The organism is Plantactinospora veratri (assembly GCF_036421995.1).
Lineage (GTDB): Bacteria > Actinomycetota > Actinomycetes > Mycobacteriales > Micromonosporaceae > Plantactinospora > Plantactinospora veratri.
The window spans coordinates 113,393-155,334 of the sequence record NZ_JAZGQL010000002.1 but is presented as its reverse complement, the minus strand read 5'-3'; the positions used below and the strand labels follow the sequence as shown (position 1 = coordinate 155,334).

Annotated in this window: 38 protein-coding genes and 1 pseudogene (1 of these 39 cut by a window edge); 14 read left to right on the top strand and 25 right to left on the bottom strand. The window is 73.1% G+C overall.

Annotation, left to right across the window (positions count from 1 at the left end):
• Window positions 1-220: 220 nt before the first annotated feature.
• The 4 genes from V1634_RS03350 to guaB form a co-directional block, all read right to left on the bottom strand.
• Window positions 221-1,684, bottom strand: a complete 1,464-nt coding sequence (locus tag V1634_RS03350; RefSeq protein ID WP_331206239.1) for a M1 family metallopeptidase — start codon at window positions 1,682-1,684, stop codon at window positions 221-223.
• 146 nt (window positions 1,685-1,830) lie between these two features.
• The gene (locus V1634_RS03345; RefSeq protein ID WP_331206237.1) at window positions 1,831-3,249 is read right to left on the bottom strand and encodes a M1 family metallopeptidase; all 1,419 of its coding nucleotides are present in this window, start codon (window positions 3,247-3,249) and stop codon (window positions 1,831-1,833) included.
• Window positions 3,250-3,274: 25 nt separating this feature from the next.
• The gene (locus tag V1634_RS03340) at window positions 3,275-4,393 is read right to left on the bottom strand and encodes a GuaB3 family IMP dehydrogenase-related protein (RefSeq protein ID WP_331206236.1); all 1,119 of its coding nucleotides are present in this window, start codon (window positions 4,391-4,393) and stop codon (window positions 3,275-3,277) included.
• Between the two features lie 49 nt (window positions 4,394-4,442).
• Window positions 4,443-6,005, bottom strand: a complete 1,563-nt coding sequence (guaB, locus tag V1634_RS03335; RefSeq protein WP_107260756.1) for an IMP dehydrogenase — start codon at window positions 6,003-6,005, stop codon at window positions 4,443-4,445.
• A 308-nt stretch (window positions 6,006-6,313) separates the two neighbouring features.
• Here guaB and V1634_RS03330 point away from each other — a divergent pair, with 308 nt between their 5' ends.
• Window positions 6,314-6,745: a DUF5319 domain-containing protein gene (locus tag V1634_RS03330; RefSeq protein ID WP_331206235.1), complete on the top strand. Its 432-nt coding sequence runs from the start codon at window positions 6,314-6,316 to the stop codon at window positions 6,743-6,745.
• A gap of 44 nt (window positions 6,746-6,789) precedes the next feature.
• On the opposite strand, the gene V1634_RS35400 is transcribed toward V1634_RS03330, so the two are convergent.
• Entirely contained in the window at window positions 6,790-6,981 is a 192-nt protein-coding gene (locus V1634_RS35400; protein ID WP_369930863.1) for a response regulator transcription factor, read from the bottom strand.
• A 468-nt stretch (window positions 6,982-7,449) separates the two neighbouring features.
• Window positions 7,450-7,830: pseudogene (locus V1634_RS35395) on the bottom strand (helix-turn-helix transcriptional regulator); the annotation flags it as partial.
• Window positions 7,831-8,083: 253 nt separating this feature from the next.
• Here V1634_RS35395 and V1634_RS03320 point away from each other — a divergent pair.
• Window positions 8,084-8,500 (top strand): WhiB family transcriptional regulator, encoded by a 417-nt coding sequence (locus tag V1634_RS03320; RefSeq protein WP_331206233.1) that lies wholly within the window; start codon window positions 8,084-8,086, stop codon window positions 8,498-8,500.
• A 142-nt stretch (window positions 8,501-8,642) separates the two neighbouring features.
• On the opposite strand, the gene V1634_RS03315 is transcribed toward V1634_RS03320, so the two are convergent.
• The 3 genes from V1634_RS03315 to groES all read right to left on the bottom strand — a co-directional run bounded on the left by V1634_RS03315 (window position 8,643) and on the right by groES (window position 12,424).
• Window positions 8,643-10,244 carry a molybdopterin-dependent oxidoreductase gene (locus V1634_RS03315; RefSeq protein ID WP_331206232.1) on the bottom strand — a complete coding sequence of 534 codons (1,602 nt, stop codon included), beginning with the start codon at window positions 10,242-10,244 and terminating at the stop codon, window positions 8,643-8,645.
• Between the two features lie 145 nt (window positions 10,245-10,389).
• The gene (gene groL, locus V1634_RS03310) at window positions 10,390-12,030 is read right to left on the bottom strand and encodes a chaperonin GroEL (RefSeq protein WP_331206231.1); all 1,641 of its coding nucleotides are present in this window, start codon (window positions 12,028-12,030) and stop codon (window positions 10,390-10,392) included.
• Between the two features lie 79 nt (window positions 12,031-12,109).
• Entirely contained in the window at window positions 12,110-12,424 is a 315-nt protein-coding gene (groES, locus tag V1634_RS03305; protein WP_199187625.1) for a co-chaperone GroES, read from the bottom strand.
• A 248-nt stretch (window positions 12,425-12,672) separates the two neighbouring features.
• On the opposite strand from groES, the gene V1634_RS03300 reads away from it, so the two are divergent.
• From V1634_RS03300 to V1634_RS03265, 8 genes are all read left to right on the top strand, one after another.
• Complete coding sequence (locus V1634_RS03300) at window positions 12,673-13,896, top strand: THUMP-like domain-containing protein (protein WP_331206229.1); 1,224 nt, start codon at window positions 12,673-12,675, stop codon at window positions 13,894-13,896.
• Window positions 13,897-13,907: 11 nt separating this feature from the next.
• Entirely contained in the window at window positions 13,908-14,387 is a 480-nt protein-coding gene (gene ybaK, locus V1634_RS03295; RefSeq protein ID WP_331206228.1) for a Cys-tRNA(Pro) deacylase, read from the top strand.
• A gap of 362 nt (window positions 14,388-14,749) precedes the next feature.
• Window positions 14,750-15,847 carry a sugar ABC transporter substrate-binding protein gene (locus V1634_RS03290; RefSeq protein ID WP_331206227.1) on the top strand — a complete coding sequence of 366 codons (1,098 nt, stop codon included), beginning with the start codon at window positions 14,750-14,752 and terminating at the stop codon, window positions 15,845-15,847.
• A 165-nt stretch (window positions 15,848-16,012) separates the two neighbouring features.
• Window positions 16,013-16,843, top strand: a complete 831-nt coding sequence (locus tag V1634_RS03285) for an ATP-binding cassette domain-containing protein (protein WP_331206226.1) — start codon at window positions 16,013-16,015, stop codon at window positions 16,841-16,843.
• Window positions 16,840-18,105: a sugar ABC transporter permease gene (locus V1634_RS03280; protein WP_331206225.1), complete on the top strand. Its 1,266-nt coding sequence runs from the start codon at window positions 16,840-16,842 to the stop codon at window positions 18,103-18,105. Before V1634_RS03285 ends, V1634_RS03280 begins: the two co-directional genes overlap by 4 nt.
• Before the next feature lie 8 nt (window positions 18,106-18,113).
• Window positions 18,114-19,313 carry an ROK family transcriptional regulator gene (locus tag V1634_RS03275; protein ID WP_331206224.1) on the top strand — a complete coding sequence of 400 codons (1,200 nt, stop codon included), beginning with the start codon at window positions 18,114-18,116 and terminating at the stop codon, window positions 19,311-19,313.
• Between the two features lie 28 nt (window positions 19,314-19,341).
• Window positions 19,342-19,641 carry a DUF1707 SHOCT-like domain-containing protein gene (locus V1634_RS03270; RefSeq protein ID WP_331206223.1) on the top strand — a complete coding sequence of 100 codons (300 nt, stop codon included), beginning with the start codon at window positions 19,342-19,344 and terminating at the stop codon, window positions 19,639-19,641.
• A gap of 166 nt (window positions 19,642-19,807) precedes the next feature.
• The gene (locus V1634_RS03265; RefSeq protein ID WP_331206221.1) at window positions 19,808-20,551 is read left to right on the top strand and encodes a copper homeostasis protein CutC; all 744 of its coding nucleotides are present in this window, start codon (window positions 19,808-19,810) and stop codon (window positions 20,549-20,551) included.
• Here V1634_RS03265 and V1634_RS03260 read toward each other — a convergent pair.
• Genes V1634_RS03260 through tsaB form a run of 8 tightly spaced genes read right to left on the bottom strand, consistent with a single transcriptional unit; the run spans window position 20,529 to window position 28,575 of the window.
• A complete protein-coding gene (locus V1634_RS03260) occupies window positions 20,529-21,854 on the bottom strand; it encodes an MFS transporter (RefSeq protein WP_331206220.1) in 1,326 nt (441 codons plus the stop codon). The genes V1634_RS03265 and V1634_RS03260 overlap by 23 nt on opposite strands.
• The gene (locus V1634_RS03255; protein ID WP_331206219.1) at window positions 21,854-22,483 is read right to left on the bottom strand and encodes a winged helix-turn-helix domain-containing protein; all 630 of its coding nucleotides are present in this window, start codon (window positions 22,481-22,483) and stop codon (window positions 21,854-21,856) included. Before V1634_RS03255 ends, V1634_RS03260 begins: the two co-directional genes overlap by 1 nt.
• A gap of 55 nt (window positions 22,484-22,538) precedes the next feature.
• Entirely contained in the window at window positions 22,539-24,302 is a 1,764-nt protein-coding gene (locus V1634_RS03250) for an ABC transporter ATP-binding protein (RefSeq protein WP_331206218.1), read from the bottom strand.
• 1 nt (window position 24,303) lies between these two features.
• Entirely contained in the window at window positions 24,304-26,010 is a 1,707-nt protein-coding gene (locus V1634_RS03245) for an ABC transporter ATP-binding protein (RefSeq protein WP_331206217.1), read from the bottom strand.
• Between the two features lie 58 nt (window positions 26,011-26,068).
• Window positions 26,069-26,323, bottom strand: coding sequence for a hypothetical protein (locus V1634_RS03240; RefSeq protein ID WP_331206216.1), 255 nt, complete (start codon window positions 26,321-26,323; stop codon window positions 26,069-26,071).
• Window positions 26,324-26,343: 20 nt separating this feature from the next.
• Entirely contained in the window at window positions 26,344-27,390 is a 1,047-nt protein-coding gene (tsaD, locus tag V1634_RS03235) for a tRNA (adenosine(37)-N6)-threonylcarbamoyltransferase complex transferase subunit TsaD (protein ID WP_331206215.1), read from the bottom strand.
• Window positions 27,383-27,877: a ribosomal protein S18-alanine N-acetyltransferase gene (rimI, locus tag V1634_RS03230; protein WP_331206214.1), complete on the bottom strand. Its 495-nt coding sequence runs from the start codon at window positions 27,875-27,877 to the stop codon at window positions 27,383-27,385. The genes tsaD and rimI overlap by 8 nt, the downstream gene beginning before the upstream one ends.
• The gene (tsaB, locus tag V1634_RS03225) at window positions 27,874-28,575 is read right to left on the bottom strand and encodes a tRNA (adenosine(37)-N6)-threonylcarbamoyltransferase complex dimerization subunit type 1 TsaB (protein WP_331206213.1); all 702 of its coding nucleotides are present in this window, start codon (window positions 28,573-28,575) and stop codon (window positions 27,874-27,876) included. Before tsaB ends, rimI begins: the two co-directional genes overlap by 4 nt.
• Before the next feature lie 198 nt (window positions 28,576-28,773).
• Here tsaB and V1634_RS03220 point away from each other — a divergent pair, with 198 nt between their 5' ends.
• Window positions 28,774-29,475, top strand: a complete 702-nt coding sequence (locus V1634_RS03220) for a helix-turn-helix domain-containing protein (RefSeq protein WP_331206212.1) — start codon at window positions 28,774-28,776, stop codon at window positions 29,473-29,475.
• Between the two features lie 11 nt (window positions 29,476-29,486).
• Here the strand turns inward: V1634_RS03220 and V1634_RS03215 are convergent, their stop codons facing one another.
• From V1634_RS03215 to glmS, 7 genes are all read right to left on the bottom strand, one after another.
• Window positions 29,487-30,173, bottom strand: a complete 687-nt coding sequence (locus tag V1634_RS03215; RefSeq protein WP_331206211.1) for a uracil-DNA glycosylase — start codon at window positions 30,171-30,173, stop codon at window positions 29,487-29,489.
• 83 nt (window positions 30,174-30,256) lie between these two features.
• Window positions 30,257-30,760: a tRNA (adenosine(37)-N6)-threonylcarbamoyltransferase complex ATPase subunit type 1 TsaE gene (gene tsaE, locus V1634_RS03210; RefSeq protein ID WP_331206210.1), complete on the bottom strand. Its 504-nt coding sequence runs from the start codon at window positions 30,758-30,760 to the stop codon at window positions 30,257-30,259.
• 9 nt (window positions 30,761-30,769) lie between these two features.
• The gene (locus V1634_RS03205; RefSeq protein ID WP_331206247.1) at window positions 30,770-31,837 is read right to left on the bottom strand and encodes an alpha/beta fold hydrolase; all 1,068 of its coding nucleotides are present in this window, start codon (window positions 31,835-31,837) and stop codon (window positions 30,770-30,772) included.
• A gap of 136 nt (window positions 31,838-31,973) precedes the next feature.
• A complete protein-coding gene (gene alr / locus V1634_RS03200; RefSeq protein WP_331206209.1) occupies window positions 31,974-33,092 on the bottom strand; it encodes an alanine racemase in 1,119 nt (372 codons plus the stop codon).
• A gap of 65 nt (window positions 33,093-33,157) precedes the next feature.
• Window positions 33,158-34,627, bottom strand: coding sequence for an NAD(P)H-hydrate dehydratase (locus V1634_RS03195; RefSeq protein ID WP_331206208.1), 1,470 nt, complete (start codon window positions 34,625-34,627; stop codon window positions 33,158-33,160).
• Entirely contained in the window at window positions 34,624-34,992 is a 369-nt protein-coding gene (locus V1634_RS03190; RefSeq protein WP_101368082.1) for a holo-ACP synthase, read from the bottom strand. The genes V1634_RS03195 and V1634_RS03190 overlap by 4 nt, the downstream gene beginning before the upstream one ends.
• A 48-nt stretch (window positions 34,993-35,040) precedes the next feature.
• The gene (glmS, locus tag V1634_RS03185) at window positions 35,041-36,939 is read right to left on the bottom strand and encodes a glutamine--fructose-6-phosphate transaminase (isomerizing) (protein ID WP_331206207.1); all 1,899 of its coding nucleotides are present in this window, start codon (window positions 36,937-36,939) and stop codon (window positions 35,041-35,043) included.
• Window positions 36,940-37,196: 257 nt separating this feature from the next.
• On the opposite strand from glmS, the gene V1634_RS03180 reads away from it, so the two are divergent.
• Window positions 37,197-38,330, top strand: coding sequence for an MmpS family transport accessory protein (locus tag V1634_RS03180; protein WP_331206206.1), 1,134 nt, complete (start codon window positions 37,197-37,199; stop codon window positions 38,328-38,330).
• 33 nt (window positions 38,331-38,363) lie between these two features.
• A complete protein-coding gene (locus V1634_RS03175; RefSeq protein WP_331206205.1) occupies window positions 38,364-39,563 on the top strand; it encodes a pyridoxal phosphate-dependent aminotransferase in 1,200 nt (399 codons plus the stop codon).
• Window positions 39,564-39,581: 18 nt separating this feature from the next.
• Here the strand turns inward: V1634_RS03175 and V1634_RS03170 are convergent, their stop codons facing one another.
• Window positions 39,582-40,196, bottom strand: coding sequence for a PadR family transcriptional regulator (locus V1634_RS03170; RefSeq protein ID WP_331206204.1), 615 nt, complete (start codon window positions 40,194-40,196; stop codon window positions 39,582-39,584).
• A gap of 90 nt (window positions 40,197-40,286) precedes the next feature.
• On the opposite strand from V1634_RS03170, the gene V1634_RS03165 reads away from it, so the two are divergent.
• On the top strand, window positions 40,287-41,942 hold the 5' portion of the coding sequence (locus V1634_RS03165) for an FtsX-like permease family protein (RefSeq protein WP_331206203.1). It continues 1,164 nt past the right edge of the window; 1,656 of the gene's 2,820 nt are visible here — the first part of the coding sequence; the start codon lies at window positions 40,287-40,289; its stop codon lies off the right edge, out of view.

The window sequence follows — 41,942 nt, the reverse complement described above, 5'->3', positions numbered from 1 at the left end:
GGGGGCGCCCCGACCCCCCGCCCGCGCCGCGCCCCCCCCCGCCCCCCCCCACCCCCCCCCCCCCCCCCCCCCCCCACGCCGGTTGCCGCGAGCGATGCCGGGCGCCATTCCGTGGCCGCGGCTGGGTCGTCGTCAATCTCGCCATTCCCCGGGCGTTCGCGGTGAACCGGCGGCCGCAATCGGGCGCGGCCGGCTCAAGGCACCGGTTCGCGTCGCCGCGTTATTCGGCGCGCTTCGGCCGGGCCGGGCGCTTCTTGCCATAGAGCCAGGCGTCGAAGAAGGCGTCCAACTGCTGGCCGGAGACCCGTTCGGCGACCGCCACGAATTCTTCGGTGCTGGCGTTCGCGTCCTTCTTCTCCGCTGCCCAGGTGCGCAGCAGCTTGAAGAACGCGTCGTCGCCAATGGTGACCCGCAGCGCGTGCAGCGTCATGCCGCCGCGCTGGTACACCGACTCGCTGAAGATGTTCGCCGCGCCCGGCCTACCCGGCGGGAGCTGCCACACCGACTTGTCCATCTGCTGGTAGCGCACGTCGAACGCCTGCTGGGCCCGCTGCCGGCCGGAGCGTTCCGCCCAGAGCCACTCGGCGTACGTGGCGAAGCCCTCGTTGAGCCAGATGTCCTGCCAGCTCTTCAGCGCCACACTGTTGCCGAACCACTGGTGCGCCAACTCGTGCGCCACCACCTCGTTGCGGGCGTTCGGTCCGAAGAAGACGGAGGCGTAGACGGGGCGACTCTGCGTCTCCAGGGCGTACCGGATTCGGTCGTCCGCGACCACCACCCCGCCGTACGCCTCGACCGGGTACGGGCCGAAGAGCGTCTCCAGGTAGTCGGCGACCTTGGTGGTGCTGGCCATGGCCGTGTCGGCGGCACCCCTGCGCACCGAGTCGGCCACCGCCGTATAGAGCGGCCGCCCCTTGTGAGTGCCGGTCTTCACCCGGTACCTACCGATCACCAGCGTGCTCAGGTAGCTGGCCATCGGCGTGCTCTCCGACCACTTCCAGGTGGTCCAGCCGGCGTCGACGGTACTGCCGCCCGGGGTGCCGTTGCTGATCGCCACCAGCCCCTTCGGCACGGTGATCTCGAAGCTGTAGGTCGCCTTGTCCACCGGGTGGTCGTTCACCGGGAACCAGGTGCTCGCCGACTCCGGCTGACCGAGCGCGATCGCGCCGTCGGTGGTGTGCAGGAAGCCGCCGTCGCCGAGGTCCTTGTTGCGCAGCGGTGCGGGCTTACCGTCGTACGCGATCACCGTGCTGAACCGGGTGCCGGTCGGCAGCCCTTTCGCCGGGGTGACCACCAGTTCGTTGCCCTGCCGGGCGGAGGTCGCCGGTGCGCCGTCCACGGTGACCGACCGTACGGTGAGGCCGGCCAGGTCGAGGTTGAACCGGGCCAGGTCGGCGGTGGCGCTCGCCGAGACCGTCGTCGTGCCGCTGAGCTGGTCGGCCTTGGGGTCGTACCGGACCTTGATCTCGTACCGGTCGACGTCGTAGCCGGCGTTGCCGTACGTGGGGAAGTAGTCGTCGCCGACACCGTCCGCACCCGGCTGGAAGTTGTAGCTGGGGGTGGCGGAGGGGGTCGGGCCGGGCGGCACCGCCGCCTTCTCCGGATCGCCCTGGCAACCGGTCAGGCCGAGTGCGCCGGCCACCACCATCCCGACCGCCGCCCGATACCGCCGCCTCGTCGTCATCTGCACCAATCCCGTGAGTGATCCCTGACGCGACCTGCTGCGCCGTGGTGGACCGTGACCCTACCGCCGGCGATTCGCTACGGGCATCCGGGTTACCGGCCGGTGCGATCGGGCGTACCGCCGATCGCCTAGCCAGGCCAACGCGTTCAGGGAACGGGTGGTGCGGTGGTGCCGGAGAGCCAGGCGTCGAACAGTGGACGCAGTCGCTTCCCGGAGACCCGCTCGGCGTGCGCGACCAGGTCGTCGGTGGTCGCGTTGCCGTCCCGCCGCTGCGCCGTCCAGCTCGTCAGGATCCGGAAGAACGGCTCGTCGCCGACCGTACGCCGCAGCGCGTGCACGGCCAGCGCACCGCGCTTGTAGACCGCCCGGCTGAAGATCTCCGACCGGCCCGGGTCCAGCGCCGGCTCCGCCCAGTCGGTGCCGGCGTACTCCTGCTCGAACATGGTCTGCACGCTCGGCCCGCCGTCGTGCTCCGTCCACAGCCACTCGGCATAGCTGGCGAAGCCCTCGTTGAGCCAGAGGTCGCTCCAGCGCCGGATCGAGACGCTGTCGCCGAACCACTGGTGCGCCAGCTCGTGCGCCACCACCTCCAGGTTCGGGCCGGTGGCGAAGAACGCCGGGCCGTACACCGGGCGGGACTGGGTTTCCAGGGCGTACCCGATCCGGCTGTCGGCGACCGCGATCCCGCCGTACGCCTCGAAGGGGTACGGGCCGAACCGGCTGGCCAGGAAGTCGACGATCTCACCGGTACGGGCCAGTGACCGCTCCGCCGGTCCGTCCACCGGCAGGCCCTCGGCGATCGCGGTGACCAGCGGCTTGCCGGCGTGCGTACCGGTGCTGACCCGGTATTTCCCGATCACCAGCGTGACCAGGTAGCTGGCCATCGGGGACCGCTCCGCCCAGCGCCAGGTGGTCCAGCCGGCGTCGGTGGTGCTGCCGCCCGGGGTGCCGTTGCTCAGTGCCGCCAGCCCCTCCGGCACGGTCGCCTCGATCTGGTAGGTCGCCTTGTCCAGCGGATGGTCGTTGACCGGGAACCAGGTGCTTGCCGACTCCGGCTGGCCGAGCGCGATCGCACCGTCCGAGGTGTGCAGCAGCCCACCGCTGCCCAGCTCCGGGCTGGTGATCGGGGCCGGCTTGCCGGAGTAGCGCACCCGTACCCCGAACCGCCTGCCCTTGCCGAGGCCGGTGGCCGGGGTGACCACCAGCTCGGTGCCGGTCCGGGCGTGCTCGGCGTCGACGCCGTCGACCTGCACGGACGAGACGGTCAGCCCGGCCAGGTCGAGGTTGAACCGGGACAGGTCCTGGGTCGCGGTCGCCTCGATGCCGGCGTCGCCGGTCAGCTCGTCGGTCGCCGGGTCGTACCTGACCTGGAGGCGGTAGCTGGCGACGTCGTAGCCGCCGTTGCCGTAGGTCGGGAAGTACGGGTCGCCGACCCCGGGCGCACCGGGGCGGAAGCCCTCGGTCGGCCGGTCGTCCCGGCGGGTGCCGGTGCAGCCGCCGGTCGAGAGCAGCACCAGCAGCGTCACCAGTACGCCGGCCAACGCCGGCCGCCCCGGCCTGATCATCACGCCTCCGCGATCACGGTCGCGGCTACCGGTCGAGGACGAGTCCCACCTTCTGGAACTCCTTCAGGTCCCGGTAGCCGCACTTGGCCATCGCCCGGCGCAGCCCGCCGAACAGGTTCAGTTGGCCCTCCGGGTCGTCCGACGGCCCGTAGAGCAGTTTCTCCATCGAGCCGAGCGGCTCGTCGGCCACCCCGTAGGCGCCGCGCGGCAGCTTCGGGTGGCTGGCCGCCGGGTGCCACCAGGCACCGCCGGCCGGTGCCTCGGTGCAGAGCGAGAGCGGCTCGCCGAGCATCACCGCGTCGGCGCCGCAGCCGAGCGCCTTGGCGATGTCACCGGAGGTCTGGAGGTCGCCGTCGGCGATCAGGTGCACGTACCGGCCACCGGTCTCGTCGAGGTAGTCCCGCCGGGCCGCCGCCGCGTCGGCGATCGCGGTCGCCATCGGCACCCGGATGCCGAGCACCGACTCGGTGGTCGACCAGTCGTCGCCGCCCAGCCCGACGATCACGCCGGCCGCACCGGTGCGCATCAGGTGCAGCGCGGTCTTGTAGTCGGTGCAGCCACCGGCGACGACCGGCAGGTCGAGGTCGGCGATGAACTCCTTGAGGTTCAACGGCTCGTCGGTGGTGGAGACGTGCTCGGCCGAGACGATGGTGCCCTGGATCACCAGGATGTCCACCCCGGCGTCCAGGATCACCGGGGCCAGCGCCAGGGTGTGCTGCGGGGAGACCCGGACGGCGACCGTACCGCCGCCCTCGCGCATCTGCCGTACCCGCTCGGCGATCAGCTCCGGGCGGATCGGCTCGGCGTACACCTCCTGGAGCCGGCGGGTGGCCGCGGAGCCCTCCTCCAGCCGGGACAGCTCCTCCAGGACCTTGGCCGGCTCCTCGTAGCGGGTCCACAACCCCTCGACGTTGAGCACCCCGAGCCCGCCGAGCCGGCCCAGGGTGACCGCCGACTCCGGGCTCATGGTGGCGTCCGACGGGTGCCCGACGCAGGGGATCCCGAACTGGTACGCGTCGAGCTGCCAGGCGGTCGAGACGTCGTCCACGTCCCGGGTACGCCGGCTCGGCACGATCGCGATGTCGTCCAGGTGGTAGCCGCGCTGTGCGGTCTTGCCCAGCCCGATCTCGACCACGTCACGCATGGGTCACTCCAGAGTAGAAAGGGGGGTGGTGGCGGGGAGGCGGTGACCGTCAGCGGGTGTGGTAGTTCGGTGCCTCGACCGTCATCTGGATGTCGTGCGGGTGGCTCTCCTTCAACCCGGCGGCGGTGATCCGGATGAGCTGCCCCCGGCGGTGCAGCTCGGGGATGGTCTCCGCGCCGACGTAGCCCATCGCCAGCCGCAGTCCGCCGACGAGCTGGTGGGCGACCCGGGCCAGCGGGCCACGGTAGGGCACCTGCCCCTCGACGCCCTCCGGCACCAGCTTCTCCTCGCTGGCCACGTCGTCCTGGAAGTAGCGGTCCTTGGAGTACGACCGGGCCTGCCCGCGCGACTGCATCGCGCCCAGCGACCCCATCCCCCGGTACGCCTTGAACTGCTTGCCGTTGATGAACATCAGCTCGCCGGGGCTCTCCTCGGAGCCGGCGAGCAGGCTGCCGAGCATCACGGTGTCGCCGCCGGCCACCAGCGCCTTGGCGATGTCGCCCGAGTATTGGATCCCGCCGTCGGCGATCACCGGCACCCCGGCCGGACGGGCGGCCCGGGCCGCTTCCATGATCGCGGTGATCTGCGGTACGCCGACCCCGGCGACGATCCGGGTGGTGCAGATGGCGCCCGGCCCGACCCCGACCTTCACCGCGTCGGCACCCGCCTCGACCAGCGCCTTCGCCCCCGCGTAGGTCGCCACGTTCCCGCCGATCACGTCGACGGTGGTGTCCTTCTTGAGCCGGCCGACCATGTCGAGCACGGCCCGCTGGTGCCCGTGCGCGGTGTCCACGATCAGCACGTCCACCCCGGCCTCGACCAGCGCGCGGGCCCGCTTGTAGGCGTCCTCGCCGACCCCGACGGCGGCGGCCACCCGCAGCCGGCCGGCATCGTCCTTGGTGGCGAGCGGGTACTGCTCGCTCTTGGCGAAGTCCTTGACGGTGATCAGGCCGCGCAGCCGGCCGTCCGGGTCGACGATCGGCAGCTTCTCGACCTTGTGCCGGCGCAGCAGGTCGAGCGCCTCCTCCTTGGTCACGCCGACCTCGGCGGTGACCAGCGGCATCGGGGTCATGATCTGGCGTACCGGGGTGCCGCCGTCGGTGACGAACCGCATGTCGCGGTTGGTCACGATGCCGACGAGGGTGCCCTGGGCGTCGGTCACCGGCACCCCGGAGATCCGGTAGCGGCCGCAGAGCGCGTCCACGTCCCGCAGGGTGTCGTCCGGCCCACAGGTGACCGGGTTGGTCACCATGCCGGCCTCGGAGCGCTTCACCAGGTCGACCTGGAGCGCCTGGTCCTCGATCGAGAGGTTGCGGTGCAGCACGCCGATGCCGCCGTTGCGGGCCATCGCGATCGCCATCCGCGCCTCGGTCACCGTGTCCATCGGGCTGGAGACCAGCGGGATGGCGATTTCGACGTTACGGCTCAGCCGGGTGATGGTGTTCACCCGGCTCGGGATGATCTCGGACTCGCCGGGTTGCAGCAGCACGTCGTCGAAGGTCAACCCGAGCGGCACCACCCGGGCCGAACCGGCCGGCAGTTCGGGCAGGTGCCCGGCGAGCTGGTCGGCGTCGGTGGCCAGCGGAAGGTCGTTGGTGGGTCGGTTCTCCACGATGTGTCCCCTGCTGCTGTGGTTGACGATGCTTCGGTTGACGGTGCTCTGGTCGGTTGACGGTGCTCCGGTTGACGGTCGACGACGGTCACCGCCGACACGGCCGCGATCTCGCCGACGCGGGTCGGTCGGCGCTGAGCTGGTCGGACAGGCTGCCCGCGCGGGGCGGTGCCAGGGTTCGCCCCGGGGTACGGCGCGATGGTTCATCGTACCCATCCGGCGGGGCGGGCGTCGCGGGCGCGGGTACAGCGGCGGTACAGGCCACAACGGGTGACCACGCCGGGCGGTGTTGGGACTACGGTGGAGGGGTGCACGAGGAGCCGATCGACCCGTTCAACGGTGACCCCGCCGATCCCTCCGCCGGCCTTGACGACCCGGGCGAGGAGACCGAACTCGACCCGCTCAGCGAGGTCGAGCGCCAGGACGTGCTGGAGGACCTCGCCGACCTGGAGATCTACCAGGCGCTGCTGGGTCCGGTCGGGGTGCGCGGTCTCGTGATCGAGTGCGAGGACTGCCGGGAGCCGCACTACTTCGACTGGGACCTGCTCCGGGGCAACCTGCGGCACCTGCTCAGCTCCGGCCGGCCCCGGGTGCACGAGCCGGCCTACGATCCCGACCCGGATCACTATGTCAGCTGGGAATACGCCCGTGGCTACGCCGACGGGGTGCACGACACCCTGAGCGAGACCGCGGACGAGAACGAGAACGAGGGCGAGGCCGAGACCGGGACCCCGCGCTGAGCCGGGGAACCACCCTCTCCCGTGGCGGGCGGAGCGTCGACCGGTCAGGCCACCAGGCCGGCCCGGAAACCGGCCGCCACCGCGTGCGCCCGGTCCCGGGCCCCGAGCTTGCGGAACAACCGCCGGGCGTGGGTCTTCACCGTGTCCTCCGAGACGAACAGTTCCCGGCCGATCTCGGCGTTGCTCTTCCCGTCCGCCATCCCGACCAGCACCTGCATCTCGCGTTCGGTCAGCACCGGTCGGCGGGCCGGAGCCGCCCGTCCGGTTCCGCCCGGCCCGTCGGCGCCGCGCGACTCCTGCCCCGCAGCGCCGCCGCCGGACCCGTCCGGGCCGGCCTTCTCCGACGGGTACGACTGCCCCGCGGCGGTACCGGTCGGCGTGCTCGGGTCGGTCGGCGCGTTCGGGTCGTCGCCACGCTGGGCCGGTACCACCGCCGGCCCGGTCGGCTGCTCGCCGGTGGCCTCGCCGGTACGCGATTCCGGGTCCGTACGTCGACGCGGGGCCGACTCGTCCCCCGGTGGGCGACCGCCCGGTGCGTCCCCGCCCGGACCGTCCCGGCCGGGCCCGGTCGGCGCCCGCACCACACTGCCCAGCCGCTGGCCGGCCGAGGGCTGGCCACCCGGCTCACCGGGCTCGCCGCCGCGGCCGGCACCGACGGGGCCGGTCTGACCGCCGCCGGCCAACGCGCCACCGGGCAGCGCGGCGCCGCCCCGACCGGGCCGGCCGCCGAGCAGCAGGATCGCCTTCGCCACCACGCTCACCAGGTCGTGGTCGCTGCCCTGGATCAACCCGCGGGCGCCGGCCGCGATGGTCGCCGCGGCGACTCCCGGGTCCTCGGCGCCGAGCAGCAGGATCGCCGCTCCCGGTGACCGGGCCAGTACCCGCCGGGTGAAGCCGACGCTGTCCGGGCGGGTGAGCGCGGTGTCGGCGAGCACCACGTCCGCCGGCCGCTCGGCGAGCCGGAGCATGGCTTCGGGGTCGGACACGGCGGTACGGACCGCGGCGGACAACCCGAGCCGGGCCGCCGCCGCCGCGACGTTCTGGGCCGCGAGCGGGGTCCGGACGCAGACAAGAACGGTGCGCACGATGCTCTCCTCTCCGCAACGAGGAGACCATGCCGGTGAATGATCATGATGAGTTTCCACGGATGAACCACAAACTTTTTGGACGATTCGCCCCACGGACCGGATTCGGGGCCAGAAGTTCGCGATCAAGTACGTGTGAGCCGTCCGCACCCGGGGTACCGGAACCCGTGGTCGGATCGGTGCGCCTGCGCGGCCCGCCGCCCGGATCTCGGCCGAGCAGGTCATCGCGGTGCCGCGCGGAAGGAGGGTGCTGATGTCGAACGTACGCAGGCTGCCTGGACCCATCGTCGATCTGTGGGAGTGGCAACGGCTTGGCGCTTGCCGGGGCCGGGACAGTGCCCAGTTCTTCCACCCGGAAGGTGAGCGAGGCTCGTCCCGCAACCGTCGCGAGGCCAGCGCCAAGGCGGTCTGCGCGACCTGCCCGGTACGCGCCGAATGCGCCGCCCACGCGCTCGCCGTACGCGAGCCGTACGGGGTGTGGGGCGGCTTCAGCGAGTCCGAGCGGCTCCGGCTGCTCGCCGTCGGCTGGGAGGACCTCGCCGACCGCCGACAGAGCCGGGTGGACGTGGCCCGGCTGGAGGCCCGGCTCGGCCGGCCGTTCCGGTCGACGATGCCGGCCACCAACGCCCGGCCCGAACCGGTACCGGTACCGGTGCAACGCTCGGCCTGACCCGACACCGGTCCGCGCCCGGCCGCCCCCGGGCGTGATCCACCCGCCGCCACCGGCCGGTCCCGGACCGGCGGTCGCACCATCGCTACCGGCCCGACCCGGCCCGGCCAGAGCCCGGGCCGGTCATCAGTTGCCGGGATGTTCAGCCCACCGTGACGGTGACCGTGTGCCAGCCGGTGGCGCCGTCCGGCTCGACCGGACGCGACTGCCCGGTCTGCACCGCCCCGGTCGCGTCGGTCGCGCGTACCCGCAGGGTGTGCTCGCCCGGGGTGGCGAGCCACCGCCAGGACCACTGCGCCCAGGTGTCGGTCGATACCGATCCGGCCAGCGTCGCCGGCTGCCAGTCGCCGTCGTCGACGCGTACCTCCACCTGGCGGATCCCGACGTGCTGCGCCCAGGCCACCCCGGCGACGGTGACCGGGCCGGCCGGTAGTGCCCGACCCGCCCGTGGGGTGTCGATCCGCGACTGGGTCTTCACCGGTCCCCGCGCCGACCAGCCCCGAGGCACCCAGTACGCGTCGAAGTCGGCGAAACTGGTCAACTCCAGCTCCACCACCCACTTGCAGGCCGAGACGTAGCCGTACAGGCCGGGCACCACCACCCGGACCGGGAAGCCGTGCTCGATCGGCAGCGGTTCGCCGTTCATCCCGACCGCCAGCATCGCGTCCCGGCCGTCGGTGAGCACCTCGGTCGGGCTGCCGCAGGTCCAGCCGTCGGTGGAGCGCGCCACCACCTGGTCGGCGCCGGGCAGCGGCCCGACCTCGGCGAGCAGCGGGCCGAGCGGGACACCGAGCCAGCGGGCGTTGCCGACCAGGTCCCCGCCGACCTCGTTGGAGACGCAGGCGAGGGTGATGTGCCGCTCGATCATCGGCCGGGCCAGCAGGTCGGCGAAGCGCAGCGTCACCGGGTTCCGCACCCGGCCGTGGATCCGCAGCCGCCAGTTCTCCGGGTCCACCCGGGGCACCACGAGTGCGGTGTCGATCCGGTAGAAGTCCCGGTTCGGCGTGACGTACGACGACAGCCCGGGAACCTTCAGTTCGGCGTCTGCCGGCACCGGGGCCGCCGGGCTGGCCGGGACCGGCAGTTCGACCGCCGCCCGGGCGGCCGAGACACCTCGCCGGGTCGACAGCCAGCGCCCGCCGAAGCCACCCACCGCCGCCCCGCCGGCCGCCAGCCCGACCCCGGTCAGGAACCGGCGCCGGGCGTACGCGTCGGGACGGGCGGTGACGGCGACGGCCGGTACGGCCAGGGCCCGGCCGGGCGGGCCGGCGACGAAGAGCCGCAGTACGCCGGCCGCGAGTACGACGCCGACCAGCGAGGGCAGCGCGGCGAGCGGGCCGGCCCCGGGCCGGGTCAGCGCCGCGAGTACCCCGACCGCGCCGAAGAGGGCGATCCCGGCGTACCCGAGGGGCAGTGAGCGGACCGCGACCAGCCCGACCAGGACGGCGAACCCGGCCAGCAGCACGGCGGTGCCGACCAGGAGTGCGATCTTGTCGTAGATGTAGAAGACGTCGACGGCGAACCGCTTGAGCGGTGCGGGCGCCAGGTCCACCACCGCGCCGCCGACCGCGACCAGCGGGGCGGAACGGGCGCCGGTGAGCACCGCCACCACCTCGGCCGCGCCGACCGCGACGGCCGCGGCGGCCAGCCCGGCCAGGGCACCGAAGCGGCGTGGCAGGCCGCCGCGCCGGGCCGGGATCGTCGCCGCCGGCCCGTCACCGCCCAGATCCGGGATCACCCTCATCCACCCAGTGTGCCGGCCGTGGCCCGGAAACGGAGATCCGCGTGAGCGGGATGCCGGGCGCGGGGAAGTCCCACGCCGGCCCGCTCACGCGGATCTCGGTGTCGCGCCGGGCGGTGCGGATCGGCGTGATCCGGACCGGGACCGGTCAGAAGCCCGGACCGTGCTGGTGGCCGTGACCGTGGCCGTGCCCACCGGCGGCGGCCGGCTCGGCCTTCTCCGGCTTCTCCACGACGAGGCTCTCGGTGGTCAGCAGCAGCCCGGCGATCGACGCCGCGTTGGTGACCGCGTTACGGGTCACCTTCACCGGGTCGATGATGCCGGCCTTGGCCAGGTCCTTGTACTCGCCGGTGGCGGCGTCGAGGCCGTTGCCCCAGCCCTGCTCGGCGACCTTCTGCACCACCACGTAGCCGTCGTGGCCGGCGTTCTGGGCGATCCACCGCAGCGGCTCGACCAGCGCCTTGCGGACGATCGAGACGCCCACCTTCTCGTCACCGGTCAGCCCGAGGTCACCGTCGAGCGCGGAGAGGATCTGCACCAGCGCGGCGCCGCCGCCCGGTACGGTCCCCTCCTCGACCGCGGCCTTGGTCGCGGCGATGGCGTCCTCGATGCGGTGCTTGCGCTCCTTCATCTCGACCTCGGTAGCCGCACCGGCCTTGATCACCGCGATGCCGCCGGAGAGCTTGGCCAGCCGCTCCTGGAGCTTCTCGCGGTCCCAGTCGGAGTCGGACGCCTCGATCTCCTTGCGGATCTGGGTGATCCGCTCGGCGACGTCGTTGTCCCGGCCCCGGCCGTCGATCACGGTGGTGTTGTCCTTGTCGACGACCACCCGGCGGGCGGTGCCGAGCACCTCCAGGCCGACCGAGTCGAGCTTGTAGCCCAGCTCGGGGGCGACCACCTCGCCGCCGGTCAGGATCGCCATGTCCTGGAGCATCGCCTTGCGCCGGTCACCGAAGCCGGGCGCCTTCACCGCGCAGACCTTGACGGTCTTGCGGATCGCGTTGACGACCAGGGTGGAGAGCGCCTGCCCCTCCACGTCCTCGGCGATGATCAGCAGCGGCTTCGCGGTCTGGAGGACCTTCTCCAGCAGCGGCAGCAGCTCCTCGATCGAGGAGATCTTCTGGGTCGTGATCAGGATGTACGGCTCGTCGAGCACCGCCTCCTGCGACTCGGTGTCGGTGACGAAGTTCGGCGAGATGAAGCCCTTGTCGAACTGGAGGCCCTCGGTGACCTCCAGCTCGGTGGCGAGCGTCGAACCCTCCTCGACGGTGATCACACCGTCCCGGCCGACCTTCTCCATCGCCTCGGCGATCAGGTCACCGATGGTGGCGTCCTGCGCCGAGATGGTCGCCACGTTCGCGACCGACTCCCGGCTGCCCACCTCGACGGCCTTCTCCAGCAGCGCCTCGGAGATCTTCTCGGCGGCCAGGTCGATGCCCCGCTTGAGCGCGGCCGGCCCGGCTCCGGCGGCCACGTTGCGCAGCCCCTCCCGGACCATGGCCTGGGCCAGCACGGTGGCGGTGGTGGTCCCGTCGCCGGCGACGTCGTTGGTCTTGGTCGCCACCTCCTTGACCAGCTGCGCGCCGAGGTTCTCGTACGGGTTGGTGAGCTCGATCTCCTTGGCGATGGTCACGCCGTCGTTGGTGATCGTCGGAGCACCGAACTTCTTGTCCAGGACGACGTTGCGCCCGCGCGGGCCGAGAGTGACCTTGACCGTGTCCGCGAGCGTGTTGACACCGTGCTCCAGCAGGTGCCGGGCGTCATCCGAGAAGCTCAGAATCTTCGCCATTGTGTAAACAGGGTCCCTTCACGAGCGTTGCCCCGGCCCGGCAGGGCCGGTCCGGGGCAACGTCACTGGATCAGTCAGATCACTTCTCGATGACGGCGAGGACGTCGCGGGCGGAGAGCACCAGGTACTCCTCGCCGGCGTACTTGACCTCGGTGCCGCCGTACTTCGAGTAGATGACCGTGTCGCCGACCTTCACGTCAACCGGGATCCGGTTGCCGTCGTCGTCGAAACGGCCGGGGCCGACAGCGAGGACGGTGCCCTCCTGCGGCTTCTCCTTGGCGGTGTCGGGAATCACGATGCCCGACGCCGTGGTCGTCTCAGCCTCGTTCGCCTGGACCAGGATCCGGTCCTCGAGCGGCTTGATCGCAACCTTGGTCGCGGTAGTCACGGGCATACCCTCCTGGGGTACTGGTTTCTGTGCCGGCCGGCGAGCCGACCAGCGTCAATCTGCCACATGCCACCGGGCGGGTCCGTCGTCGCGGGTGCCGGTCCGCCTGGCGTTCAGCTCCCGGACAACGGCCCGAAAGCTGGCACCCTCGGTTTGAGAGTGCTAACCGCAGGTTATGCCGACGGCTAGCACTCCGTCAAGGAGAGTGCCAACCCGACACGCCCGTGACCGGCCCCGGTGGGCACAATGCTCCGGTGGATTCCGAGCAGCTCGCCGCGCTGCGTACCCCGGACGGGGAAACCGCGCTGGCCACCGCCGCCGAGCTGGCCGGCGGCGACCCGCTGGGCGCGGCCGCCGCGCTGCGCTCGGCCGGGGTACCCCCGGGGCTGGCCGCCGCCGCGCTGACCCAGGCCGAGCTGCGGCGCCGGGCGACCGCCAAGTTCGGCCCGGCGGCGGCCGGGATGTTCTTCACCCGGGCCGGGCTGGAGCAGGCCACCCGGGCCGGGGTCGCGGCCCGGCGGGCCGCCCGGCTACGCGCCGCCGGAGTGGCCACCCTGGTCGACCTCGGCTGCGGTCTCGGCGCCGACGCGCTCGCCGCCGCCCGGGCCGGCATCCGGGTGTACGGCGTGGAGGCCGACCCGGTCACCGCGGCGATGGCCGCCGCGAACGCCGAGGCGGCCGGGGTGGCCGACCGGTTCACCGTGACCGTCGGCGACGCGACCCGGTTCGACGTCACCGCCGTCGCCGACCCGGTCGACGCGGTCTTCTGCGACCCGGCCCGGCGCCGGGCCGGCACCGGCCGGCGGATCTTCGACCCGGCCGCCTACTCCCCGCCCTGGGACTTCCTGCTCGGCCTGGCCGACCGGGTCCCCCGGACGGTCTTCAAGGTCGCGCCCGGGATCGACCACCGGCTGCTGCCGGCGGGCGCCGAGGGCGAGTGGGTCAGCGTCGACGGCGACCTGGTCGAGGCGACCGTCTGGTCCGGACCGCTCGCCGCCGCACCCCGCCGGGCCACCCTGCTGGCCGGGACGGCGGTGCGGGAACTGACCGGCGACGGGACCCGCCGGGCCCCGGTCGGTCCGGTCCGGCGCTACCTCTACGACCCGGACCCGGCGGTGGTCCGGGCGCACCTGGTCGCCGAGTTCGCCGGTACGGTCGACGGCACCCTCGCCGACCCCGAGATCGCGTACGTCTACGCCGACACCGCCCGGCCCACCCCGTACGCCCGCTGCCTGGAGGTGCTCGAGTCGCTGCCCTTCTCGCTGAAGCGGCTGCGGGCCCGGCTGCGCGACCTCGACGTCGGGCGGGCGGAGATCCTGAAGCGGGGTTCGGCGCTGGAGCCGGAGCGGCTCCGTCGCGACCTGCGGCTGACCGGTAGCGAGCCGGTGAGCCTGGTGCTGACCCGGGTCGCCGACGCTCCCACGGTGCTGCTCTGCCGTCCGGTGCCGGCCCCGGAGCGGTCCGCGTCGCCCGGGTAGTGTGCTCAGGCGTGGCGGGCAGGGGCACACCGGCGACCGCGCTGCTGACGCGGCAGCGGATTCCGCACACGCTGCACCCGTACGACGTCGCGCCGGAGACGCCGAACTACGGCGCCGAGGTGGCGGCGGCGCTCGGCGTACCGCCGGAGCGGGTCTTCAAGTCGCTGGTCGCCAGCGTCGACGGGGTGCTGACCGTGGCGGTGGTACCGGTCACCGGCGAACTCGACCTGAAGACGCTGGCGACGGCGGTGGGTGGCAAGCGGGCGACACTGGCCGACCGGACGCTGGCCGAGCGGACCACCGGCTACGTCCGGGGCGGGATCAGTCCGTTGGGGCAGCGCAGGGCGCTGCGTACCGTGGTCGACGCCTCCGCCGAGCGCTTCCCCACCATCTACGTCTCGGCGGGCCGCCGGGGGTTGCAACTCGAACTCGCCCCGGCCGACCTGATCCGGCTCACCTCGGCCACCACCGCCCCGGTCGCCGCGCCCTGATCCGCGGCTCGGCCGCGCGGTGCGGTCGCCGCACGCGTGCCGGCACAGGAACGATCATTTCCGGCGTATCGCCACGGGCCGATCCCGGGATTTCGGTCACGTTGCCGAATTGTTATCGCGAACAACAAACTCATGGCCTCGGTGACCTTGCCCCGAGGAGTCTTCGCGCAATACGTTGCCGGACACAACAAAAGTGAGGCGGGCGGTCGCCGCAGCCCACCGACGCCCCGCCGGAGCACGACCCGGCGGAGCCGCTTTCCAGGCAGCCCAACGGGGGGAGGCCACCGGGGCGCACGGCGACCGTCCAGGCGTACCACCGCTGGAACCCGAGACACCACACCCACCCCGAAAGGACCCGTGCAATGCGCAGAGGGATCCTCACCATCGCCGCCGTGGGCCTGCTGACCACGGGCGGGCTCGCCGCCTGCGGCGACGATTCCGGCGACGGCAGCGGTAGCACCGCCGAGCGGAAGCCGAAGATCGGCGTCATCCTTCCGGACAGCGCCTCCTCGGTCCGCTGGGAGACCGCGGACCGCAAATACCTGGAGGCGGCGTTCAAGGCCGCCGGCGTCGAGTCCACCATCCAGAACGCCCAGGGCGACAAGGCGCAGTTCCAGACCATCGCCGACCAGATGATGACCGAGGGCGTCAACGTCCTGATGATCGTCAACCTGGACTCCGGCACCGGCAAGGCGGTGCTGGACAAGGCCAAGAGCCAGGGCGTACTCACCATCGACTACGACCGGCTGACCCTCGGCGGCTCGGCCGAGTACTACGTCAGCTTCGACAACGAGGCCGTCGGCAAGCTCCAGGGCGAGGGTCTCGTCAAGTGCCTGACCGACAAGGGTGCCAAGAACCCGGTCATCGCCGAGCTGAACGGCTCGGAGACCGACAACAACGCCACGCTCTTCAAGAACGGCTACGACGGCGTGCTGAAGGCCAAGTACGACTCCAAGGAGTACGTCAAGGGCCCCGACCAGTGGGTACCCGCCTGGGACAACGCCCAGGCCGGCACGATCTTCGAGCAGATGATGACCCAGCAGAACGGCAAGATCGACGGCGTACTGGCCGCGAACGACGGGCTCGGCAACGCGGTCATCTCAGTGCTGAAGCGGAACAAGCTCAACGGCAAGGTCCCGGTGACCGGCCAGGACGCCACCGTGCAGGGCCTGCAGAACATTCTCGTCGGTGACCAGTGCATGACCGTCTACAAGGCGGTCAAGAAGGAGGCCGACGCGGCCGCCGAACTGGCGATCGCGCTGGCCAAGGGCGAGAAGAAGGCCGCACCCACCACGGTCCGGGACCCGGAGGGCAACCGGGACGTGCCGGCCGTGCTGCTGGAGCCGAAGGCCATCTACAAGGAGAACGTCAAGGACGTCGTCGCCGACGGCTACGTCACCAAGGAAGAACTCTGCAAGGACGCGTTCGCCGCCGCCTGCACCGAGGCCGGCGTGAGCTGACCGTACGACGGCTGCGGCTCGACTGCCCCGCCGAGACGCCGCCCGGTACGGAACCATCCGTACCGGGCGGCGTCCTCGCCGCTCAGAAGAACTGGACCGGATCCGTGATCGGACACCCCGCGATCGGCACCCGCCACCGGACACCCGCGTAAAGGAGACCAACCCGTGTCCGCGACACCCCTGCTGGAGCTGCGCGGGATCGACAAGAGTTTCGGTCCCGTCCAGGTCCTCCGCGACGTCGACCTGTCGGTCAACCCCGGCGAGGTGACGGCACTCGTCGGCGACAACGGCGCCGGCAAGTCCACCCTCGTCAAGTGCGTCGCCGGCATCCACTCGGCCGACGGCGGCGAGATCCTCTTCGAGGGCCGACCGGTGCACATCCACAACCCCCGGGACGCCGCCATCCTCGGCATCGAGGTCGTCTACCAGGACCTCGCGCTCTGCGACAACCTCGACATCGTGCAGAACATGTTCCTCGGCCGGGAGAAGCGCAGCGGCATCGTCCTCGACGAGCCCACGATGGAGCAGATGGCCGCCGAGACCCTGGCCGGGCTCTCCGTGCGGACCGTGAAGTCGCTGCGGCAGCACGTCTCCAGCCTCTCCGGCGGGCAGCGGCAGACCGTGGCGATCGCCAAGGCCGTGCTCTGGAACAGCCGGGTCGTCATCCTCGACGAGCCGACCGCCGCGCTGGGCGTGGCGCAGACCGCCCAGGTGCTCGAGCTGGTCCGCCGGCTGGCCGACAACGGTCTCGCCGTCGTGCTCATCTCGCACAACATGAACGACGTCTTCGCCGTCTCCGACCAGATCGCCATGCTCTATCTCGGGCAGATGGTCGCGCAGCTGCGGACCAGCGACGTCACGCACGCCCAGGTGGTCGAACTGATCACCGCCGGGCGCAGCGGCGGCCTCGGGCTGACCGGCGAGAACGGCAACGGCAACGGCAAGCACGACACCCCACCCAGCACCGAGACGACGACCGCAGGAGTCGACAGATGAGCGCCGCCCCTCCCACCACCGTGGTGCCGCCGGTCGAGGTGCCGGCCGCGCCGGTGCCCACGGTCGGCAGCCACTTCCGGGACTACCTGGCCCGGGTACGCGGCGGCGACATGGGCGCGCTGCCGGCCGTACTCGGTGTCATCGTGCTCTGCGTCGTCTTCGCCGCGCTGCGCCCCAACTTCATGACCGAGGGGAACTTCGCCAACCTCTTCACCCAGGGCGCGGCGGTGACACTGATCGCGATGGGGCTGGTCTTCGTCCTGCTGCTCGGCGAGATCGACCTCTCCGCCGGCTTCGCCAGCGGGGTCTGCGCGGCCGTGCTGGCCCAGCTCGTCACGCTCCAGGGCTATCCCTGGTACGTCGCGGTCGCCGCCGCGCTCGTCACCGGCGTGGTGATCGGGCTGGTGATCGGCTTCCTGGTGGCCAAGGTCGGCATCCCGTCCTTCGTGGTCACCCTCGCGGCGTTCCTCGCCTTCCAGGGCATCGTGCTGCTGCTGATCAAGGGCGGCACCAACGTCTCCGTCCGGGACGAGGTGCTGGTGGCGATCGCCAACCGGAACATGCCGCCCTGGCTCGGCTGGGCGCTGACCCTGCTCGGCGTGGCCGGCTACGCCGCCGTGCAACTGATCCGGCACCGCAAGCGCAGCGCGCTCGGGCTGGTCACCGAGCCGCTCGCCGTGGTGCTGATCCGGATCGGGTCGCTGGCGGTGATCACCGGTACCGCCGTCTACCTGCTGAACCTGGAGCGCAGCCGCAACGTGCTCGTCTCGCTCAAGGGCGTACCGATCGTGGTGCCGATCATCGTCATCCTGCTGGTCGTGCTCACCTTCGTACTGCAACGCACCGCGTACGGCCGGCACGTCTACGCGGTCGGCGGCAACCGGGAGGCGGCCCGGCGGGCCGGCATCAACGTCGACCGGATCCGGATCTCGGTCTTCGTGATCTGCTCCTCGATGGCGGCGGTCGGCGGCATCGTGGCGGCCAGCCGGGCCACCTCGGTCGACGCCAACACCGGGGGCAGCAAGGTCCTGCTCTACGCGGTCGGCGCGGCGGTGATCGGCGGCACCAGCCTCTTCGGCGGCAAGGGCCGGATCGTGGACGCGGTGCTCGGCGGCGCGGTGATCGCGGTCATCGACAACGGGATGGGGCTGCTCGGCCGCAGCTCCGGCTTCACCTTCGTGGTGACCGGACTGGTGCTGCTGCTCGCGGCCAGTGTGGACGCTCTCTCCCGACGTCGGGCCGCAGCGACCGGTAACCGATAAGGGGCACGATGCGCGCGGGGCCGAGCCAGGAGGAGATTCGCCGGCAGAATCTCGGCGCGCTGCTGCGGTACGTGCACATCCACGGCGCCACCTCCCGGGCGGAGCTGACCACCTCCCTCGGGCTGAACCGGAGCACCATCGGCGCGCTCACCGCCGAACTCGCCGCCGCCGGGCTGGTCAGCGAACGGGCACCCCGGGAGACCGGGCGGGCCGGACGGCCGTCGCTGGTCGTCCGGCCCGAGTCGGGGCGGGTCTTCGCGTACGCGTACAGCATCGAGGTGGACCGGCTGCGGGCCGCCCGGATCGGGCTCGGCGGGGTCGTACTGGACCGTCGGCAGGCCGAGCGGCCGCCGGGGCTGCCAGCGGTGGAGAGCCTGCCGCTGCTGGCCGGCTTCGTGAAGGAGATGCACCAGGCGGTACCGGACGGCTCGGTCTACGTCGGCAGCGGGGCGGCGGTCTGCGGCCGGTTGCGCCGCCCGGACGACGCGGTGCACATCCGGCCGGAGCGTGGCGCCTGGGCCGGCGGTGGCGAGCTGGACGAGCCGCTGGCCGAGGCGCTCGGCGAGCTGCTGCCGCAGGAGCGCCCGGTGCTGGTCAGCAACGCCGCCGACGCCAGCGCGGTCGCCGAGCACGCCCGGGGTGCGGCCAGCGGCTACGACGACGTCATCTACCTGCACCGGGACGTCGGCATCGACGCCGGGATCATCGTCGGCGGGCGGCGGCTGACCGGGCAGGGCGGTTACGCCGGCGAGGTCGGGCACATGGTGGTGAACCCCGGCGGAAGCCCGTGCGGCTGCGGCTCGTACGGCTGCTGGGAGACCGAGATCGGCGAGTACGCCCTGCTGTTGGCGGCCGGCCGGGGCGACGCCGTGGGCCGGGAGGCAGCCCTGCGGGTGGTCGACGCGGCGGCCCGGGGCGACGCGAACGCCCAGGCGGCGGTCCGGCAGGTCGGCGACTGGCTCGGGTTCGGCGTGGCGAACCTGATCAACATCTTCAACCCGGGTGTGGTCATCTTCGGCGGCACCCTCCGGGACGTCTACCTCGCGGCGGCGGCCCGGGTGCGCAGCCGGCTCAACTCGCTGGCCCTGCCCACCCCGCGCGAGCAGGTGCGTTTGCGTACCCCGCAACTGGGCGAGGACGCCGCGCTGGTCGGTGCCGCGGAGCTGGCCTTCGAGCACCTGCTCGCCGACCCGCTCGACGCGGGCTGACCGGACACCGGGGCGTACGCTGTCCGGCGTGGACGGGCAACTGCGCGCCTCCGACTCGGATCGGCAACGGGTGGTCGCCGACCTGCAACGGCACACCGAGCAGGGCAGGTTGAGCCTGGAGGAGTTCTCCGAGCGGGTCGGCGCGGTCTACACCGCCCGTACCCTCGGGGAGCTGGCCATCGTCACCCGGGACCTGCCGGCGGCGCCGGCCGTCCCCGAAGCGGTCGGCGGCGGCGGCACCGGAAGCCGGCGGGAGCTGCTGATCGTCTTCGCCGTCGCCGTCGTCACCCTGCTGCTGCTGGTGGCCATCATGGAGATCACCCGCTGAGCGTTTTGTCCGCTGCCGGGCCCGGGCGTCACGTTCCACCCCGCCCGGCGGGCCGCCGAAGGCGTTCTTCCCCACATGCGGTTGCCCGGACCGATCGGGCACCCTTGGATGGCCCTGGTTGGTTCGGGTTGTCAACAACCTGGTTCGGTCATTGGAGAAGGCTGCCATGAGCACGTTCGAGATCTGTGTCGACAGCGTCGAGGGGACGCTGGCGGCGGAGCGGGCCGGCGCCGACCGGGTGGAACTCTGCGCGGGACTGTTCGAGGGCGGGTTGACCCCCAGCATCGGCACCGTCGAGCTGGCCCTGCGGCACGCGGAGCGGATCCGGGTGCACGTGCTGGTACGGCCCCGGGGCGGGGACTTCATCTACTCCCCGTACGAGGTCGACGCGATGGTCCGCGACGTGCAGGCGGCGGTGACGGTGGGCGCGCACGGCGTCGTGATCGGTGCGCTGACCCCGGAGGGCGACCTCGACCTGCCGACCATGCGGCGGCTGCTCGCGGCCTCCGACGGGGCGAGCGTCACCTTCCACCGGGCCTTCGACATGGTCCGGGACCCGTTCGAGGCGCTGGAGCAGCTGATCGAGCTGGGCATCCCCCGGGTGCTGACCTCGGGTCAGGAGGAGACCGCGCTGGCCGGCGCTCCGCTCATCGCCGACCTGGTCGGCAAGGCCGCCGGCCGGATCGCGGTGATGGCCGGCGGCGGGATCAACGAGCGGAACATCGCCCGGATCGTCGCCGCCACCGGCGCGGACGAATACCACTTCACCGCCCGGGTCAGCTCGGACGGTCCGGCGGTCCACCGCAACCCGGTACCCCGGATGGGTGGCGTGCTGAGCCGCCCGGAGTACCAGCGCTCGGAGACCTCGCCGGAGCGGATCGGCCAGATCATCGGCGCGATGCGTCAGTAAGCTCCGATTCGGCCGGCGTCGTCGACGTCGGCGGGGCCGGCTCGGTCGGCGGGGCCGGTGGCCGGTCGAGCCCGCGCCAGACCGGCATCACGAACGGCAGGAGCGTGACCAGCAGGTACGCCACCGCGAACACCAGGCAGGCGACCGGCAGCCGCAGCTCCTGCACGGCGAGCCCGCCGAGCAACCCGCCGAGCGGGATGCCGGCCCAGGCCGCCGCGTGCACCAGCCCGAGCACCCGGGCCCGGAGCCGCTCCGGAATCCGTTCGAAGCTCACCGCGCCCAGGATCGGGTTGACGGCCGCGATGGAGACCCCGGCGACGAACGAGATCAGATAGATCACCCAGAGCCGGTCCAGCAGGGCCAGCGCGACGAACCGGGGTGCCCCGGCGAGGAGGAAGCCGACCGCGAAGACGGCGAACCTCGGCACCCGGTGCGCCACGACGGTGAAGACGACGTTGCCCAGCACCGCACCCAGGGCGAAGCTCGCGGTGAGCAGGCCGAGCGCCGTCGACGACCGGACCACCTCGCTGGCCCAGACCGGGGTGAGCACCGAGGTGTACGCCGCGTCGGCCAGGTTGGTGACGAGCAGCATCAGCACGATGCCGTGCACCAGCCGGTCGCGCCGCAGATAACGCAGGCCGCCGCGCAGCGCGCTCAGGTAGGACTCCTGCCCGCCGTCCTCCACCGTGGCCTGTTCCACTGTGGTCGCTGCTGTCCTGTCGGCACGGTTCCGGGCGGGTACGGCGGCGCCGAGCACCGCCGCCGAGAGCAGGAAGGTCACCGCGTCGAGGAGCAGCACCAGCGGGGCGTCGAGGGTGGCGATCAGCAGTCCGGCCAGGGGCGCGCCGAGCAGGGTACCGAGCCGGCTGAGCCCGTCGTGCAGGCTCGTCGCCCGGGTCATCGGGATCTCCGCCGCCGCGACCGTATCCGGGAAGACCACCCGCTTGGCGGTGTCGCCGAACCCGCGCAGCAGCCCGGCCGCGGCAACGAGGCCGAGGAGCGTGCCGAAGTCGAGCGCGCCGGCCAGGTGCAGCAGCGGTACGGCGGCCACCGCCACCGCGCTGCCCAGGTCGGCGACGATGCTGGTCCGGCGGGCGCCGATCCGGTCGATCAGCGGGCCGCCCAGGGCGCAGGCCAGCACGTACGGCAGCATCTCGGCGAACGCCACCAGGCCGGTCCTGGCGGCGCTGCCGGTGACCAGCAGCGCGAACCAGGGCAGCGCCACCATGCTCATCCGGCTGCCGACCAGGGAGATTCCCTCGGCGACCAGCAGTCCGACCAGTGGCCGGCGGTTGCGCGCCATCAGTCCGCCGACTCCTGCGCCCGGTCGTCCTCCGTCGGGCGGTCGTCCTCCGGCCGGCGGTCGTGGTCGCGCCGGACGAAGGGGAGCAACTGCGCCTGCACCACGAAGGGCTCGGCGTCGTCGGGCGCCGCCACGCCGGGCTCGTCGGGGCGGTACCGCCCGATCAGCTCGGTCAGCGCGTCGGAGAACTCCCGCGCCTCGGCCGGGGTCAACCGGAGCTGCCAGTTGCTCAGCGTGGACGTCCCCTCCCACTCCGCCGGCAGGTTGGTCAACTCGTTCAGCCACCGGTCGACCCGTTCGGCGTAGAGCGCGGCGACGGATCGCAGGTACGTCTCGACGTCGGGGAGCGCCTCCCGGCCGACCTCGCTGTCGAGTCGGGTGTTCCGGTGGGCGGCCCGCCACCACCGTTCCCGCCCGGCGCCGCGCCCGGGTTCCTCGACCACGAAGCCGTACTGGGCGAGCTGCCGCAGGTGGTAGCTGGTGGCCCCGGTGGACTGGTTGAGCCGCTCGGCGAGCAGGGTGGCCGTGGCGGGACCGTGCTCGCGCAGCGTGTTGAGCATCCGGACCCGCAGCGGGTGGGCGAGGCCGCGCAGCGAGGTCGGGTTCAGCCGGACTTCATCCGCAGACATGTTTGCAACGCTATGCTTGCAAAGAACTCTTTGCAAGCGGTCGAGCTGGACCCGCTCAGGCGCGGTCGCCGTGCCAGGAGCGCCAGAGGGCGGCGTACGAGCCACCGGCGGCGACCAGTTCGGCGTGCGGACCCAGCTCGGTGATCCGGCCCTCCTCCACCACGGCGACCCGGTCGGCGTCGTGCGCGGAGTGCAGCCGGTGCGCGATCGCGATCACCGTACGGCCGCGCAGCACGGCGGCCAGCGAACGCTCCAGGTGCCGGGCCGCCCGAGGGTCGAGCAGCGAGGTGGCCTCGTCGAGTACCAGGGTGTGCGGGTCGGCGAGCACCAGCCGGGCGAGCGCAAGCTGCTGGGCCTGGGCGGCGTGCAGCGGATGGCCGCCCGGGCCGACCACGGTCTCCAGCCCGGCCGGAAGCTGCTCCGCCCAGTCCAGCGCGTCGACGGCGGCGAGCGCGGCACGTATCCGGTCGTCGTCGGCGTCCGGCCGGACCATGCTGAGGTTGTCCCGTAGCGTACCGAGGAAGACGTGGTGCTCCTGCGTCACCAGCGCGACCTCGGTCCGGAGGTCGGCCAGCGGCAGGTCGGCGAGCGGGACGCCGCCCACGGTGACCGAACCGCTTCCCGGCTGGTGGATCCCGGCGAGCAGCCGACCCAGCGTCGACTTCCCGGCCCCGGACGGACCCACCATGGCCAGCCGCTCCCCCGGGGCCAGGGCGAGGCTGACGCCGTGCAGCACGTCCCGCCCCGGCTGGTAGGCGTACCGCACGTCGTCGACGACGAGCCGCTGGTCAGTCGGCCGGGCCGTCGTGGCCGTACCGCCGGCCGGACCGTCCCCGGGACCTTGGGCCACGCCGAGCAGCCGGGCCAGCGACGCGCCGCCGACCTGCACCTCGTCCAGCCAGGAGAGCAGCCGGTCGACCGGGTCCATCAACTGCTGCACGTAGAGGGTGGCCGCGGTGACCTCGCCGAGCGTCACCCAGCCCTCGACGTAGAACCAGCCGCCGAACACCAGGGTCGCGACCACCGGCACCACGTAGCCGGTCTCGGCCAGCGGAAAGAAGACGGTACGCAGGAAGAGGGTGTAGCGCTCGGCCGCGTACGACCGGCGGATGTCGGCGTCGGTACGGGCCCGGCGCCGGGCCCGCTGCCGGAGCGCCTCGGTGGTCCGGGACCCCTCCACGGTCTCGCTGATCCCGTCGGTGATGTCGGAGTAGGCGGCGTTCTCGGCGAGATAGCCGGGCCCGGCCCGGCGCAGGTACCAGCGGGTGGCCGGGACCAGGATCGGCGCCGCGACCAGGGCGGGCAGGATCAGCAGCGGGTCGGTCAGCAGCACCGCGCCGACCACGGCGCAGACCGTGACGACGGCGATCAGCGTCTCCGGCACGGCGAACCGGACCGACCGGGACAGCGCGGCGACGTCCCGGCTGCTCCGGGTCAGCAGGTCGCCGGTGCCGGCCCGCTCCACGGTGGAGAGCGGGATGGCCAGGATCCGGTCGACGAACTCCTCCCGCAGCTCGGCGAGGACCCGCTCGCCGAGCCGGGCCGAGGCGAAGTGGGCGAACCGGACCAGCACCGCCTGCGCCAGCACGAACCCGGCGATCGCCAGCGCGATCCGGTCGACGGTCACCGTGCTGGTGCCCTGGGAGATCGCCTCGACCAGGTCACCGAGGAGGCGCGGCGCGGCCAGGCCGGTGATCGCGGCGAGCGCGTGCAGCCCGAGCGCACCGGCCAGCGCGCGGGGATGCCGGCGGACCAGGCCGCGGGCGTACCGCCGCACCTGCGCCGGGTCGGCGATCGGCAGCGAGTCGCCGGCTGTCATCTCAGTCCTCCTCGGTGCGGGTCACGACGGCGGCGTACCGCGGCTCGGTGTCGAGCAGTTCGCGGTGCCTGCCCTCGGCGACGGCCTTGCCGTCGGAGACGAGCACCACGTGGTCGGCCCGGTCCAGCACCAGTGGGCTGGTGGTGCAGACCAGGGTGGTCCGGCCGCGCCGGGCCGGGCCGAGCCGGTCGGCGATCCGCGCCTCGGTGTGCGCGTCGACCGCGCTGGTCGGCTCGACCAGGATGAGGATCTCCGGGTCGGCGACCAGGGCCCGGACCAGCCGCAGCCGCTGCTGCTGGCCGCCGGAGAACTCCCGGCCCCGCTCGGCGACCCGGCCGGCCAGCCCGCCGGGCAGCGCCGCCACGATGTCGGTGGCGCTCGCCGCGTCCAGCGCCGCCACGATGGTCGCGTCGTCGGCCCGGTCGTGCGGGTCCAGCTCCGCCCGGAGCGGCCCGGAAAAGAGCCGCCCGTCGTTGTCGGCCACCATGATCCGGCGCCGGACCGTGGCCAGCGCCAGGTTCCGCAGGGGTACGCCGCGCAGCGTCGCCTCGCTGTCGACGTACCGGCCGAGCCGGTCGGCGATGGCGACCGCGTCCTGCGGCGCGGCGGCGGCGAGCGCGGTCAGCCGACCGGGCCGCACCGTCACCCCGGACTCGACGTCGACCAGCTCACCGGGGCCGTCGGGCAGCTCGACGGGATGCTCGGGATCGGTGATCTCCGGTCGCAGGTCGAGCATGGAGACGACCCGACGGGCCGAGACGTGCCCCCGGGTGATCCGGTCGATCAGCTCGGTCAGCATCCGCAGTGGACCGATCAGGAAGACGGTGTAGCCGTAGAAGGAGACGAGCTGCCCGACGGTGATCTCGCCCCGAAGGGCGAACCGGGCGCCGAGCCAGGTGACCAGCACCAGGAAGATGCCGGGTATCAGCACCTGGGTGGCCTCCAGCAGCGCCTCCACCCGGGCCACCCGTACGCCGCCGTGCCGCAGCGCCTGCGACTCCGCCCGGTAGCGTGCCGAGAAGACCGCTTCGCCGCCGACGCCGCGCAGCACCCGCAGCCCGGCGACGATGTCGCTGGCCCGGGTGGTCAGGGTCGCCTGCTGGTCCCGGTACGCCTCCTGCCGGCGGTGCAGTGGCCGGATGAGGATGGCGACCACACCCATCAGCACCGGTACCCCGAGCACCACCACGAGGCCGAGCGGGACCGAGGTGGCGAGCAGGATCACCGTGATGGTGAGCACCGCGAAGAGCGAGCCGGTGCCCCGGGAGAGGATGTCGAGCGCCCCGCCGATGTGGTTGATGTCGGCGGTGCCGATGCTGACCACCTCACCGGCGGCGAGCCGCCTGGGCAGGGTCGCGCCGAGCCGGTTGGCGTGGTCGACGGTGATCTGCACCGTCCGGTACGCCCCGGCCAGCCAGTTGAAGGTGGCGTACCGGTGCCGGATGATCCCGACGACCGCCTGGGCCACGCCGAGGGAGAGCAGCAGCATCCCCCACCGCACCAGCGCGTCGGTGTCCCGGGCGATGAGGCCGGCGTCGATCGCCCTGCCCAGCACGGCCGGCATCAGGGCCTGGCCGACGAAGGCGACCACGGCCAGTCCCATCCCCCAGGCGAGGGTGGGCCAGATCCGGGCGGCTAGCCAGAGCAGGAACCTGGTCGCCGAACGCCGGTCGGGCACGCCCGGATCGGGGACGGGTAGGGAGCGCACCACGGTGACGCTATGGAACCAGTCGCCACGATCGCCACGGGTTTTCCGCAGTCGCGGTTCAGCGGTCGACCTGGGTGAAGTCCCAGACGTGTGGGGTACGAGCGAGCATCCGGGCCGGCGGGTCGGGCAGCGAGACCGGGTTGGCCCGCCACTTGGAGATGACCACCACCCGGTTGTCTGTGGAGGAGAAGACCTCGCTGGAGATGTGCATCGGGTCGTGTTCCAGCTCGGGCAGCGCCGTGTCGCAGACCCAGGAGAGCAGGTCGGCGAAACCGGCCCGCTCGGCGCGTACCTCCCACATCCGAACGATCACGTCGCCCGTCACTCTCCCCACTACACGCTGACGATCGTGAGCGGCATCGCGGAATCGGCCGGCAGGTCCAGCCGGCTCGGGGCCACCCCGGCGGCCACCAGGTGGGAGCCGAGCGCCGCGACCATCGCTCCGTTGTCGGTGCAGAGCTTCGGCCGGGGTACCCGGACCCGGATGCCGTGTTTCGCCGCCCGTTCCTCGGCCAGCGCCCGCAGCCGGGAGTTCGCCGCGACGCCGCCGCCGAGTACCAGCGTCTCGACGCCCCGGTCCCGGCAGGCCGCGATCGCCTTGCTGGTCAGTACGTCGCAGACCGCTTCCTGGAAGGACGCGGCCACGTCCGGTACCGGTACCGGCTCACCGGCCCGCTGCTTCGCCTCGACCCAGCGGGCGACCGCGGTCTTGAGGCCGGAGAAGGAGAAGTCGAACCGGTGCGCGGCGAGGTCCTTCGGCGCGGTCAGCCCGCGCGGGAAGGCGATCGCGTCCGGGGCGCCGGCCCGGGCCTCCCGGTCGATCGGCGGGCCGCCCGGGAAGGGCAGCCCGAGCAGTCGGGCCACCTTGTCGAACGCCTCTCCGGCGGCGTCGTCGATGGTGGCGCCGAGCGGGGTGACCCCGGTGGCCAGGTCGTCCACCAGCAGCAGCGAGGAGTGTCCGCCGGAGACCAGCAGCGCGATCGCCGGCTCGGGCAGCGGGCCGTGCTCCAGGGTGTCCACCGCGACGTGCGCGGCCAGGTGGTTCACCCCGTACACCGGCTTCTCGGCGGCCAGCGCGTAGCCCTTGGCGGCGGCCACCCCGACCAGCAGCGCACCGGCGAGCCCGGGGCCGGCGGTGACGGCGATCGCGTCGATGTCGGCCAGGGTCACCCCGGCGTCGTCCAGCGCGCGCCGCATGGTGGGCACGATCGCCTCCAGGTGGGCCCGGCTGGCCACCTCCGGCACCACCCCGCCGAACCGGGCGTGCTCGTCCACGCTGGACGCCAGCGCGTCGGCCAGCAGGGTGTGTCCGCGTACGACACCGACGCCGGTCTCGTCGCAGGACGTCTCGATCCCGAGGATCAGGGGTTCGTCAGCCATTGTTCGCCCGCTCCAGTTCGAGCTGCATCACCAGCGCGTCGGTGTTGCTCGGTTGGTAGTAGCCGCGCCGCACGCCGACCGGTTCGAAGCCGTACGTCGCGTAGAGACGCTGGGCCGGCGCGTTGTCCACCGCCACCTCCAGCAGCACCCGGCGTACGCCGTGCCGGTTCGCCTCGGCCAGCAGTTCGACCAGCAGCATCCGGCCGATGCCGGTGCGCTGGGCGTCCCGGCGTACCGCCACGTTCTGCACCCACGCCTCGTCCGGCGGGGCGACGGCGAGCCCCGCGTAGCCGACGAGCGCGTCGGTGGAGTCCAGCGCCGCGACGTAGTGGTGCCCGTTCGCCAGCTCGTTCCAGAACATCGCCGCCGACCACTGCTCGGCGCCGAAGAGGTCGGCCTCGATCAGCAGCGCCTCGGAGATGTGCCACCAGCGGAACGGGCTCAACCTGGTCACCGCGACGCTGCCCTCCCCGACCGCCGTCCTCACCGCAGGACCGGTTTGCGGCCGGTCGCCGCCACGGCGTCGGGCCGGCGCAGGTAGAGGGGCGTGAGCTGCTCACCGGGGGCGCCGGCCCGGACCCGCTCGGCCGCCAGCTCCGCCAGGGCGTACGGCGGGGGGTAGTCCAGGCCGGCTCGCGGCGGAAGTCCGAGGATGTCGGCGTACCGGCGGGATCCCTCGCCGACCGCGACCCGGACGCCGAGTTCCCGGGCCCGCTGCGCGACGGCGGCCGGGGTGTCGACCTCGGGCCCGGCCAGCCGCTCGCCGGCCAGGTCGTAGACGGCCCAGTAGATCTCCCGGCGGCGGGCGTCGGTGGCCACCAGCACCGGCCCGACCTCGGGGGCGGCGCCGGACCGGGGATGGGTCGCGGCCCGTCCGATGGCGTCGAGCGAGGGCACGCCGTAGGTGGGGATGCCCAGCACCTGTCCCATGCTGGCCGCGGTGACCAGACCGACCCGCAGCCCGGTGAACGGCCCGGGTCCGACCCCGGCCACCACGGCGGCCAGGTCGGCCGGCCGGGCGCCGGCCTCGGCGAGCACCTCGGAGACCTGCGGTGCGAGCAGTTCACCGTGGGCCCGGGCATCGACGACGCTGCGCTCGCCGCGCGGCGAGACCGCGTCGGCGGTGATCTCCGCCAGCGCGGCGGTCACCGCCGGGGTCGAGGAGTCCAACACGAGTACGAGCACATAGGCACCCTAACCGGGTGGTCGCCGGGGCCGGGGGCGACCCGGGGGCGCGGGCGCCGGGTCACGTCCGGCTCGGCCGGGTCCGGGAGGCGGATCTGCGCCCCGGGCGGCGCGACATCGCTGATGAGCGTGATACCACGCAGTCATCTTGATGACAGGGTGGTATCACGCTCTTTCGGGTACGTGCAGCATCACACGATGCCTCCGTCCCGGCTCACCGCGCTGCTCGGTACGACCCTGCGCCGACAGCGGGAACTGCGCGGCCTCACCCAGCGCGACCTGGCCGAGCGCTCCGGCGCCAGCCAGGCGGCGATCGCCCGGATCGAACAGGGTGTTCGGGCGCCGACGGTGGCGATGCTGGAGAGGCTGCTGGCCGCGCTCGATCTCCAGCTCACCGTGGCCGTCGAACCGCTCGACGCCCACCTCGACGCACGGATCGACGCGCTACGGAGCCAGACCGTCGCGGAGCGGATCGCGACGGTCGGACTGGACCGGATGCTGGACCGGCTCGGCGACCTGCCGCACGTGTTGACCGGGGCCACGGCGGCCCTGTTGCAGGGTGCGCCGGTGCCGGTGGACGACCTGGAGATCGCGGTGGCCTGGCGGGACGCCGAACGGTTCGCAGGCTGGTTGGAGCGCCACTACGCGCAGCGCTGGAATCCCCGGGTGGAGGAGTTCGGGTACCTGCACACCGACCCACGCGAGCCCGGCGAGCACCGCTGGCAGGTGGTCGGTGGCGTGCTGCGGGTCAGCATGGGCGACGAACTGCCGGAGGCGATGGAGGTCCGGCACGGCGGCCGCAGCTACCGGGTGGTGCCGCTCGCACTGGTGGAGGCGACCGAGCCGGCCACCGCCGACCTGTTGCGGCGGTGGCGGGCCCGGCACGCGTCAGCGGGCTGACCGCAGGCGGCTCAGCGGGCCGAGAGGTCCCAGTCGACGGTGGGCCGACCGGCGTCGGCGAGCGCCTTGTTGCAGGCGCTGAAGGGACGGGTGCCGAGGAAGCCCCGCGGGTTCATCGGGCTCGGGTGGCCGGCCTCCAGCACCACGTGCGCCGGGTTGGTGACCAGGGCCGCCTTCTTGCGGGCGTAGCCGCCCCAGAGCAGGAAGACGACCCGTTCCGGGCGGGCGTCGAGGGCCTTGATGGTGGCGTCGGTGAAGGCCTCCCAGCCCCTGTTGGCGTGCGATCCCGGAGTCGCCTGCCGGACGGTCAACACGGCGTTGAGCAGCAGCACGCCCTGGCTCGCCCAGCGGGTCAGGTTGCCGCTGCGCGACACCGGCACCCCGAGGTCGTCGGCCAGTTCCTTGAAGACGTTGCGCAGCGACGGTGGCACCGAGACGCCGTCCCGGACGCTGAAGCTGAGCCCGTGCGCCTGCCCCGCCCTGTGGTAGGGATCCTGGCCGAGGATCAGCACCCGGCAGTCCTCCGGCGCGCAGAGCCGGTAGGCCGTGAAGAGATCGTCCAGCGGGGGGAAGACGGTCTGGGTCGCGTATTCCCCGGCGACGAACTCGCCCAGCGCGGCGGTCTGGGCCGGATCGAGGTGCGGGTCCAGCGCCGCCCGCCAGGCCGGGGGCAACAGGGCCGGAAGATCCAGGGTCATCGGTAACCTCTCGAACGCCACGGTCGTTTCCCGCACTCTAGAAGTCCGGTACGACAGCGGGGATTCCGGTGCCCGCAGCCCTCTCAACGCAGCTTGGCGAGGCGGTCGGCCCAGTCGCCGCCGAACGGCACCAGCTCGACGCGTCGGGTGTCGTCGTCCCGCCGGTCGATGACCACCCGCAGATGCGTGTCGACCAGGTGCTCGACCATGCCCTCGCCCCACTCGACCACGGTGACCGCCTCGTCGACCGAGGCGTCCAGGTCGAGGTCGTCGATCTCGGCCCGGGGGTCGACGGCGTCGCCCAGCCGGTACGCGTCGGCGTGCACCAGCGTGACCCGGCCGCCCCGGGTCGGATCGGGCCGGTGTACCCGGGCGATCACGAAGGTCGGCGAGGTGATCTCACCGAGTACGCCCAGACCGGCGGCGATCCCCTGCACCAGGGCGGTCTTGCCGGCGCCCAGCGGGCCGGTGAGCACCAGCAGGTCCCCGGAGCGGAGCAGCCCGCCCAACCGCCGCCCGAACTCGTGGGTGTCCGGCACCGTCGGCAGCTCGCGGACCAGCTCGGTACCGCGCAACGCGTCGCTCATCGAGACAGCTCAATCCCTTCCTCTGCCGGGCAGCCGGTCGAGGAAGTCCAGCAGCGCCCGGTTGACCTCGTCGGCGTGTTCCAGCATCACCACGTGCCCGCTGTCGGGCACCTTGACGTACTCGGCGTCCGGCAGCCAGCGGACGATCTCCTCGGAGTGGGTTACCGGCGTGATCATGTCGCGCTCACCCACGATCACCAGGGTCGGACTCTCCCGCAGCGCGGCCAGCACCGGATAGCGGGCATGGGTGTAGATGGTGCGCAGATAGCGGGCCACCGTCTCGGTGGAGGTCCGCGAGTTCATCTTCTCCACGTAGGAGACCAGCGCCGGGCTGGGCGTCGGGGTGCCGAAGCCGTACCGGCGGGTGAGCAGCCAGGCCAGGTTGGCCGAGGCGCGCCGGGCCCGGTCGAGCACGCTGCCGGTCAGCCGGGTGGCGTTGTCGACCACCGGCAGCAGCGGTGCGCCGGCCCGGGCGACGATCGTCGGCAGGCCGAACTTCGTCTCCGCCACCAGCCCGCCCGAGGTCGCCATCAGCACGGTACCGATCACCCGCTCGGCGAAGAGCTCCGGATAGCGCTCCGCGAACGCCATGATGGTCATGCCGCCCATCGAGTGCCCGATCAGCACCAGCGGCCCGGTCGGCGCGGTCCGGTCGATCACCGAACGGAGCGTCTCGCCGAGCGCCTGGAGTTGGTATTCGCCGGACTCCAGCCGGCCGGACCGGCCGTGCCCCGGCTGGTCGTAGAAGACCAGCCGGTCCTCGCCCAGCTCGGTCAGCATCCTGCGCTGGAAGTGGAAGGTCCCCATGTCCAGGCAGAAGCCGTGCACGAAGAGCAGGGTCGGCCGCCCCGGACCGGGCGGCGGCCCCACCATCTCCACGTGGATGTCGGTGCCGTCGGCGGTGGAGACGACACAGGACTCGTCGTAGGGCAGCGCGCCGAAGGGTTCCGTCGCGTAGCGGTCGCCGGGTGCGGTCTTGGAACGGCGTACCACCGCCCGCTCGGCGGCCACCCCGGCGGCGATGCCGGCCGCCGCGACCCCGGCCGCCGCGCCGATGATGCCGGCCACCCGGAACAGCCCGCTCCGGGTCTGGGTACGCCCCGGCTGCCGCTGCACGGGTACCCGGGGCGGGGCGAGCCGCCTGGCCGGGCTCACCGGAATCCGCCTTCCGTTCGTGACTGCGGGGCTCGCAAACCCGGCTCACTCCTCGCACTCACGAGCGCGCTCCGTCGTACACCCGGGGCACCCGGACCCCGCCGAACCTGGTGACGATCTCGTAGTTGATGGTGCCGATCGCCTCCGCCCAGTCGTCCGCGGTCGGCACCCCCGCCGCACCGTCGCCGAAGAGCGTCGCCACGTCGCCCGGGACCACCGGGTCGTCGCCGCAGTCCAGCACGATCTGGTCCATGCAGACCCGGCCGGCGATCCGCCGCCGGGCACCGGCGAGCTGGACCGGGCCGACGTTGGAGGCGTGCCGGGGCACCCCGTCGGCGTAGCCCAGCGGCACGACGGCCAGCGTCGTCTCCCGCTCGGTGCGGTACGTGTGCCCGTAGGAGACGCCGGTGCCGGCGGGTACCCGCTTGGTCAGCGTCACCCGGGCCCGGGCGGTCATCGCCGGCCGCAGCCCGAACTGCTCGCCGGGGACCGGCGACAGCCCGTACATCGCGATGCCGGGACGGACCAGGTCGAAGTGGGTGTCGGGCCGGGTCAGCGTGGCCGCCGAGTTGGCCAGGTGCCGCAGCCGGGGGCGCAGCCCGGCCCGCTCGGCCAGGGTGAGCCCCTCGGTGAAGACCGCGAGCTGCCGGTCGGTGGTGGCGTGCGTCGGCGCGTCGGCGTAGACCAGGTGGCTCCAGAGCCCGACCACCTCGATCAGCCCGTCGGCCTGGGCCTTCGCCGCCGCGTCGAGCAGCTCGGGCCAGTCGTCCAGGGTCGCGCCGCCCCGCGACAGGCCAGTGTCGATCTTGAGATGGGTCCGGGCGGGCCGGCCGGCCCGCTCGGCGGCGGCGACCAGCTCGGCGAGCTGACCGAGGCTGGCGGCGGCCAGGTCGACGTCGGCGGCCACCCCGTCGTGCAGCGGAAGCCCGGGCGCCAGCAGCCAGGCCAGCACCGGAGCGGTGATCCCGGCCCGGCGCAGCGTCAACGCCTCGTCCAGGGTGCAGACGCCCAGCCAGTCCGCCCCGGCGTCGAGTGCCGCCCCGGCGGCCGGGAGCATGCCGTGGCCGTACGCGTCACCCTTGACCACGGCCATCAGCTCGGCGCTCGTCCCGGACCGCAGTCGGGACACGTTGTCGCGGATCGCGTCAAGATCGACGCGTACCTCGGCCTGCCACATGCGCTCAGCCTACTTGTGGGTAGATCGAAATGGCCCCGGGTGGCGCGACCAGGACACTTCGCCGCTCACCGGGGCAGCCTGGCGATCACCGGGCGCAGCGCGGCGGCCACGTCGGCGGCGGTCACCGGACCGCGCCGGGCGGCCTCCTGCCCGGCCAGCCCGTGCAGGTACGCGGCGGAGGCCGCCGCCCGCTCGGCCGGCAGTCCGGCGGCGAGGAGCGAGCCCAGCAACCCGGCCAGCACGTCGCCGGTGCCGGCGGTGGCGAGCGCCGGCGTGCCGGTCGGGTTGGCGATGGCCCGCCCGTCCGGGGTGGCCACGACCGTCCGGTCGCCCTTGAGCAGCACCACCGCGTTCATCCAGGTGGCCAGTTGCAGCGCGGCGGCGACCCGGTCCCGGGGCGGTTCGCCGCAGAGCCGGGCGTACTCGCGGTCGTGCGGGGTGACCACGATCGGCGCGTCCCGCTCCCGCAGCCGCTCCGCCATCGAGCCGTCGACCAGCAGGGTGAGCGCGTCCGCGTCCAGCACCACCGGCACCGGCGCGGCGAGTACGCAGCGCAGCGCGGTCGCGGCCGCCTCGTCGGTGCCGAGCCCGGAGCCGCAGACCCAGGCCTGCACCCGGCCGGCATCGGTGACCCGGTCGGCGGCAACCACCGAGGGATAGCGGCGCAGCACCTCGGCGCGGGCGCCACCGGCGTACCGGATCATGCCGGTCGGTCCGGCGACCGCGCCGCCGACCGAGAGCACCGCCGCGCCCGGGTACGTCGCCGAGCCGGTGGCCAGCCCGACCACGCCCCGGCTGTACTTCTCCTCCTCGGGGCCGAGCCGCGGCCACCAGTCGGACACGTCCGACCACTCGGTGACCCGTACCGCCGGGTCGGCCCGCAGCCACGGGCCGAGCCCGATGTCGACCAGCTCGACCTGCCCGGCCCGGGGTGCGGCCGCGCCGACCACCAGGGCGGGCTTGAGGCAGCCGAAGGTGACCGTCAGGTCCGCCGTCACCGTGCCGGGCAGGCCGAGCGAGCGCGGCACCTCGCCGGTGTCGACCTCGACGCCGCTCGGCACGTCCACCGCGACCACCGGCGGCCGGTCCCCTGACCGGCCGGTCAGGCCGGGCAGCCCGGCCACCAGCCGGGCGGCCGGCTCGCGCAGCCCGCCCGAGCCGCCGATCCCGACGATCCCGTCCAGCACCAGGTCGGCCCGGTCCGGCAGCCCGTCGACGATCCGGCCGCCGGCCGCCCGCAGCGCCGCCAGGCCGCCCTGGTGCACCCGCTCCGGGGCCAGCAGCAGCGCGCTCACCGCCGCACCCCGGCCGGCGAGCCGGGCACCCGCGTAGAGGGTGTCGCCGCCGTTGTCGCCGGAGCCGGCCAGCAGCAGCACCCGGGCGCCGTAGACCCCGCCGCCCCGCTCGGCGAGCAGCCGGGCGCAGTGCCCGGCCAGCCCGCCGGCGGCCCGCCGCATCAGAGTGCCGGCCGGCAGGGTGGCCATCAGGGCGCGCTCGGCGGCGCGTACGTCCGCCACCCGCCACGCGGCCCTCATCGCTCCGCCACCACCATCGCCGAGGCGATGCCGCCGTCGTGCGACAGCGACAGGTGCCAGCGCTGCACCCCGCGCTCGGTGGCGGCGGCCGCGACCGTGCCGGAGACGGTCAGCCACGGCCGCCCGTCCGGGTCGGAGACCACCTCGCAGTCGTGCCAGTGCAGTCCGGCCGGTGCGCCCAACGCCTTGGCCACCGCCTCCTTCGCGGCGAACCGGGCGGCGAGCGACTCGGCCGAGCGCGGGTTGCCCGACCCGGTGACCCGCTCCGCCCCGGTGAAGAGTCGATCGGCCAGCAGCGGGGTGCGTGCGAGCGCCCGGGCGAACCGATCGACCAGTACGACGTCGATGCCGACTGCGACGATCACCGCCTCACCCTACCGGCGGGCGCGGGAGCGCACGGGACGGTGAACCGCTCACTCCACGGTGACCGACTTGGCCAGGTTGCGCGGCTGGTCCACGTCGTGCCCCCGGGCGGCGGCGATCTCGCAGGCGAGCACCTGCAACGGCACCGTGGTCACCAGTGGGGCCAGCAGGGTCGGGGTGCGCGGTACGTAGATCAGGTGGTCGGCGTACGGCGTCACCGCCTCGTCGCCCGCCTCGGCGATCACGATGGTGCGGGCGCCCCGGGCCCGGATCTCCTGGATGTTGGAGACGATCTTGTCGTGCAGCATCCCCCGCCCGGCCGGGGACGGCACGATGCAGACCACCGGGGTGCCCTTGTCGATCAGCGAGATCGGCCCGTGCTTCAGCTCGCCGGCCGCGAACCCCTCGGCGTGCATGTAGGCGAGTTCCTTGAGCTTGAGCGCGCCCTCCAGGGCGACCGGGAAGCCGACGTGCCGGCCGATGAAGAGCACCGTCGGCGCCGATTTGAGCTCCCGGGCCAGCTCGCGGACCGGCTCGATGTCGGCGAGCAGTTCGCGCAGCTTCTCCGGCATCTCCTGGAGCTGGTCCACCACCGCGGCGACCTCGTCGGCGTACTTGATGCCGCGCACCTGGGCCAGGTGCAGGCCGATCAGGTAACAGGCCACCACCTGGGTGAGGAACGCCTTGGTCGAGGCGACCGCCACCTCGGGGCCGCCGTGGGTGTAGAGCACGGCGTCGGACTCGCGCGGGATGGTGGAGCCGTTGGTGTTGCAGATGGCCAGCACCCGGGCCTTCTGCTCCTTGGCGTGCCGCAGCGCCATCAGGGTGTCCATGGTCTCGCCGGACTGGGAGATCGCCACCACCAGGGTGGACCGGTCCAGCACCGGGTCGCGGTAGCGGAACTCGCTGGCCAGCTCGACCTCGCAGGGGATCCGGGTCCAGTGCTCGATGGCGTACTTCGCCACCATCCCGGCGTGGTAGGAGGTGCCGCAGGCGACGATGAAGATCTTGTCGGCGTCCCGCAGGTCCTGGTCGGAGAGGCGGACCTCGTCGAGGACGATCTCGCCGGTCTCCTTGAGCCGGCCGAGCAGGGTGTCGGCGATCGCCTGCGGCTGCTCGGCGATCTCCTTCAGCATGAAGTAGTCGTAGCCGCCCTTCTCGGCGGCCGAGGCGTCCCAGTCGATGTGGAAGTCCTTGCCGGCGGCGGGTGCGCCGGCGAAGTCGGTGATCTCGATGGCGTCGGCGGTGATCAGTACGACCTGGTCCTGACCCAGCTCGACCGCTTCCCGGGTGTGCTCGATGAACGCGGAGACGTCGCTGGCCAGGTAGTTCTCGCCGACGCCGCGTCCGACCACCAGCGGCGAGTTGCGCCGGGCCCCGACCACCGCGCCGGGGATCGCGGCGTCGACCGCGAGCAGCGTGAAGGCGCCCTCCAGCCGCTGGCAGACCTGGCGCATCGCGGCGGCCAGCAGGGCGGGCCCGTCCGGTTCACCGGCGGCGCGGAGCCGGGACAGCTCACCGGCGAGCAGGTGCGCGGCGCACTCGGTGTCGGTGTCGCTGGTGAACTCGACGCCCTCGGCCTCCAGCTCGGCGCGGAGTTTGGCGAAGTTCTCGATGATGCCGTTGTGGATCACCGCCACCCGGCCGTCGGTGGCCCGGTGCGGGTGGGCGTTGCGGTCGGTGGGCCCGCCGTGGGTGGCCCACCGGGTGTGCCCGATGCCGGTGGTACCGGCGCCGATGCCGGGCGCCGCGTCGTCGTCCGCCGACCGCTCGGCCAGCGCCTTCTCCAGGTTGGCCAGCTTGCCGGCCTTCTTCTCGGTCAGCAGCTCACCCTCGGCGACGACCGCCACGCCGGCCGAGTCGTAGCCGCGGTACTCCAGCCGCCGCAACCCGTCCAGCACGATGCCCAGCGCCGGCCTGGCGCCGGCGTAACCCACGATTCCGCACATGGCCCGCAGCCTAACCTAAGTTCGCTCATCTGGCCTGCTCGAAAGGTGCTCGTTCGATCACTGATGCTGCGCGGTATTCTGGCCCGCCCGCACAACCGGACGAACCGCCACTCCACCGGCCCGCCCACCCTTCACCGGTACATCGCGGCCAGCGGTGACGGGGTACCGTGACTGGCGCATTCGCTGCCATCTCCTCCGGCGCCTCCCCCTCCCGGTCGCCGCGCCCCTGCTGTCCGCCATACCTGGAGCCAGACCCGATGACCGACTCGCCGCCCCCGCACAACCCGTACGACCCCTCCGCCGAGCACGAGCCGCCGACGACGAAGTTCGGCCCGCCGCAGCAGCCCCGCCCGGAGAACCCGGCCGAGGAGGAGGACGCCCCGACGACCAGGTACGCCCCGCCGCAGCCGCCGCAGCCGTCCAGCTACGGACAGCCGGCGCAGCCGACGACGTACGGTCAGCCCCCGGCCCAGCCGGGCGGCTACGGACAGCCCCCGGCTCAGCCCGGGCCGTACGGGCAGCCGGCCTGGGGCCAGCCCCCGCAGGCGGCCGGGTACGGCCAACCGCAGCAGCCGGACCCGTACGCCCAGCCACAGCAACCCAACCCGTACGCCCAGCCACAGCAGCCGAACCCGTACGCCCCGCCGCAGCAGCCCGGCCCGGGCCAGCCGCCGGCCCCGGCCTACGGTGCCGGCCCGGCGTACCCGCCGCAGTCCGGCCCACCAGCCACGCCATACCCGACCAGCGGGGCGCCGAACCAGCAGGACGCCGGTTACGGCGTCTACCCGCCGCAGTCCGGCCCGCCGCAGTCCGCCCCGCCCGGCACCGACCCCTACGCGGCGGCCGGCGTCGGCGGCTACCCCGGTTACGGGCAGCCGGGGCAGCCGGGCTACCCGGGCGGGCCGTTCCCGCCGGCACCGCCGAAGAAGAGCAACAAGACCATGATCATCGTGATCGTGGCCGTGGTGGTGGTCGTGCTGGTCGCCTGCGTCGGGCTCTGCCTCGGCCCGCTGTCCTTCATGGACCAGGTGCGCAAGACGATGGAGACCAGCCTCGACGCCACTCCGCCGCCGTCCACGTCGGACGGGCAGGACGGCGGCGACCCGGGCAGCGGCGGCCAGACGGTGGCCTACGAGGTGACCGGCGACGGCCGGGTCGCGCTCTCCTACATCGACGGCGCCGGCAAGCAGGTGCACCTGCCGTCGGTCGAACTTCCGTGGAAGAAGGAGGTCAAGATTCCCGAGGACGAGCTGAAGACGGTGGTGGCGATCCGCACCGGGGGTGGCTCCGGCGACATCTCCTGCAAGATCACGGTCGACGGGAAGTCCACCGCCTCGAAGACCGCCAGCGGCAACTACGCGACCCTGACCTGCTCGGATTTCGGGATCTGACGAAACGGCACGGCACGGCTCTAGGGTGACGGGGTGACGACGACAACCGACTCCGATCCCCTGGTCCGCCGGATGCGCCCGTTCGGCACCACCATCTTCGCGGAGATGTCGGCGCTGGCGGTGCGCACCGGCGCGGTCAACCTCGGTCAGGGCTTTCCGGACACGGACGGGCCGCCCGAGATGCTGGCGGCGGCGGTGGCGGCGCTGCGCGGCGGGCAGAACCAGTACCCGCCCGGTCCGGGCGTCCCGGCGCTGCGCGCCGCCGTCGCCGCACACCAGCGCCGGTTCTGGGGACTGGAGTACGACCCGGACGGGCAGGTGCTGATCACGGCCGGGGCGACCGAGGCCATCGCGGCGGCGATCCTCGGGCTCTGCGAGGCCGGCGACGAGGTGGTCTGCTTCGAGCCGTACTACGACTCGTACGCCGCCTCGATCGCCCTGGCCGGAGCGGTCCGGCGGCCGGTCACGCTCCGCCCGGTCGACGGCGGCCGGTACGCCTTCGACCCGGCGGAGCTGCGCGCCGCCTTCGGGCCCCGGACCCGACTGGTGCTGCTCAACTCGCCGCACAACCCGACCGGCAAGGTCTTCGACGCCGACGAGCTGGCGCTGATCGCCCGGTTGTGCCAGGAGCACGACGCCCTCGCGGTCACCGACGAGGTCTACGAGCACCTGGTCTTCGCCGACGCCGGCAGCCCGCACATCCCGCTGGCGACCCTTCCGGGCATGTGGGAACGCACCCTGCGGATCTCCTCGGCCGGCAAGACGTTCTCCTGCACGGGCTGGAAGATCGGTTGGGCCAGTGGCCCGGCACCGCTGGTGGCGGCGACGATGCGGGTCAAGCAGTTCCTCACCTTCACCGGCGGGGCGCCGCTGCAACCGGCGGTCGCGGTGGCCCTGGCGCTGCCGGACGGCTACTACCACGGTTACCGGGCCGACCTCCAGGCGCGGCGGGACCAGCTCTCGGCCGGGCTGGTCGAGGCCGGCTTCGAGGTGCTGGTCCCGGAGGGGACCTACTTCGTCACCGCCGACATCACCGCGCTGGGCGGGCGGGACGGGGTGGAGTTCTGCCGCTCGCTGCCGGAGCGCTGCGGGGTGGTCGCCGTACCGACCCAGGTCTTCTACGACCACGTCGAGGCGGGGCGGCGGCTGGTCCGGTTCGCCTTCTGCAAGCGCCCGGAGGTGCTGGCCGAGGCGGTGACCCGGCTGCGCACACTCGGCGACGCACCGGCCTGACCACGGCCGCGGCGTCGCTCAGGCGCCCTCCGCCAGGCCCGCGACACGGCCGTCGGGCAGCGCCCCGGCTACGGCATCGGCGCCGGCCGGCCGGGAGCGCGGGATACGGATCCGGGCGCCGTCGAGCAGTCCCGTCTCGGCGTCGTCGAGAAAGGCCAGGTCCGCCTCGACGTGCCGGCTCGCGGCCGAGAGCAGCAGCTCGACCACCGGATCGCTCGCCTCCCGGCGCAGCGTGCCGAGGTTGCGCAGCTCGCGCAGCAGATAGCCGCGCTGGTTGGCGAGCACGGTACGCACCACGTCGGCGGAGCCGGAGCGGGCGGCGGCGGTGACCTTCAGGAAGAAGTCGTCCCGGAAGCCGCCGCTGCGCGGGCTCGGCTCGGCCAGCCACCTGGCCAGTTCGGTCCGGCCGGCGGGGGTGATCTCGTAGACCACCCGGTCCGGCTTGACCGGCTGCGCCTGCCGTTCGGCCCGGACCAGCTCGTCCCGGGCCAGCCGGTCGAGGATCTGGTAGAGATGGCCGATGTTCAGTGCTCCCCACTGTGGACCGACGGCCGTCTCGAAGGCGCCCTTCAGCTCGTAGCCGTAACTCGGGCCGTCGGCGAGCAGCGCGAGTACCGCATGCTGGATGGCCATCCCTGACCCACCTTCCGGCCGTCCACACGGCCTCTTGCATTGTGACAATGTATAGCGCAGAGTGTCCTGCGGGAGACGAGGAGGGGCCCGTTGGTCGGATTCATCTGGCGGCAACTGCGGGCCCGGCTCTGGCGATCACTCGCCCTGCTGACCGGGGTACTCGTCGCGACCACCGGCTTCGTCGTGCTGACCGGCACCACCACCACCTCCCAACTGCGCCTGAACGAACAGGTGCAACGCGAGACCCGCGCCGCGTACGACATTCTCGTCCGTCCGAACGGGACACAGGCCGATCTCGAGACAGCCCGGGGTGTCGTCCGTCCCAACTACCTCTCCGGCCTCTTCGGCGGCATCAGCATGGCCCAGTACGAGCAGGTTCGCACGGTCGACGGCGTCGACGTCGCGGCCCCGGTGGCGATGCTCGGCTACTCCCTGCACGAGATGCGGGCCCACCTCGACCTCACCGACGCGGTCGACCGGTCCCTCGACCGGCAGGTGATCCGGGTCGACCCGACCTTCCTGGCCGAACGCGGCCTGTCCCGGACGACCGGCAAACCCCGGTACGTCTACCTGACCCGCAACCGCCTCGCCTACCCGGTCTGGGAGGACGGCGGCATCGCCAGCGCGGCCCTCTACACCGACGGCCGGCGCTACCCGCTGAACGCCTGCCGGAACGGCTACATCGTGCCCCGGGAGATCTTCCCCGACGGGCGGACCGAACCGGTCTGCGACATCGGCGCGGAACCGAGCCTCACCCGCACCTCGCCGGACACCGACTACACCCAGGTCGCCGTCGCCCGGCTGCTGCCGGACGGACGGTTCGAGAACTCGCCGCACGATCCCTTCGGGATCCAGGACACCGCGCCCACCGCGACCGACCGGCTGGTGCTGCCGGTCCGGTGGATCGTCCCGTTCCTGCTCGCCGCCGTCGACCCGCCCGCCGAGGACCGGCTGGTCGGGTTGACCGACGCCGTGGTCGACGGCCGGCCACTGACCCGGGACGACACGACCGTCGAGAGCAGCCTGCTCGGCCCGGCCTACCGGAACGTCCCGGTGCTCGCCACCAGCCGCCCCTACCTGGACGGGCGGGTGGCGGCCAGCTACACCCGGCTGCGCCCGGAGCGGGTCGCCGGCCTGCAACAGGCCGAACTGCTGGCCGCACTGAGCGGCAGCGGCGAGCCGGCCGGCGGCGCGAGCGCCGACCCGAACACCAACTACCAGCAGGAGATGCGCGACGCCGTCCGGCAGCAGACCGGACTGGGCAGCCTGAGCCCGGTCGTCCAGGCCGGGCCGATCGAGTACGACCAACTCTCCGACGGCAGCCTGCGGCCCCGGGCCGGAAGTCCCGACCTGCCGGCGTACCGGGCCGACGGGCCGGGCACCTATCCGGCGCCCTGGCTCGCCGGTGACGTCGCCTTCCGGCCGCTGCGCCAGCTCGGTCAGCCGAGTTCGCAGACCGGCGGCGGGATGGGCTGGCAGGCGGTCGGCATCTTCGACCCGGAACGGCTGACCAGCTTCAGCGCGCTCTCCGAGGTGCCGCTGGAGACGTACGCACCGCCGCAGGCCGTCGGCGCCGACCGGGCCAGCCGGGAGGCGCTCGGCGACCGCCCGCTGCTGCCCAGCGGAAACCCGGCCGGCTACCTCTCCAGCCCGCCCCTGCTGCTGACCAGCCTCGCCGCCGTACCGAAGCTGCTGGAGGGCGGCAACGACCCGCAACTGGCCGCCCCGATCAGCGCGATCCGGATC

Bases quoted from the DNA above. Each gene is read 5' to 3' on its own strand.
- V1634_RS03350 (WP_331206239.1), bottom strand. From the start codon at position 1,684: ATGACGACGAGGCGGCGGTATCGGGCGGCGGTCGGGATGGTGGTGGCC.
- V1634_RS03345 (WP_331206237.1), bottom strand. From the start codon at position 3,249: ATGATCAGGCCGGGGCGGCCGGCGTTGGCCGGCGTACTGGTGACGCTG.
- V1634_RS03340 (WP_331206236.1), bottom strand. From the start codon at position 4,393: ATGCGTGACGTGGTCGAGATCGGGCTGGGCAAGACCGCACAGCGCGGC.
- V1634_RS03320 (WP_331206233.1), top strand. From the start codon at position 8,084: ATGTCGAACGTACGCAGGCTGCCTGGACCCATCGTCGATCTGTGGGAG.
- V1634_RS03315 (WP_331206232.1), bottom strand. From the start codon at position 10,244: ATGAGGGTGATCCCGGATCTGGGCGGTGACGGGCCGGCGGCGACGATC.
- groL (WP_331206231.1), bottom strand. From the start codon at position 12,030: ATGGCGAAGATTCTGAGCTTCTCGGATGACGCCCGGCACCTGCTGGAG.
- groES (WP_199187625.1), bottom strand. From the start codon at position 12,424: ATGCCCGTGACTACCGCGACCAAGGTTGCGATCAAGCCGCTCGAGGAC.
- V1634_RS03290 (WP_331206227.1), top strand. From the start codon at position 14,750: ATGCGCAGAGGGATCCTCACCATCGCCGCCGTGGGCCTGCTGACCACG.
- V1634_RS03280 (WP_331206225.1), top strand. From the start codon at position 16,840: ATGAGCGCCGCCCCTCCCACCACCGTGGTGCCGCCGGTCGAGGTGCCG.
- V1634_RS03275 (WP_331206224.1), top strand. From the start codon at position 18,114: ATGCGCGCGGGGCCGAGCCAGGAGGAGATTCGCCGGCAGAATCTCGGC.
- V1634_RS03265 (WP_331206221.1), top strand. From the start codon at position 19,808: ATGAGCACGTTCGAGATCTGTGTCGACAGCGTCGAGGGGACGCTGGCG.
- V1634_RS03260 (WP_331206220.1), bottom strand. From the start codon at position 21,854: ATGGCGCGCAACCGCCGGCCACTGGTCGGACTGCTGGTCGCCGAGGGA.
- V1634_RS03255 (WP_331206219.1), bottom strand. From the start codon at position 22,483: ATGTCTGCGGATGAAGTCCGGCTGAACCCGACCTCGCTGCGCGGCCTC.
- V1634_RS03250 (WP_331206218.1), bottom strand. From the start codon at position 24,302: ATGACAGCCGGCGACTCGCTGCCGATCGCCGACCCGGCGCAGGTGCGG.
- tsaD (WP_331206215.1), bottom strand. From the start codon at position 27,390: ATGGCTGACGAACCCCTGATCCTCGGGATCGAGACGTCCTGCGACGAG.
- V1634_RS03220 (WP_331206212.1), top strand. From the start codon at position 28,774: ATGCCTCCGTCCCGGCTCACCGCGCTGCTCGGTACGACCCTGCGCCGA.
- V1634_RS03215 (WP_331206211.1), bottom strand. From the start codon at position 30,173: ATGACCCTGGATCTTCCGGCCCTGTTGCCCCCGGCCTGGCGGGCGGCG.
- tsaE (WP_331206210.1), bottom strand. From the start codon at position 30,760: ATGAGCGACGCGTTGCGCGGTACCGAGCTGGTCCGCGAGCTGCCGACG.
- alr (WP_331206209.1), bottom strand. From the start codon at position 33,092: ATGTGGCAGGCCGAGGTACGCGTCGATCTTGACGCGATCCGCGACAAC.
- V1634_RS03195 (WP_331206208.1), bottom strand. From the start codon at position 34,627: ATGAGGGCCGCGTGGCGGGTGGCGGACGTACGCGCCGCCGAGCGCGCC.
- glmS (WP_331206207.1), bottom strand. From the start codon at position 36,939: ATGTGCGGAATCGTGGGTTACGCCGGCGCCAGGCCGGCGCTGGGCATC.
- V1634_RS03180 (WP_331206206.1), top strand. From the start codon at position 37,197: ATGACCGACTCGCCGCCCCCGCACAACCCGTACGACCCCTCCGCCGAG.
- V1634_RS03170 (WP_331206204.1), bottom strand. From the start codon at position 40,196: ATGGCCATCCAGCATGCGGTACTCGCGCTGCTCGCCGACGGCCCGAGT.